This is a genomic window from Geodermatophilus africanus (assembly GCF_900107105.1).
Taxonomy (GTDB): domain Bacteria; phylum Actinomycetota; class Actinomycetes; order Mycobacteriales; family Geodermatophilaceae; genus Geodermatophilus; species Geodermatophilus africanus.
This window is the reverse complement of record NZ_FNOT01000003.1, coordinates 228147-285295: the sequence shown is the minus strand read 5'-3', so window position 1 is coordinate 285295 and position 57149 is coordinate 228147. Positions and strand designations below refer to the sequence as shown.

55 protein-coding genes (2 of these 55 cut by a window edge) are annotated in these 57149 nt (G+C 74.5%); 20 read left to right on the top strand and 35 right to left on the bottom strand.

The window, feature by feature from the left end; genetic code table 11:
- From treS to BLW63_RS06670, 4 genes are all read left to right on the top strand, one after another.
- Positions 1-121, top strand: partial view of a maltose alpha-D-glucosyltransferase gene (treS, locus tag BLW63_RS06685; RefSeq protein ID WP_091152769.1) — the final stretch only. The gene continues 1703 nt to the left of window position 1, outside the view; 121 of the gene's 1824 nt are visible here — the last part of the coding sequence; its start codon lies beyond the left edge, outside the window; its stop codon occupies positions 119-121.
- Positions 118-1491 (top strand): maltokinase N-terminal cap-like domain-containing protein, encoded by a 1374-nt coding sequence (locus BLW63_RS06680; RefSeq protein ID WP_091152767.1) that lies wholly within the window; start codon positions 118-120, stop codon positions 1489-1491. The genes treS and BLW63_RS06680 overlap by 4 nt, the downstream gene beginning before the upstream one ends.
- A 97-nt stretch (positions 1492-1588) precedes the next feature.
- Positions 1589-4420 (top strand): 1,4-alpha-glucan branching protein GlgB, encoded by a 2832-nt coding sequence (gene glgB, locus BLW63_RS06675; RefSeq protein WP_091152765.1) that lies wholly within the window; start codon positions 1589-1591, stop codon positions 4418-4420.
- A 248-nt stretch (positions 4421-4668) separates the two neighbouring features.
- A complete protein-coding gene (locus BLW63_RS06670) occupies positions 4669-6051 on the top strand; it encodes a neutral zinc metallopeptidase (RefSeq protein WP_244522409.1) in 1383 nt (460 codons plus the stop codon).
- A gap of 186 nt (positions 6052-6237) precedes the next feature.
- Here BLW63_RS06670 and BLW63_RS06665 read toward each other — a convergent pair whose 3' ends face one another.
- Positions 6238-7218: a tetratricopeptide repeat protein gene (locus BLW63_RS06665; protein WP_091153186.1), complete on the bottom strand. Its 981-nt coding sequence runs from the start codon at positions 7216-7218 to the stop codon at positions 6238-6240.
- Positions 7219-7273: 55 nt separating this feature from the next.
- Positions 7274-7798, bottom strand: coding sequence for a MarR family winged helix-turn-helix transcriptional regulator (locus BLW63_RS06660; RefSeq protein ID WP_091152763.1), 525 nt, complete (start codon positions 7796-7798; stop codon positions 7274-7276).
- 151 nt (positions 7799-7949) lie between these two features.
- Between BLW63_RS06660 and BLW63_RS06655 the strand changes: the two genes are divergently transcribed.
- A complete protein-coding gene (locus tag BLW63_RS06655; RefSeq protein WP_091153184.1) occupies positions 7950-8840 on the top strand; it encodes a PDDEXK family nuclease in 891 nt (296 codons plus the stop codon).
- Positions 8841-8906: 66 nt separating this feature from the next.
- Here the strand turns inward: BLW63_RS06655 and BLW63_RS06650 are convergent, their stop codons facing one another.
- Genes BLW63_RS06650 through BLW63_RS06640 form a run of 3 tightly spaced genes read right to left on the bottom strand, consistent with a single transcriptional unit; the run spans position 8907 to position 12650 of the window.
- Positions 8907-10376 (bottom strand): phytoene desaturase family protein, encoded by a 1470-nt coding sequence (locus BLW63_RS06650; RefSeq protein WP_091152761.1) that lies wholly within the window; start codon positions 10374-10376, stop codon positions 8907-8909.
- A gap of 40 nt (positions 10377-10416) precedes the next feature.
- Positions 10417-11427: a methylmalonyl Co-A mutase-associated GTPase MeaB gene (gene meaB / locus BLW63_RS06645; protein ID WP_244522408.1), complete on the bottom strand. Its 1011-nt coding sequence runs from the start codon at positions 11425-11427 to the stop codon at positions 10417-10419.
- Positions 11428-11459: 32 nt separating this feature from the next.
- A complete protein-coding gene (locus tag BLW63_RS06640) occupies positions 11460-12650 on the bottom strand; it encodes an acetyl-CoA C-acetyltransferase (RefSeq protein WP_091152759.1) in 1191 nt (396 codons plus the stop codon).
- 199 nt (positions 12651-12849) lie between these two features.
- On the opposite strand from BLW63_RS06640, the gene BLW63_RS06635 reads away from it, so the two are divergent.
- The 7 genes from BLW63_RS06635 to BLW63_RS06605 all read left to right on the top strand — a co-directional run bounded on the left by BLW63_RS06635 (position 12850) and on the right by BLW63_RS06605 (position 19995).
- Positions 12850-13704 (top strand): alpha/beta fold hydrolase, encoded by an 855-nt coding sequence (locus BLW63_RS06635; protein WP_091152757.1) that lies wholly within the window; start codon positions 12850-12852, stop codon positions 13702-13704.
- 251 nt (positions 13705-13955) lie between these two features.
- Positions 13956-14411 (top strand): methylmalonyl-CoA epimerase, encoded by a 456-nt coding sequence (gene mce, locus BLW63_RS06630; protein WP_091152755.1) that lies wholly within the window; start codon positions 13956-13958, stop codon positions 14409-14411.
- 139 nt (positions 14412-14550) lie between these two features.
- Positions 14551-15882: a crotonyl-CoA carboxylase/reductase gene (ccrA, locus tag BLW63_RS06625; protein ID WP_091152752.1), complete on the top strand. Its 1332-nt coding sequence runs from the start codon at positions 14551-14553 to the stop codon at positions 15880-15882.
- A 225-nt stretch (positions 15883-16107) separates the two neighbouring features.
- Positions 16108-17370: a coiled-coil domain-containing protein gene (locus tag BLW63_RS06620; RefSeq protein ID WP_091152750.1), complete on the top strand. Its 1263-nt coding sequence runs from the start codon at positions 16108-16110 to the stop codon at positions 17368-17370.
- 204 nt (positions 17371-17574) lie between these two features.
- Positions 17575-18447 (top strand): hypothetical protein, encoded by an 873-nt coding sequence (locus BLW63_RS06615; protein ID WP_091152748.1) that lies wholly within the window; start codon positions 17575-17577, stop codon positions 18445-18447.
- Positions 18448-18533: 86 nt separating this feature from the next.
- Positions 18534-19373: a DUF4397 domain-containing protein gene (locus BLW63_RS06610; RefSeq protein WP_244522407.1), complete on the top strand. Its 840-nt coding sequence runs from the start codon at positions 18534-18536 to the stop codon at positions 19371-19373.
- A 10-nt stretch (positions 19374-19383) separates the two neighbouring features.
- A complete protein-coding gene (locus BLW63_RS06605) occupies positions 19384-19995 on the top strand; it encodes a class F sortase (RefSeq protein WP_091152744.1) in 612 nt (203 codons plus the stop codon).
- 97 nt (positions 19996-20092) lie between these two features.
- Here BLW63_RS06605 and BLW63_RS06600 read toward each other — a convergent pair whose 3' ends face one another.
- Together BLW63_RS06600 and BLW63_RS06595 are read right to left on the bottom strand one after the other, a co-directional pair.
- The gene (locus BLW63_RS06600; RefSeq protein WP_211517034.1) at positions 20093-20329 is read right to left on the bottom strand and encodes a hypothetical protein; all 237 of its coding nucleotides are present in this window, start codon (positions 20327-20329) and stop codon (positions 20093-20095) included.
- A gap of 74 nt (positions 20330-20403) precedes the next feature.
- Positions 20404-22185, bottom strand: a complete 1782-nt coding sequence (locus BLW63_RS06595) for a 3-hydroxyacyl-CoA dehydrogenase family protein (protein ID WP_091152739.1) — start codon at positions 22183-22185, stop codon at positions 20404-20406.
- A 341-nt stretch (positions 22186-22526) separates the two neighbouring features.
- Here BLW63_RS06595 and BLW63_RS06590 point away from each other — a divergent pair, with 341 nt between their 5' ends.
- The 3 genes from BLW63_RS06590 to BLW63_RS06580 all read left to right on the top strand — a co-directional run bounded on the left by BLW63_RS06590 (position 22527) and on the right by BLW63_RS06580 (position 25293).
- Entirely contained in the window at positions 22527-23660 is a 1134-nt protein-coding gene (locus tag BLW63_RS06590) for a zinc metalloprotease (RefSeq protein WP_211517033.1), read from the top strand.
- A 65-nt stretch (positions 23661-23725) separates the two neighbouring features.
- A complete protein-coding gene (locus BLW63_RS06585) occupies positions 23726-24046 on the top strand; it encodes a hypothetical protein (RefSeq protein WP_091152737.1) in 321 nt (106 codons plus the stop codon).
- Complete coding sequence (locus BLW63_RS06580; RefSeq protein ID WP_091153178.1) at positions 24043-25293, top strand: M28 family metallopeptidase; 1251 nt, start codon at positions 24043-24045, stop codon at positions 25291-25293. Before BLW63_RS06585 ends, BLW63_RS06580 begins: the two co-directional genes overlap by 4 nt.
- Before the next feature lie 3 nt (positions 25294-25296).
- On the opposite strand, the gene nucS is transcribed toward BLW63_RS06580, so the two are convergent.
- Positions 25297-25968 carry an endonuclease NucS gene (gene nucS, locus BLW63_RS06575; protein WP_091152735.1) on the bottom strand — a complete coding sequence of 224 codons (672 nt, stop codon included), beginning with the start codon at positions 25966-25968 and terminating at the stop codon, positions 25297-25299.
- Positions 25969-26046: 78 nt separating this feature from the next.
- On the opposite strand from nucS, the gene BLW63_RS06570 reads away from it, so the two are divergent.
- Positions 26047-26898 carry a hypothetical protein gene (locus tag BLW63_RS06570; RefSeq protein ID WP_091152733.1) on the top strand — a complete coding sequence of 284 codons (852 nt, stop codon included), beginning with the start codon at positions 26047-26049 and terminating at the stop codon, positions 26896-26898.
- Positions 26899-27010: 112 nt separating this feature from the next.
- On the opposite strand, the gene BLW63_RS06565 is transcribed toward BLW63_RS06570, so the two are convergent.
- The gene (locus BLW63_RS06565; protein WP_244522406.1) at positions 27011-28357 is read right to left on the bottom strand and encodes a dicarboxylate/amino acid:cation symporter; all 1347 of its coding nucleotides are present in this window, start codon (positions 28355-28357) and stop codon (positions 27011-27013) included.
- A 313-nt stretch (positions 28358-28670) separates the two neighbouring features.
- Positions 28671-29444 carry an enoyl-CoA hydratase-related protein gene (locus tag BLW63_RS06560; RefSeq protein WP_091152731.1) on the bottom strand — a complete coding sequence of 258 codons (774 nt, stop codon included), beginning with the start codon at positions 29442-29444 and terminating at the stop codon, positions 28671-28673.
- 56 nt (positions 29445-29500) lie between these two features.
- Here BLW63_RS06560 and BLW63_RS06555 point away from each other — a divergent pair, with 56 nt between their 5' ends.
- Positions 29501-30229: a YqjF family protein gene (locus tag BLW63_RS06555; protein WP_091152729.1), complete on the top strand. Its 729-nt coding sequence runs from the start codon at positions 29501-29503 to the stop codon at positions 30227-30229.
- 25 nt (positions 30230-30254) lie between these two features.
- Positions 30255-31280, top strand: a complete 1026-nt coding sequence (locus BLW63_RS06550) for a Gfo/Idh/MocA family protein (protein WP_091152727.1) — start codon at positions 30255-30257, stop codon at positions 31278-31280.
- Between the two features lie 4 nt (positions 31281-31284).
- On the opposite strand, the gene BLW63_RS06545 is transcribed toward BLW63_RS06550, so the two are convergent.
- A complete protein-coding gene (locus BLW63_RS06545; protein WP_091152725.1) occupies positions 31285-33285 on the bottom strand; it encodes a methylmalonyl-CoA mutase family protein in 2001 nt (666 codons plus the stop codon).
- Positions 33286-33379: 94 nt separating this feature from the next.
- Between BLW63_RS06545 and BLW63_RS06540 the strand changes: the two genes are divergently transcribed.
- A complete protein-coding gene (locus tag BLW63_RS06540) occupies positions 33380-33694 on the top strand; it encodes a hypothetical protein (protein WP_091152723.1) in 315 nt (104 codons plus the stop codon).
- Between the two features lie 60 nt (positions 33695-33754).
- Here the strand turns inward: BLW63_RS06540 and BLW63_RS06535 are convergent, their stop codons facing one another.
- Positions 33755-34786, bottom strand: coding sequence for an adenylate/guanylate cyclase domain-containing protein (locus tag BLW63_RS06535; protein WP_170856673.1), 1032 nt, complete (start codon positions 34784-34786; stop codon positions 33755-33757).
- 62 nt (positions 34787-34848) lie between these two features.
- Complete coding sequence (murA, locus tag BLW63_RS06530) at positions 34849-36126, bottom strand: UDP-N-acetylglucosamine 1-carboxyvinyltransferase (protein ID WP_091152719.1); 1278 nt, start codon at positions 36124-36126, stop codon at positions 34849-34851.
- 129 nt (positions 36127-36255) lie between these two features.
- Here murA and BLW63_RS06525 point away from each other — a divergent pair, with 129 nt between their 5' ends.
- On the top strand, positions 36256-36876 hold the full coding sequence (locus BLW63_RS06525) for a cob(I)yrinic acid a,c-diamide adenosyltransferase (RefSeq protein WP_091152717.1): 621 nt from the start codon (positions 36256-36258) through the stop codon (positions 36874-36876).
- 60 nt (positions 36877-36936) lie between these two features.
- Here the strand turns inward: BLW63_RS06525 and BLW63_RS06520 are convergent, their stop codons facing one another.
- The 22 genes from BLW63_RS06520 to lysA all read right to left on the bottom strand — a co-directional run.
- Positions 36937-37341: a DUF2550 domain-containing protein gene (locus BLW63_RS06520; RefSeq protein ID WP_091152715.1), complete on the bottom strand. Its 405-nt coding sequence runs from the start codon at positions 37339-37341 to the stop codon at positions 36937-36939.
- Positions 37342-37380: 39 nt separating this feature from the next.
- Positions 37381-37770, bottom strand: a complete 390-nt coding sequence (locus tag BLW63_RS06515; protein WP_091152713.1) for a F0F1 ATP synthase subunit epsilon — start codon at positions 37768-37770, stop codon at positions 37381-37383.
- Positions 37771-38081: 311 nt separating this feature from the next.
- Positions 38082-38261, bottom strand: a complete 180-nt coding sequence (locus tag BLW63_RS06510; protein WP_091152711.1) for a hypothetical protein — start codon at positions 38259-38261, stop codon at positions 38082-38084.
- Between the two features lie 303 nt (positions 38262-38564).
- Positions 38565-40001: a F0F1 ATP synthase subunit beta gene (atpD, locus tag BLW63_RS06505; RefSeq protein ID WP_091152709.1), complete on the bottom strand. Its 1437-nt coding sequence runs from the start codon at positions 39999-40001 to the stop codon at positions 38565-38567.
- Between the two features lie 78 nt (positions 40002-40079).
- Positions 40080-41054: a F0F1 ATP synthase subunit gamma gene (locus BLW63_RS06500; RefSeq protein ID WP_091152706.1), complete on the bottom strand. Its 975-nt coding sequence runs from the start codon at positions 41052-41054 to the stop codon at positions 40080-40082.
- A 2-nt stretch (positions 41055-41056) separates the two neighbouring features.
- Positions 41057-42694, bottom strand: a complete 1638-nt coding sequence (atpA, locus tag BLW63_RS06495) for a F0F1 ATP synthase subunit alpha (protein WP_091152704.1) — start codon at positions 42692-42694, stop codon at positions 41057-41059.
- 55 nt (positions 42695-42749) lie between these two features.
- Positions 42750-43622 carry a F0F1 ATP synthase subunit delta gene (locus tag BLW63_RS06490; protein ID WP_091152702.1) on the bottom strand — a complete coding sequence of 291 codons (873 nt, stop codon included), beginning with the start codon at positions 43620-43622 and terminating at the stop codon, positions 42750-42752.
- Positions 43622-44209: a F0F1 ATP synthase subunit B gene (locus BLW63_RS06485; protein WP_091152700.1), complete on the bottom strand. Its 588-nt coding sequence runs from the start codon at positions 44207-44209 to the stop codon at positions 43622-43624. The genes BLW63_RS06490 and BLW63_RS06485 overlap by 1 nt, the downstream gene beginning before the upstream one ends.
- 43 nt (positions 44210-44252) lie before the next feature.
- Positions 44253-44489, bottom strand: coding sequence for an ATP synthase F0 subunit C (atpE, locus tag BLW63_RS06480; RefSeq protein ID WP_091152699.1), 237 nt, complete (start codon positions 44487-44489; stop codon positions 44253-44255).
- Between the two features lie 76 nt (positions 44490-44565).
- Positions 44566-45396: a F0F1 ATP synthase subunit A gene (atpB, locus tag BLW63_RS06475; protein WP_091152697.1), complete on the bottom strand. Its 831-nt coding sequence runs from the start codon at positions 45394-45396 to the stop codon at positions 44566-44568.
- Complete coding sequence (locus BLW63_RS06470) at positions 45393-45641, bottom strand: AtpZ/AtpI family protein (protein ID WP_244522405.1); 249 nt, start codon at positions 45639-45641, stop codon at positions 45393-45395. The genes atpB and BLW63_RS06470 overlap by 4 nt, the downstream gene beginning before the upstream one ends.
- Before the next feature lie 95 nt (positions 45642-45736).
- Complete coding sequence (locus BLW63_RS06465) at positions 45737-46237, bottom strand: Cg1360 family ATP-synthase-associated protein (RefSeq protein WP_091152695.1); 501 nt, start codon at positions 46235-46237, stop codon at positions 45737-45739.
- Positions 46234-47490: a glycosyltransferase family 4 protein gene (locus BLW63_RS06460; protein WP_091152693.1), complete on the bottom strand. Its 1257-nt coding sequence runs from the start codon at positions 47488-47490 to the stop codon at positions 46234-46236. Before BLW63_RS06460 ends, BLW63_RS06465 begins: the two co-directional genes overlap by 4 nt.
- A 453-nt stretch (positions 47491-47943) precedes the next feature.
- The gene (locus BLW63_RS06455; protein WP_244522404.1) at positions 47944-48600 is read right to left on the bottom strand and encodes an L-threonylcarbamoyladenylate synthase; all 657 of its coding nucleotides are present in this window, start codon (positions 48598-48600) and stop codon (positions 47944-47946) included.
- A gap of 14 nt (positions 48601-48614) precedes the next feature.
- Complete coding sequence (prmC, locus tag BLW63_RS06450; protein ID WP_244522428.1) at positions 48615-49457, bottom strand: peptide chain release factor N(5)-glutamine methyltransferase; 843 nt, start codon at positions 49455-49457, stop codon at positions 48615-48617.
- Between the two features lie 14 nt (positions 49458-49471).
- The gene (gene prfA / locus BLW63_RS06445; protein ID WP_091152687.1) at positions 49472-50551 is read right to left on the bottom strand and encodes a peptide chain release factor 1; all 1080 of its coding nucleotides are present in this window, start codon (positions 50549-50551) and stop codon (positions 49472-49474) included.
- Between the two features lie 110 nt (positions 50552-50661).
- Positions 50662-50886, bottom strand: a complete 225-nt coding sequence (rpmE, locus tag BLW63_RS06440) for a 50S ribosomal protein L31 (protein WP_012950137.1) — start codon at positions 50884-50886, stop codon at positions 50662-50664.
- A gap of 178 nt (positions 50887-51064) precedes the next feature.
- Entirely contained in the window at positions 51065-53299 is a 2235-nt protein-coding gene (gene rho / locus BLW63_RS06435) for a transcription termination factor Rho (RefSeq protein ID WP_091152685.1), read from the bottom strand.
- 246 nt (positions 53300-53545) lie between these two features.
- Positions 53546-54469 (bottom strand): homoserine kinase, encoded by a 924-nt coding sequence (gene thrB / locus BLW63_RS06430; RefSeq protein WP_244522403.1) that lies wholly within the window; start codon positions 54467-54469, stop codon positions 53546-53548.
- A gap of 95 nt (positions 54470-54564) precedes the next feature.
- Positions 54565-55650, bottom strand: coding sequence for a threonine synthase (gene thrC, locus BLW63_RS06425; protein WP_091152680.1), 1086 nt, complete (start codon positions 55648-55650; stop codon positions 54565-54567).
- The gene (locus BLW63_RS06420; protein ID WP_091152678.1) at positions 55647-56939 is read right to left on the bottom strand and encodes a homoserine dehydrogenase; all 1293 of its coding nucleotides are present in this window, start codon (positions 56937-56939) and stop codon (positions 55647-55649) included. The genes thrC and BLW63_RS06420 overlap by 4 nt, the downstream gene beginning before the upstream one ends.
- Positions 56936-57149, bottom strand: the 3' portion of a protein-coding gene (gene lysA, locus BLW63_RS06415; RefSeq protein WP_091152676.1) for a diaminopimelate decarboxylase. The gene runs 1310 nt beyond the window's last position; only the last 214 of its 1524 coding nucleotides appear in the window; the start codon falls outside the window, past its right edge — the gene reads right to left on this strand; the stop codon is at positions 56936-56938. The genes BLW63_RS06420 and lysA overlap by 4 nt, the downstream gene beginning before the upstream one ends.

Genomic DNA, 57149 nt, shown 5'->3' with positions numbered 1-57149 from the left:
CGAGCCGGTGGAGGAACCGGCCGAGACCGACGACACCTCGGTCGCCGACGCCCTGCTCGCCGCGGGTCTCGTCGGCAGCGGGGACGAACCGCCCACGGCCGGCACGGGAGGTCCCCGGTGAACGCCCTGACCGGACTGCTCCGGGAGTGGATGCCGTCGCAACGCTGGTTCGGCGGCAAGGGACGGGAGTGGGCCGGCGTCGCGGAGGAGAGCTTCTTCCTCGACCGCTCCCACCCCGTGCTGTCGATCCACCGGGTGACGGTGACCTACAGCGACGGCGCCACCGAGACCTACCTGGTGCCGCTGTCGTGGCGGGACCACCCGGCCGAGGAACTGAGCTCGGCGCTCGTCGGCACCGTCCCGTACGAGAACGGCGAGAACTACGCCTACGACGCGATGCGCGACCGCGAGGCGACCGCCACCTGGCTCACCCACCTCGCCGAGGCGGCGTCGATCGGCCCGATGCGGTTCGTGCCGGGCGAGGGCGCCGAGATCCCGGTCGGGCTCCCCGGCGACATCATCTCCACCGAGCAGAGCAACACCTCGCTGGTCTACGGGCAGGAGGCCATCCTCAAGCTGTTCCGCAGGCTCGAGCCCGGCCTCAACCCCGACGTCGAGGTCCACAGCGCCCTGCGCCGGACCGACAACCCGCACATCGCGCCCCTGCTCGGCCACGCCGAGATCGACCACGACCGGGACGCCGACACCCCGCCGGCCACGGTGTTCATGCTGCAGGCGTTCGTGCCCAACGCCAGCGACGGCTGGCGGCTGGCGACGGCGAGCGTCCGCGACCTCTACGCCGAGGGCGACCTGCACGCCGACGAGGTGGGCGGGGACTTCGCCGCCGACAGCGAGCGGCTCGGTGCGGCGACCGCCTCGGTGCACGCCGACATGGCACAGGTGCTGCCGACCGAGGACGCCGACCCGGCCTGGTTCGGCGCGGTCGCCCGGCAGATGAACGAGCGGCTCGACGCCGCCATCGAGGTGGTGCCGCAACTGGCCGAGCACGCCGACGGGCTGCGCGCGGTCTACGCGGCGGTGGCCGACAGCGCCGAGCCCGTCGTCCGCCAGCGGGTCCACGGCGACCTGCACCTGGGCCAGGTGCTGCGCACCGCCACCGGCTGGATCGTGCTCGACTTCGAGGGCGAACCCGCTCGCGCGCTGGCCTCGCGGCGAGAGCTGGACAGCCCCATGCGCGACGTCGCCGGCATGCTGCGCAGCTTCGACTACGCCGCCCGGCACATGCTCGTCGAGCAGCCGGGTGATCAGCAACGCGCGTACCGCGCCCAGGAGTGGGCAGAGCGCAACCGGAGCGCCTTCTGCGCGGGCTACGCGGCCGCGAGCGGGATGGACGCCTGCGGCGACAGCCCGCTGCTGCGGGCACTCGAGGCCGACAAGGCCGTCTACGAGTGCGTCTACGAGGCGCGCAACCGCCCGCACTGGCTGATGATCCCGCTGCAGTCGCTGTCCCGGCTCACCGCCGCGGACTGACGAAGGACCCCTCTGCCCCCCACCGCTCGCAGGCTCGCGGGGGGACCCTGCAGAGGGGCCGGACCACCGACACCAGCACCGAAGAGGACGGCGAGCGATGACATCCCCGGACGAGACCGAGCGCACCACCGACTCACCCCCGACCGGCGGGCGCCCACCCGCGACCCGGGAGGAGCTGCAGGCCGTCGTCGAGGAGCGGACCGCTGCAGCCGAGGCGGCCGAGGAGGGGCCGATCGTCAACGCCGCCCCGGCCCGCAAGCGGGCCGCGGCGAAGAAGGCACCCGCCGCCAAGAAGGCGGCTCCCGCCAAGAAGGCGGCCACCGGCACGGCGGCCAAGCGGACGACGGCCCGGAAGACGACCGCCGACGCTGCGGCGCCGGCGGAGAAGGCGACCAAGCGCGCCCCGCGCAAGAGGGCCGACCAGGGCGACGTCGTCGCCGAGCAGGGCGGCACCGCCGCGCCCGTGGTGGCCCCGGCCCCGATCGCCGAGCCGGGCAGCCCGACCGGCGCCCCGGCCGGGCAGCCCGAGCCGCCGAGCCCCGACCCGGCGGAGCCGAGCACCCCGCAGGCGCCGGACGAGGACCCCGGCACGTCCCCGGCCGAGGCCACGCCCGCGGAGCCGGCGCCCGCCGAGACCGCACCCGCGGAGGACGCCGCGGCCGGTCCCGGCTCGGAGGTCGCGGCGGCTACCGTGCCCGAGGGGCAGGAGCCCGCCGAGGAGGGGCTGGCCCAGCAGGAGGCGCCCGCCGAGATCGGCGAGGAGCAGCTGCGCGCCGTCGTCGACGGGTGGTCCTACGCCCCGCACAGCGTGCTCGGCGCGCACCCCGCCCGCGACGGCTGGGTGGTCCGCACGCTGCGGCCCGACGCGGTCTCGGTGACCGTCGTCGACGAGGACGGCTCCCGCCACGACACCCGTCAGCTGCACCCCGGTGGCGTCTTCGAGGCCCACCTGCCCACGCAGCCCGGGGACTACCGGGTCGAGGTGGCCTACGGGGACGGCGAGGGCGGCACCAACACCTTCGTCGTCGACGACCCCTACCGCTGGCTGCCCACCGTCGGCGAGCTCGACCAGCACCTCATCCGCGAGGGCCGGCACGAGCGGCTGTGGGAGGTGCTCGGCTCGCACGTGCGGCGCTTCGACTCCCCGCGCGGGCAGGTCGAGGGCGTCTCCTTCGCCGTCTGGGCGCCCAACGCCCAGGGCGTGCGGGTGACCGGCGACTTCGACTACTGGGAGGCGCGCGCCTACCCGATGCGGTCGCTGGGCTCCTCCGGCGTCTGGGAGGTCTTCATCCCCGGCGTCCCGGTGGGCTCCCGCTACCGCTACCAGGTGCTCGGCCGCGACGGCGTGTGGCGGCACAAGTCCGACCCGCTGGCCTTCGAGACCGAGGTCCCGCCGCTCAACGCCTCGGTCGTCACCGAGTCCCACCACGAGTGGGCCGACGACGAGTGGCTGGCCGAGCGGGCCCGCGGCGGCTGGCACGAGCGGCCGATGAGCGTCTACGAGGTGCACGCGGGCTCGTGGCGGCAGGGCCTGTCGTACCGGCAGCTGGCCGACGAGCTGGTCGACTACGTCGTCGAGCACGGCTTCACCCACATCGAGTTCATGCCGCTGGCCGAGCACCCGTTCGGCGGCTCGTGGGGCTACCAGGTCACCTCGTACTACGCGCCGACCTCCCGCTTCGGCAGCCCCGACGACCTGCGCTACCTCGTCGACCGGGCCCACCAGGCCGGCATCGGCGTCATCGTCGACTGGGTCCCGGCGCACTTCCCCAAGGACGACTGGGCGCTGGCCCGCTTCGACGGCACCCCGCTGTACGAGCACGGCGACCCGCTCCGGGGCGAGCAGTTGGACTGGGGGACCTACGTCTTCGACTTCGGCCGCTCCGAGGTCCGCAACTTCCTCGTCGCCAACGCGCTCTACTGGTGCAAGGAGTTCCACGTCGACGGCATCCGCGTCGACGCGGTCGCCTCGATGCTCTACCTGGACTACTCGCGCGACGAGTGGGTGCCCAACGTGCACGGCGGGCGGGAGAACCTGGAGGCGATGGCGTTCCTGCAGGAGATGAACGCCACCGTGTACCGGGAGGTCCCCGGCGTGGTCACCATCGCCGAGGAGTCGACGGCCTGGCCCGGCGTCACCCGCCCCACGCACCTCGGCGGCCTGGGCTTCGGCTTCAAGTGGAACATGGGCTGGATGCACGACTCGCTGACGTACATGTCCAAGGAGCCGGTGCACCGCAGCTACCACCACGGCCAGCTGACGTTCTCGATGATCTACGCCTACTCCGAGAACTACGTGCTGCCGATCAGCCACGACGAGGTCGTGTACGGCAAGGGCTCGCTGCTGCGGAAGATGCCCGGCGACCGGTGGCAGCAGCTGGCGAACCTGCGCGCCTACCTGGCGTACATGTGGGCCCACCCCGGCAAGCAGCTGCTGTTCATGGGCTCGGAGTTCGGCCAGGACGCCGAGTGGGCCGAGAGCCGGTCGCTGGACTGGTGGCACCTCGACGACCCCGCGCACCGCGGCGTCCTCCAGCTGGTGACCGACCTCAACGCCCGCTACAAGGAGACCGCCGCGCTGTGGTCCCAGGACGTCGACCCGGCCGGCTTCCAGTGGATCGACGCGAACGACGCCTCGGGCAACGTGTTGTCCTTCCTGCGCTACGGGGCGGGTGCCGGAGGCACGGAGACGCCGGCGCTGGCCTGCGTCGCGAACTTCTCCGGCAGCCCGCACCACGGGTACCGCATCGGCCTGCCGCGGCCGGGCAGGTGGCGCGAGGTGCTCAACACCGACGCCGAGGGCTACGGCGGCTCGGGGGTCGGCAACATGGGCGGCGTCGAGGCCGTCGAGCATCCGTGGCACGGGCAGCCGTACTCCGCGACCCTCGCCGCCCCGCCACTGGGCACCGTCTGGTTCGTGCACGACTGAAAGACCCCCGTCCTCCCGCCGCCCGACGAAGGACCCCGTCCCGCTCACCCCTCGCAGGCTCGGCAGAAGGGCCCTCCTGCCCCCCGCCACTCGCAGGCTCGCGGCGGGACCCTGCAGGAGGGCCGCCGGACGGGGCCTGCGGGCCCCTGGACGTGGGCCGTTTGAGCACGTCACGAGGGCCGCACCGGCGCCCGTCGCTGCAGCTCCAGGGGGCGACGGCGCCGCCGCGATGGGACGATCCGAGGGACATGCCTGCCTCCACCCTGCGACGCGCGGCCGTGGCGCTGCTCACCACGGCCGCGCTGCTGCTGGTGTCCGGCTGTTCGATCTCCGTGGTCGGCCTGCCCAGTCCCGGCCGGGCCCCGGCCTCCGACATCCCCTCCGCCGAGCTGCAGGTCGTCGGCGCCGGCGACGGCCCGATCGACGCCCTCGCGCGCAACGCCCTGGCCGACCTCGAGACCTACTGGGCGCAGCAGTTCCCCGACGCCTTCGGCCAGGACTTCCCGCCGCTCCAGGGCGGGTACTTCAGCGTCGACCCGAACGACGTCGACCCGGGCGCCTACCCCCAGGGCATCGGCTGCGGCTCCGACCCGCGGGACGTCGAGGGCAACGCCTTCTACTGCCAGGCCACCGACGCGCCCAACTCAGACTCGATCAGCTACGACCGCGCCTTCCTGCAGGAGCTCGCCGAGCAGTACGGCCGGTTCATCCCCGCCCTGGTGATGGCGCACGAGTTCGGCCACGCGGTGCAGGGCCGGGTCGGCTACCCGGACTACTCCATCTCGGTGGAGACCCAGGCCGACTGCTTCGCCGGCGCATGGACGGCGTGGGTCGCCGACGGGCAGGCCGAGCACTCGCAGATCCGCGCGCCCGAGCTCGACGAGGTGCTGCGCGGGTACCTGCTGCTGCGCGACCCGGTGGGCATCACCACCGAGGCCGCGCACGGCTCCTACTTCGACCGCATCTCGGCCTTCCAGGAGGGCTTCGACGCCGGCCCCACCGCCTGCCGGGACAACTTCTCCGCCCAGCGGCCCTACACGCAGAGCGCCTTCACGTCGCAGTCCGAAGCCGCCACCGGCGGGAACGCACCGTTCCAGTCGGCCCAGGAGTACGCCGCCGCCGCCCTGCCCGAGTTCTGGGGTCTCGCGTTCGACCGGACCTTCGGGGAGACCTTCACCCCGCCGACCCTGGAGCCGTTCACCGGCACCGCGCCCGACTGCGCGGGCGACGACCTCGAACTGGTCTTCTGCCCGGACGAGGACCTGGTCGGATACGACCAGCGCGACCTCGCCGGCCCGGCCTACGAGATCGGCGACTACGCGGTCATCACCGCCGCCGCCCTGCCCTATGCCCAGTCCGCCCGGGAGCAGCTGGGACTCTCCACCGGCGACGAGGCTGCGGTCCGCTCGTCGATCTGCCTCACCGGCTGGTTCTCCGCGGTCTTCACGGAGACCCCACTCGGCGGTGTGGAGATCTCACCCGGCGACGTGGACGAGAGCGTGCAGTTCCTGCTCGAGTACGGCACCGACCCCGCGGTCGTGCCCGAGGTCGCGCTCACCGGCTTCCAGCTGGTGGACCTGTTCCGCAACGGCTTCTTCCAGGGTCCCGCCGCCTGCGACGTCGGCGTCTGAGGAAGGACCCTCCTGCCCCCGCGGCGGCCCCGTCCCGGGTCCCGAGGCCCCGTCCCGAGGCCCCGTCCGGAGGCCCTCCTGCAGGGTCCCGCCGCGAGCCTGCGAGTGGCGGGGGGGCAGGAGGGTCCTGCTGCCGAGCCTGCGAGGGACGGGGTCCTTCATCGAGGGGTGAGGCGGACGGGGTCCTCAATACAGCGCGAGGGTGAGCTGTCGGCGGGCCGCGGCGACCCGCGGGTCCTGGTCGCCGACCACGCCGAAGAGCTCCACCAGGTGCCGGCGGGCCTGGTCGCGGTCGTCCCCGGCGGTGCGGCGGACGACGTCCAGCAGCCGGTCGAACGCACCCTCCACGTCGCCGGTGCCGAGCAGGAAGTCGGCGGCCCGGGTCTGCGCGGCGACGTCGTCCGGCGCGGCGTCGGCCGCCGCGAGCGCGTCGGGGCCGGCCTCGTCGGCGCGGCGGAACAGCTGCACCTGGCGCAGTGCCAGCCCGGCGACCGGGTGGTCGGGCTCGGCGTCGAGGATCGCCTGGTAGGCCGCCTCGGCCGCGGTCAGGTCACCGCGCTCGAGGGCGGCCTCGGCGACGTCCAGGCGGGGGTCCTCGGCCTCGGCGGCCGCGCCGTCGCCGTCGCCGTCTCCGGAGCCCGGGATCGCATCACCGGTGGTGGCGCGCACCAGCTCGGTGACGAACTGCCGTGCCTGCTCCTCCGGGATGGCACCGGTGAACTCGGCGACCAGCTGGCCCTGCCAGACCGCCTTGACCGCGGGGATGCCCTGGACCCGCAGGCCCTGCGCCAGTGCGGGGTTGGCGTCCACGTCCACCTTGGCCAGCACCCAGGAGCCGCCGCCCTCGGCGGCCAGGCGCTCGAGGACCGGGGAGAGCTGCTTGCACGGCCCGCACCACTCGGCCCACAGGTCGAGCACGACCGGCACCTGGAAGGAGCGGTCGAGCACCTCGGCCTGGAAGGTCTCCTCGGTGACGTCGACGACCGCGGCTCCCGGGGCACCGGCCGGGCCGGCCGCGCTGGAGGGCGGTGCCGCCTGGGCCCGCGCCGCGGCCTCGGAGCGGGCCTTGACGGCGGCGAGGTCGACCGCGCCGGCGAGGGACGCGGCCAGTTGTGCCTGCTGGGCCTGCGCGCGCGGGTCGGGGCGTCCGGGACGGGTGGGCTGCATGACCTCGATCATCCCACCGCCGCCGACGCCGTGTCGGGGGTGCCGGAGCGAGCCCTCAGTCGGCCGGGGTCGCGTCGTCCGCCACGTCGCCAGCGCCTCGCCGCACCCGCTCGAGGATGGCGAACAGCGTGTCCAGCTCGTCGTCGGGGACGTCGCCGAGCCCGAAGTCCAGCGCGGTCAGCGCGGCGGTCGCCTCCTCGACGACGGCGCGGCCGTGGTCGGTGATCGCCGCGAGGACGCCGCGCCCGTCGGCGGGGTTGGGACGCCGGTCGACGTACCCGGCGGCGACCAGCCGGTCGATGGCGTTGGTGACGCTGGTCGGGTGCACCATCAGCCTGCTGCCGATCACCTTCAGCGGCAGCTCGCCGGTGCGGCTGAAGGTGAGCAGCACCAGCACCTCGTAGCGGGCGAAGGTCAGCGCGTGCGGCCGCAGTGCCTCGTCGAAACGGGCCAGCAGGATCTGCTGCACCCGGAAGACCGAGGTGGCGGCCCGCATCGCCGCGGCGGGGCCGAAGCGCTGTTCCCAGGACTCCCCGGCGCGCGCGATGGGATCGAACGGCAACCCCAGCGGACGGACCATGGCCCCAGAGGCTACGGGTGCGCCTCCCCGAGTCGCCGAGATGCGCCCCGCGGCTGTGTCCCGCACCCGGGAGGCCGCGCTCAGCCGCATCTCGGCACCGACCTGTGGACAGCCGACCCGCGACCCCGGGCCGGTGCGGCAGGGTCCCCGGGTGCCCCGCCGCCCCACCTCGCCCGCCCCGCTGCACGGTCGCGTCTTCTGCGGCACCGCCGCCGTCCGTGAGGGGCTGCTCACGCGGGCGCAGCTGAGGAGCTCGGCCTGGCGGCGGCTGTACCCCGACGTCTACGCCTGCCGCGGTCTCGAGGTCACCCACACCGTCCGGGCCCTGGCCGTCACACGTCTGCTGCTGCCCGGCGCGGTGGTCAGCGGACGGAGTGCCGCCGCGGTCTGGGGCGTCGACGCGCGAGCTGCGGAGGACGACGTCGAGGTCACCGTCCCGCCGTCGTGCCGTGGCGGCGCCGTGCCCGGCGTCCGTGTGAGCAGGCGGGCACTGCCGGACGACGACGTGACCCGCACCGTCGGCCTGCCGGTGACCACCCCGCTGCGCACGGCGCTGGACCTGACCCGGACCCTGCCGACCGTGGACGCCGTCGTCCTCCTCGACGCCCTGCTGCGGATCGGCCTGGTTCGCCTCGCCGACGTCCGCAGCGCAGCCGCGGCGGCGACCGGCCGGGGCTGCCGTCGGGCCCGCGAGGCCGCGGCGCGCGCCGACGGTCTCGCTGAGTCACCGCAGGAGACGCGCCTGCGGTTGGTCCTGCTCGCCTCGACCCTCCCCGCGCCGGTCGCCCAGCACACCGTCCGCGACGGCGAGGGCCGCTTCGTCGCGCGGGTCGACTTCGCCTGGCCCGAGCACCGCCTCGCGCTCGAGTACGAGGGCGCCTGGCACGGCGAGCCGCAGAACGTCGTCCGGGACCGGGCCCGGCTCAACCGGCTGACCGCGGCGGGTTGGCGGGTCGTGTTCGTGACCGCGGCGGACCTGCGCCGGCCGGCACGACTGCTGGCCCGCGTCGCTACTGCACTGGCCGCGCCGAGATCCGCCTGAGGGCTGTTCCGACGATCCCGGTGGCAGCCACCGGCCGCATCTCGACGCACTCGACGAGCCGGGCGGCTACCGGGGGGCGGGGCGCAGCGGGGGCAGGTGTCGCACCCCGAACACCTCGCGCAGCGCCACCTGCGCGGCGTTGTCGCCGCAGGCGCCGTGCACGGCCGGTCCGGGCGGGGTCGCCGACGAGGCGAGGTAGACGCCGGGCACCGGGGTCTTGTAGGTGTTCCAGCGCGGCACCGGCCGGGCCAGCATCTGCCACAGCGACGCCTGGCCGTTGGAGATGTCCCCGCCGAGGTAGGTCGGGTTCCACGCCTCCATCTGGACGGCGTTCTTGGTGACCCGCTCCACGATCGTGTCCTTGAAGCCCGGCGCGAACCGCTCGATCTGGTCCTCGATGGCGTCGGTCAGGTCGAGGTCCGACCCGTGCGGGACGTGCACGTAGGCCCAGAACACGTGGCCCCCGGCCGGCGCCCGCGTCGGGTCGGGCACGGTCGGCTGGACGGCGAGCACGTACGGGCGGTCGGTGCGCTCGCCGCGGTTGGGCGCCCGCTCGCCGGCGATGGTCTCCTCGAGGTCGCCGGCGACGTGGATGGTCCCGGCCCGCCGGACGTCGGGGTTGGTCCAGGGCACCGGGTCGGAGAGGATCCAGTCGACCTTGAACACCCCCGCCCCGTGCTTGTAGCGGCGCACCCAGCGGCGGTAGCCCTCGTGCACCCGGGCGCCGGCCATCGCCACGAAGGCGTCGGGCGTGGTGTCGAGCAGCACCGCCGGCACGCCGTCGAACTCGCGCAGGTCGGTGACCAGGTGCCCGGTCTGCACCTCGCCGCCCTGCTGCTCCAGTGCGGTGACCATCGCGTCGGCCAGGTTCTGCGACCCGCCCTCGACCAGCGGCCAGCCGACGTGGTGGCCGAGCATCGTCAGCAGCATCCCGAGCGCCGAGGTCAGCGGCCGGCTCAGGTCCAGCATCCCGTGCGCGGCCGCCCCGCCGAGCAGCGCGCGGGCCTCCTCGGTCTCGAAGTACCGGTGGGCCAGCCAGCGCACGTTGGGCAGCCCGTTGAGCCCGAAGTGCACGATCTGCGGCACGCTGCGGGTGGGCAGCCGCCGCAGCCGGCTGGTGAGGAAGAAGTCGACCACGTCCCGGCCGTGCTCGACCAGCGGCTCGAACAGCCGGCGGTACGCCGGCCCGTCGACGCCGAGCCCGGCCGCGGTCTCCGCCAGCGAGTGGTAGGCGACCGAGGCGCGCCCGCCGTCGAGCGGGTGCGCGTAGTTGACCTCCGGCTGCACCAGGCGGACGCCCCGGCTGGCCAGGTCGAACTCGCGGAAGAACGGCGCCGCGGCGGCCATCGGCTGCACGATCGAGCAGACGTCGTGCCGGTAGCCCGGCCGCATCAGCTCCTCGGTGCGCATGCCGCCGCCCGGACGGTCGGCCGCCTCGACGACCTGGACCCGCAGCCCGGCAGCGGCCAGGCGGAGGGCGGCGGCGAGCCCGTTGGGCCCGCTCCCGACGACGACGGCGTCCGGCTTGCCGTTCACTGCCACAGCCCGTTCACCCCGTCATCGTGCCCTCAGCGGCTCACAACTGCCCGAGCAGCGTGTCGGCGGCGCGGAACGGGTCGCTCTCCCCCGCCACCACCTGCTCGGCGAGGGCGTCCAGCGCCGCCGAGCCGCGCACGTCGCCCATCCGCGCGCGCAGCGCGGCCACCGCGATCGCCTCGATCTCCCGCGCCGCGCGGACCGCCCGGCGGCGGTGCCCCTCCCCCGAGGACGCCAGCCACTCGCGGTGCCCGGCGATCGTGTCGACGAGCGCGTCGATGCCGGTGCCGGTGGCGGCCACGGTGCGGCGGATCGGCGGGCGCCACGCACCGGTGAGGTCGTGCCGGCCGCCGAGGGAGAGCGTGTAGCGCAGGTCGCGCACGGCCTGGTCCGCGCCGTCCCGGTCGGCCTTGTTGACCACCAGGACGTCGGCGACCTCCAGGATCCCCGCCTTGGCGGCCTGGATGCCGTCGCCCATGCCCGGCGCGAGCAGCACCAGCGTGGTGTCGGCGAGCGAGGCGACCTCCAGCTCCGACTGCCCGACGCCGACGGTCTCCACGAGCACGACGTCACACCCGGCGGCGTCGAGGACCCGCAGCGCCTGCGGCGTGGCCCAGGCCAGCCCGCCGAGGTGGCCGCGGGAGGCCATGGACCGGATGTAGACGCCGTCGTCCCCGGCGTGGTCCTGCATGCGCACCCGGTCGCCGAGCAGTGCGCCGCCGGAGAAGGGGGACGACGGGTCGACCGCGAGGACGCCGACCCGCAGGCCGCGCGTGCGGTAGGCGCGCACCAGCGCGGTCGTCGTCGTGGACTTGCCGACGCCGGGCGCGCCGGTCAGGCCGATCACCCTGGCGTGCCCGGTGTGCGGGGCGAGCGCCGCGGCGACCTCGCGCAGCGCTGGGCTGGCGTCCTCGACCAGCGAGATCAGCCGCGCCACCGCGCGGGCCTCGCCGTCCCGGGCGCGGGCGACCAGGTCCGGGACGTCGACCGCGCGACGGCCCCGCCTCCCCTGGGGGGAGACGGGGCCGGGTGCCCGGACCGCAGTGTCCACCGCGTCAGCGGGGATCGCAGGGCCCTCCGGGGTCACGCCTTCGCGGGCACGTGCAGGATCAGCGCGTCGCCCTGCCCGCCGCCGCCGCACAGCGCGGCGGCACCCACCCCGCCGCCGCGGCGGCGCAGCTCCAGCGCCACGTCCAGCACGATGCGGGCGCCGCTCATGCCGATCGGGTGGCCGAGGGCGATCGCGCCGCCGTTGGGGTTGACCTTCTCGGGGTCGATCCCGAGCTCCTTGGTCGAGACGAGGGCGACGGCCGCGAAGGCCTCGTTGAATTCGACGAGGTCGAGGTCCGCCGGGTCGATGCCCTCGCGCTCGCAGGCCCGCTGGACGGCGCGCGACGGCTGGCTCTGCAGTGTCGCGTCCGGGCCGGCGACGACGCCGTGGGCACCGATCTCGGCGATCGGGGTGATGCCCAGCTCGGCGGCCTTCTCCGCGCTCATGACGACGACCGCGCAGGCGCCGTCGGAGATCTGCGACGCGGTGCCGGCGGTGATCGTGCCGTCCTTGGCGAAGGCCGGCTTCAGCCGCGACAGGGTCTCCACCGTGGTGTCGACTCGGACACCCTCGTCGTCGCGGAACTCGATCGGGTCGCCCTTGCGCTGCGGGATGAGCACCGGGGTGATGGCCTCGTCGAAGACGCCGTTCTTGCCGGCGCGGGCGGCCTTCTGGTGGCTCTCGGCGGCGAACGCGTCCTGCTCCTCGCGGGTCAGGTCGTACCGGCTGTTCGCCTGCTCGGTCAGCGCGCCCATGGCGACCTGGTCGAAGGTGTCCGACAGCCCGTCGTGGGCCATCGCGTCGACCAGCGTGGTGTCGCCGTACTTGGTGCCGGTGCGGGAGTTCGGCAGCAGGTGCGGCGCCTGGGTCATCGACTCCTGTCCGCCGGCGACGACGACGTCGAACTCGCCGGCGCGGATGAGCTGGTCGGCCAGCGCGATGGCGCTCAGGCCGGAGAGGCACACCTTGTTCACGGTGATCGCCGGCACCGTCATCGGGATGCCGGCGGCCACGGCCGCGGGACGGGCCGGGTTCTGACCGGCGCCCGCCTGCAGCACCTGACCCATGATCACGTACTCGACCTGGTCGCCGGAGATGCCCGCCCGCTCGAGCGCGGCCTTGATCGCCACGCCACCGAGGTCGGCGCCGGAGAAGTCCTTGAGCGAGCCGAGCAGCCGCCCCATCGGGGTACGGGCGCCGCTGACGATGACCGAACGGGACATGTGCCGCCTCCAGGGCCGGGTCGCCGACGCCGGCGACTCACGTGGTCGTTACCGCCGCGACGGGGACACGGCGTCGATCCCGCCGAGGATAGGCCGCCCCGAGCGACACGGACACGAGCGTGACGCAGTTCTCAACGCGTTCGATCGTGCACGATCGGGTAGGGCCCAGGACCACGTCATCGAGACGGAGGAGGCTCCGATGCCTCGCCTGAACGTCGGCACCGACAACGGCCGGCCGGTCGAGATCCACTACGACGACGCCGGCGCCGGCCGCCCGGTCGTGCTCATCCACGGGTGGCCGCTGTCCAGCCGCTCCTGGGAGGCGCAGGTCGGGCCGTTGGTCGCCGCCGGCCACCGGGTGGTGACCTACGACCGCCGCGGCTTCGGCGACTCCTCGCAGCCCTGGGACGGCTACGACTACGACACCTTCACCGCCGACCTGCACGCTCTGCTCGAGCACCTGGACCTGCGCGACGTCGCGCTCGTCGGGTTCTCCATGGGTGGTGGGGAGGTCGTCCGCTACATCGCCACCCACGGCGTCTCGCGGGTCAGCCGCGCGGTGCTGGCCGCCGCCGTCCCGCCGTATCTCTACAGGTCCGACGACAACCCGGACGGCGGGCTGGACGACGCCACCATCGAGCAGTTCCGGCAGGGCGTGCTCACCGACCGGCCCGCCTTCCTCGACGGCTTCACGGCCCAGTTCTTCAACGCCGGCGGCAAGGGGCTGCTGGGCCGGAAGTCCGGAGAGGTCAGCGAGCAGCAGCGGCAGTACGCGCTGCGCATCGCCGAGTTCGCCTCGCCGAAGGGCACGCTCGACTGCATCACCGCGTTCGGCCGCACCGACTTCCGCGGCGACGTGGCCAAGGTGACCGTGCCGACGCTGGTCGTCCACGGCGACTCCGACGCGATCGTGCCGTTCGAGGTCAGCGGCAAGCGGTCGCACGAGCTGATCCTGGGCAGCGAACTGGTCGTCATCGAGGGCGGCCCGCACGGCGTCAACACCTCACACCCGGAGCAGTTCAACGAGGCGCTGATCTCCTTCCTGGCGCGCTGAAGGAGGACCTGACCGCCCCACCCCTCGCGAGCTCGCGCCAGGCCTCGTCCAGAGGCTCGCCGCGAGCCCGACCGGCCCCGTCCAGAGGCTCGCCGCGAGCCTGCGAGCGGTGAGGAGGACGGGGTCCTCCTGCCTGCGACCAGGCCTGCTGACCGACGCGTGGGCCCGCCGCACCGGTGTGTGCGGCGGACCCACGCGACTGTGTGGCACCCGCACCTGTCGTCTGAGACGTCTTGCGCGAGGATGCCGCCGTGACCACCGACCCACGCACCGGCCTGCCGGCCGAGCTCTTCACCGCCATCGACCACGTGGGCGTCGCCGTCCCGGACCTGGACGAGGCGCTGGCCTTCTACGCCCAGGCCTTCGGCGTGCACTCCGTGCACGAGGAGGTCAACGAGGAGCAGGGCGTCCGCGAGGCGATGCTCGCCGTCGGCGACGGCGACACCCGCATCCAGCTGCTCGCGCCGCTGACCCCCGAGTCGACGATCGCCACGTTCATCGGCCGCTCCGGCCCGGGCCTGCAGCAGCTGGCCTTCCGGGTGGCCGACGTCGAGGCGGTCAGCGCGACGCTGCGCGAGCGCGGGCTGCGACTGCTGTACGACACCCCCCGGCGCGGGACCTCGGACAGCCGCATCAACTTCGTCCACCCGAAGGATGCCGGCGGCGTCCTCGTCGAGCTCGTCGAGCCGGCCTCGACCGCGCACTGAAGAAGGACCCCGCCCCCTCACCCCTCGCGAGCTCGGGGCGAGCCTCCGGGCGGGGCCATGGATCTGCTTTGACTACTCACCAGTAACATATCGCGCCACTGCACCGCCTCACGAGCCCACGAAGACCCGGGAGACTCACGTGTTCGAGATCAGGGACGCCATCCTCGCCGACCAGCTCACTGACATCGCTGGGCTGCCGGTGCCGGAGTCCTACCGCGCCGTGCTGGTCCGCAAGGACGAACAGGACATGTTCGCCGGCCTGAGCGCCAACGAGAAGGACCCGCGCAAGTCGCTGCACGTCGAGGAGGTGGCCACCCCGGAGCTGGGCCCGGGCGAGGCGGTCGTGGCGGTGATGGCCTCGAGCGTCAACTACAACACCGTGTGGACGTCGATCTTCGAGCCGGTGTCGACCTTCGGGTTCCTCGAGCGCTACGGCCGGCTGCACGACCTGGCCCGCCGGCACGACCTGCCCTACCACGTGGTCGGCTCCGACCTCGCCGGGGTCGTGCTGCGGGTGGGCCCGGGCGTGAACCGGTGGAAGCCCGGTGACGAGGTGGTCGCGCACTGCCTGTCGGTGGAGCTGGAGGACCCGGCCGGCCACGACGACACGATGATGGACCCGCAGCAGCGGATCTGGGGGTTCGAGACCAACTTCGGCGGCCTGGCCGAGCTGGCGCTGGTCAAGAGCAACCAACTGCTGCCCAAGCCCGCGCACCTGACCTGGGAGGAGGCCGCCGCTCCCGGGCTGGTCAACTCCACCGCCTACCGGCAACTGGTCAGCCGCAACGGCGCGGGCATGAAGCAGGGCGACGTCGTGCTGATCTGGGGCGCCTCAGGGGGCTTGGGCTCCTACGCCACCCAGATGGCGCTCAACGGCGGCGCCATCCCGGTCTGCGTGGTCTCGAGTCCGGAGAAGGCCGCGATCGTCCGCAGGATGGGCGCCGAGCTGGTCATCGACCGCTCCGCCGAGGGCTACCGGTTCTGGCGCGACGAGGACACCCAGGACCCCCGGGAGTGGCAGCGGTTCGGCAAGCGCATCCGCGAGCTCACCGGCGGCGACGACGTTGACATCGTCTTCGAGCACCCCGGCCGGGAGACCTTCGGCGCGAGCGTCTACGTCGCCAAGAAGGGCGGCACGATCGTCACCTGCGCCTCCACCAGCGGCTTCCTCCACCAGTACGACAACCGCTACCTGTGGATGAACCTCAAGCGGATCGTCGGCTCCCACTTCGCCAACTACAAGGAGGCCTGGGAGGCCAACCGGCTCATCGACCGCGGCCTCGTCCACCCGACGCTGTCGAAGGTCTACCCGATGGACCAGGTCGGGCAGGCCGTCTGCGACGTGAAGAACAACTGCCACCAGGGCAAGGTCGGCGTGCTCACCCTCGCCCCCACCGAGGGCCTCGGCGTCAAGGACGCCGAGAAGCGCGAGAAGCACCTCACCGCGATCAACCGCTTCCGGGGCGTCTGAATAGGGACCACCCTCCTCCCCACGCCTCGTGAGAGGACCCCCTGCTACCCGGCACTCGCAAGCTCGCGGCGGGACCCTGCAGGGAGCCGGCGGGACCCGGAACGGGGCCGTCCCGCTCGGCTCAGGGTGCCGGCACGTGGCGCGGCCGCGTGCGGTGCTGGCACCCTGCAGGGAGGGCCCCGGCGACACGCCAGGCCCGCCCCCCGACTCTGCGAGGATGACCGCATGACCGATCCCCGCCGCGACATGCTGCCGATGCGCGAGGCCCAGCACTCGTTCGACGTGGTGCTCCGGGGCTACGACCGGCACCAGGTGGCCGAGACGATCGAGCGCCTCGAGGCCGACATCCAGGTGGCGATGGCCGACCGCGACGCGGCGATGAGCCGCTCGGCCGACCTGGCCGGTCAGCTCTCGGCGCTGCACGGGGAGATCGACCAGCTGCGGCGCAAGGCCGCGTCCTCCGGACCGGCCACGTTCGAGAACGTCAGCGAGCGCATCCAGCACATGCTGCGGCTGGCCGAGGAGGAGGCCGAGGAGATCCGGCGCTCGGCAGAGCAGGAGGCCCAGTCGCTGCGGGAGCACACCGCCGCCGAGGAACGGGCGATGCACGAGCGGCACGCCGCCGGCCAGGCCGAGGTCGACCGGATGATCGCCGAGGCCCGGCAGAACGCCGAGCAGATCGCCAGCAAGGCGCAGATCCGCGCCGACGAGCTGGTGGCCAAGGCCCAGGAGAAGGTGGCCCGGCTCGACGCCGAGTCGCAAGCCCGGCGGGCCAAGGTCGAGGAGGACTTCGACATCGCCCAGCGGGCGCGTCGCCAGGAGGCCGCGCGGCTGGACGAGGAACGCGACCGCAGCTCCGCCGAGGCCGCCCACCAGCGGGTCGCCGCGGCCGAGGAGCACGCCGCCCGGCTCGTCAGCGAGGCCGACGCCGCCGCGGCCGCGACCCGCGCGGTGCGCGACGAGCTCACCGGCCGGCTGCTCGAGGCCCGCACGCTGCTCGAGCGGCTGCCCGACCTCGGCGACCGGCGCCCCGAGCCGCGGGCCGGCACCCGGCCGCCGGCGCCGCCCCGCCCGCAGCCGACCCCGCGGACGGCGCAGGCCCAGCCCGAGCCGGCCCGCGAGGAGCAGCGGCAGCAGCCGCCGGTCGGGCCGGTCACCGCCCAGCAGCCGGCGGTGCGCCCCACCACCGCGCCCCAGCCGGCGCAGCGGCCGGTCGAGCCGCCGGCGGGCAACGGCGAGGCCGCCGCGGCCCGGCAGCCCACCCGGCCTCCGGCCCCGCCGACACAGCCGGCCGTCACGCCCGCGACCGACGCCTCCGCCCAGCAGGCCCCGCCCGACCCGCAGACGACCCAGCAGCTGCGTCCCGTCCCCACCGGCAGCACGCCCGCCGGGGCACCGCCGCGGGTCGACCCGCCGACCCTGGTGCAGCCGGCCGTCCGGCCCGAGGACGCCGACACCGGCAGCCAGACCGCGGCCGGCCGGCGCTGAGCGGGGCGATCCTCCCCCCACCGCGGAAGGACCCCGTCCTCCTCACCGTGGAAGGACCCCGTCCTCCCCACCCCTCGCGAGCTCGGGGCGGGACCCGGGACGGGGCCGCGGCGAGCCTCTGGACGGGGCCGTGGCGGGACCCTGGAGGATGGCCCCCGGCGTCCCGCGGCTGGCCCCGTCGACGGACGCCGGGGAGGAGGCGCGGTGCCTACCCGCCGTGCCCGGCACCGGGCTCGTCCCGGCGGGCTGCTCGGCGCCCTCCTGCACGGCCGCACCGGTCTGGTGGTGGTCGGGATCGCGCTGCTCGCCGTGCTCGGCGCCGCCGTGGCCGCCCTGGTCCTCGGCGCGGACCGGGCGGACCGGCCGACCGCCGTCCCGACCGCTCCTCCTCCGGGAACGGACTCCTCGCCGTCCGCGGCGCCCTCGGGTCCTGGCGCGGCACTGCTCGACTGGGCCGACCGCGCGCTGCCCGACGGTGCGCGGCTGCGCCTCGAGGACGACGTGCGCGGCGACCTGCTCGCGGCCGGCGCCCCCGACGGGCTGGTGACGACCGAGGAGCCGACCGGTCCCGGCGACGTCGTCCTCACCGTCACCCGGGGCGAGCCGCGACCGGGCAGCCGCGTCGTCGCTCGCTTCGACCACCTCGCCGTCGTCGATCCCGCACCCGGCACGCCGACGCCCGAACAGCTCGACCGGCGGCGGGCGCTGGCCGAGGCGGTGCTGGCCAACCCGACGACGCACGCCTCCGACCCCGCCGCCGCGGTGCTGCGGTCGGCCGATGTCGACGCGCGGCTGCTGTCCCTGGTCGCCGTCCTGACCGCCCGCGAGGGTGTCGACGTGGCCGCCTTCCCGCGGCCCGACGGCACCGACGGCCCGGCCCGCAGCGTGCTGCTCACGGCGGTGGGCGGCGCCCCCGTCGGGACCGGGGAGCCCGCCACGGCGTCCCTGACGACCTGGCTGGCGGCGCAGCGGCCACCCTTCGCGCCCGACCCCGTCGAGGTCACCGGGGACGGCGTCCTGCTGTCCTACCGCTACGCCTCCGACCCCGACGACCTGGTGGCCGAGGTCTCCCCGTGACTCTCGGTTGGACAGGAGTCGCGAAGGGTGCGCGAATGGAGTCGCGGCCGCCGGAACGGTCCGCTCCCGAACCCGCTGGAGGAACCGTGGCCCGCTGGACCCGCGTGCTGGCCGTCACCGCCGTGACCGCCGGGACGGTGCTCGTCGCCCCTCCCGGGGCCGGTGCCGCCGAGAACGGCCTGCTGCGCCTGGCCCACCTCTCCCCCGACACCCCGGCCGTGGACGTCTACGTCGACTCCGTCTCCGACCCCGGCGACGGGACGGCGCTGCTGACCGTGCCCGGCGTCGGCTACGGGACCATCTCGGACTACCAGGACGTGCCCGAGGGCGTCTACACGGTGAGCATGCGGCAGGCCGGCGCCGACCCGGCCACCCCTCCGGTGCTCTCCACCACCGTCCAGGTCGGCGCCGACAGCGCCCGCACCGTCGCCGGCGTGGGCCGCTTCGCCGACCTGGGCCTGGCGGTGATCGAGGACGACCTCACCCGCCCGCCGGCGGGCCAGGCGCGGGTCCGCGTCGTCGCGGCCGCGGCCACCGCGCCGACGTTGGACGCCGCCGCGAGCGGCACCGAGCTGGCCACCGGCCTGGCCTTCGCGGAGGCCGGCGACCACACGACCGTGCCGGCGGGTGCCGGCGGGCTGCGGGTGACGGTGGGCGGCGAGCCGACCGAGCTGCCCCTCGACCTGGCCCCGGGCTCGGTGTACAGCCTGTTCGTGCTGGACCGGCCCGAGGGCGGGCTGACCGTGCGCACCGTCCTGGACGCCGCCGGCTCCGGCGTCGTCCCCACCGGCGGCGTGGAGACCGGCGCGGGGGGCACCGCTCCCGCGGAGCCGGCGCCCGGCGCGATCGGCGGCGCCGTCGGCCTCACCGTCCTGACCGGCCTGCTGCTGGCCCGGCGGTCGCTGCGCGGTCCGGCACGGCGCTGAGGCCGGGCCGGTGAGCCGACACCGCGCGCCACGGCGGCCGGTGCTACCGCTGGTCCAGGGGCTGCTCGCCGGCCTCGCGGTGACCGCCGGCGTGGTTGCGCTGGTCTCCCCAGCTGCGCCGGGGCCGGCCGCCGCGGTCTCCCCCGCTCCCGTCTCCGCCGAGCGGGTCACGGAACGGACGGCGGCGGCGCCGGTGCGCGTGCGGGTGCCGGCCATCGGGGTGGACAGCGAGCTGTTGCGGCTGGGCACCGACCCCGCCGGCGTCCTGGTCCCCCCGGACGACCCCGACCGGGCCGGCTGGTTCCCCGGCGGCGCCGTCCCGGGCGACGTGGGCCCCGCGGTGGTCGCCGGGCACGTCGACTCGGTCGACGGGCCGGCGGTCTTCGCCCGGCTGCGCGAACTGGACCCCGGCGACGAGGTGGTCGTCGACCGGGAGGACGGGACGACGGCGCGCTTCACGGTCACCGGCGTCGGGCGCTACCCGAAGGACGACTTCCCGACCGAGGCGGTCTACGGGCCCACCCCGCGGGCGGAGCTGCGCCTGGTCACCTGCGGCGGCGACTTCGACCGCTCGCGCGGCAGCTACGAGGACAACGTCGTCGTCTTCGCCCGCCTGACCTGATGCCACGGCCCCGTCCCGGGTCCCACCCTGAGCTTGCGAAGGGTGGGGAGGACGGGGTCCTTCTCCTGCGAGTGGTGAGGAGGACGGGTCCTCTTCTTCATCGGCGGTGCACCCGCGCGGACCAGCAGGTGGCGTGCCAGTGGCGACGCCGGTCGGCGGCCGAGTCGGTGTCCCAGGGGTCGAGGTCGGAGTCGCGCGGGTAGGCCGGCCAGGTGACCAGGTGCGGAGTCCCGGGACGGATCTCCTGGTCGCAGCCAGGGCAGCGGTAGGTCTTGCCGCTCGCGGCGCCGGTGACCCGGCGCACCACCCAGTCGCCGTCCGCCGCCTCCTCCACCGTCTCGGGACGGCGGGCGGGGGCGCGGCCCGCAGGCCGCGCCCCCCTCCGACCGCTGCGGCGGGGCACCCGCGTCAGCGGCGCGCGTGGTCCCGGAACCCGCGGCCGGTCTTGCGGCCCAGGTACCCGGCGGTGACCAGGTGCTCGAGCAGCGGGGCGGGTGCGAAGCCGGGCTCCCGGAACTCGGTGTAGAGCTCCCGCTCGATGGCGAGGGAGACGTCGAGGCCGACGACGTCGAGCAGCTCGAAGGGGCCCATCGGGTAGCCGCAGCCGACCTTCATGGCGGCGTCGATGTCGTCGGCGGTCGCGTAGTGCGCCTCGAGCATCTTCACCGCGTCGTTGAGGTACGGGAACAGCAGCGCGTTGACGATGAAGCCGGCCCGGTCGGTGCACGAGACCGCGTGCTTGCCGAGCCGCTGGGACACGGCGTGCGCCGTCGCCGCCACGTCGGGCGCGGTGGAGATGGTCGAGACGACCTCCACCAGCTTCATGACCTGGGCCGGGTTGAAGAAGTGCATGCCGACGACGTCCTCCGGCCGGCCGCTGGCCCGGGCGCACTCGATGACCGGCAGGCTGGAGGTCGTGGTGGCCAGCACCGCGCCGGGCCTGGCGATCTCGCCGAGGTTGGCGAACAACGCCTCCTTGACCGGCAGCGACTCGACGACGGCCTCGATGACCAGGTCCCGGTCGGCGAGCTCGTCGAGGGCCGTCGTCCCGCTGACTCGGGCGAGCGCCCCGTCCCGCGTGGCCTCGTCGAGCCGGCCGCGCTGCACCTGCTTCTCCAGCGATCTTTCCAGCTCGCGGTGCACCGCCTCGACCTTCTCCGGCGAGCGGGCGACGAAGCGGACGTCGTAGCCGCCCCTGGCGACGACCTCGATGATGCCGGTGGCCATCGTCCCGGAGCCGACGACGCCGACCGTGGACACCGCACGGGCGCCCTCGGCGGCCCCGCCCTCGGCCGGGGTGTGCGCGTCGGGCACCACCTCGGCGGAGTCCCGGCCGGCGTAGGAGTAGAAGCCGCGGCCGGACTTCCGGCCCAGCAGGCCCGCGGTCGTCATCTGCTTGATGATCGGGTTGGGCGCGTGCAGCCGGTCGCGGGACTGCCGGTACATCGTCTCGAGGATCTCGTAGGCGGTGTCGATGCCGATGAGGTCCATGAGCGCCAGCGGGCCCATCGGCAGGCCGCAGCCCAGCCGCATGGCCGCGTCGATGTCCTCGCGGCTGGCGTAGCGGTTCTCGTACATGGCGACCGCGTGGTTGAGGTAGCCGAACAGCAGGGCGTTGGCGATGAAGCCGGCCTTGTCGCCGATGGTGACGTCGACCTTGCCGAGTCGCGCGGCCAGCGCCTCGACGTCCTCGACCACCGGCTGTTCGGTCACCACCGTGCGCACGACCTCGACCAGCTTCATGACCGGCGCCGGGTTGAAGAAGTGCATCCCGATGACCTTGCCCGGCCGGCCGGTCGACACCGAGATCTCGGTGACCGACAGACTCGAGGTGTTGGTGGCCAGGATGGTGTCCGGCGGGCAGATCTTGTCCAGCGCGGCGAAGATCTCGCGCTTGAGCTCCAGCCGCTCGGGCACGGCCTCGACGACGAGCTCGGCCTGGGCGAGGTCCTCCAGCGAGGTGCCGAAGCGGATCCGGCCGAGGATCGCGTCGCGCTCGGCGGCGTCGAGCTTGCCGCGGCTCACCGCACGGCCGGTGGACTGCTCCACGTGCCCCCGGCCACGGGCCACGGCCGCCGCGTCGACGTCCACGGCGGCCACCGACAGGCCCGCCCGCGCGAGCACCTCGGCGATGCCGGCACCCATGGTGCCCAGCCCCACCACGCCGACCTCGGTCAGTTCTCTGGCCACGCTGCCATCCCCTCGAGGGTGCCCGGCCCCGCGCCTCGGGACCGGCGTCCGGAATCGCGGGCAGTCTCGCACCCCCTGCCGTCCGGGCGGACGAGGCCCACCCGGTGGTGCCGGCATCGTGGGGGCGCCGCGACCCCGCTCGTGGCGGGCCGCTGCCCGCCACGGCGGGCGCTTCGGGCTCGGCGGTGACGTCGCAGTGACGTGCCGGTGATGGGCTCGGGCGCATCGTCTCCCCCGGATCGACCGGGACCGGCCGGTGGGGTCGGAACCCGTCAGGGACAGAAGGGACGGCGAGGCACGTGACCAGCAGCGGCAACCCGCGCTCCGGGAGGACGGACGGCATGGACGGCGCGACGTCGGGCGCAGGGGCGGTGTCCGGGGGCGGCGCCGGGGCGGCGCCGGGATCCCAGCAGGACACGCGCGACCCCGACGGCCGGACGCCGAGCGGCGCGGGGAACGAGGAGTCCCCTCGCCGGCGCTGTGCCACGATGCCGGTGCACCACCGGTTGATGGCCGAGTCGCTCGAGTACCGGCAGGCGCGGGCCCGGATCGAGAACCTCACCCGGACGTTCCTGGCGCAGGGTGACGCCACGCGCTTCCCCGGGGTGGCCCACATCCCGGTCGTCGTGCACGTCGTCCACAACACCGACGCGCAGGACATCTCCGACGATCAGGTGCTCAGCCAGATCGACGTGCTCAACCGGGACTTCCGGGCGACCAACCCCGACGTCTCGCTCGTGCCGCCGGCGTTCGCCCCGCTGATCGCGGACAGCCGGATCGAGTTCTCCCTGGCCACCACCGACCCGGCGGGCGAGCCGACGACGGGCATCACCCGGACCCGGACGCACAAGACGTCGTTCTCCTTCGACGACGACGTGAAGCGGACCTCGGCCGGCGGGGTCGACCCCTGGCCGACCGACCGCTACCTCAACATGTGGGTGTGCCGGCTCTCCGGCGGCCTACTCGGGTACGCACAGTTCCCCGGGGGCCCGGCGGACACCGACGGGGTCGTGGTCACCCACAGCGCCTTCGGCACCACGGGGACGGCCGCACCCCCGTTCCACCTCGGCCGCACCGCGACCCACGAGGTCGGCCACTACCTCAACCTGTTCCACATCTGGGGCGACGACGACTCCGGCTGCGGCGGCAGCGATGAGGTGGACGACACGCCCAACCAGGGCGGCGAGAACACCGGCGTCCCCGTGTTCCCGCACGTCACCTGCGGGAACGGGCCGAACGGCGACCTCTTCTACGACTACATGGACTACAGCGACGACGAGGTCCTGGTGATGTTCACCCACGGGCAGGCCGCACGGATGGAGGGCTGCCTCGACACCGTCCGTTCCTCGCTGGTCCAGGCCGCCCCGAGCACCCCGCCGGACCCGGCCGTCGCCCATGGGGGAACGGAGCAGCCCGCGGCGGCTGCGGGCGTGCCGTCCCAGCGGGAACAGCGAGCCCCGGCGGCCCGTCGCTGACCCACCCGCCGGCGGGGGCGGCTCCCGGGGCCGCCCCCGCCGGCGCCACACCGAGGAGCAGGCGCATGACGGACCCGACGACCGCCCTCACCGGGCGGTGGCTGCACTCGTTCGAGGAGGACCACGGGGACGTGACCGTCTACCGGCCCCCGGACCACGACTTCCCCCCGGCCCGGGGACGGCGGGGCATCGAGTTCGCGCCCGACGGGTCGTTCACGGAGTGGGCGATCGGCCGCGGCGACGCGCCACAGGCGGTACCCGGTCGGTGGCGGACCGCTGCCGCCGGCCAGTTCGAGGTCACGACGGAACGGACCGGGGACCGGGTGCTCGAGGTCGTCCACCAGGACCCCGAACGGCTCGAGGTGCGATGGAGGACGACGTCATGACCCGTCCGGAGGGCTCGCGGCACTGGGCCCGCCTCGGCGACCAGGTGTACGAGTGGGACGAGTCGGACACCGGGCGCGGGGGCCGGCCGGCGCTGGTGACCCAGGTCGGTCGCTCGTTCCAGGAGCAGCACCCGGACGTGCCGGTCCTGCTCGACCACGGGCGTCACCTGGTCGTGGCCCTGCCGGATCCCGAGCCGGCGCACGTCCGCCCCACCGGGGACGGAGGCACCGGCCCGCAGGTACCGGGCCACCACGACTGGCGGATCGGACCCCTGCCCCGGGACGCCACGATCGTCGCCCGCCCGGAGCCGCTCGCCCGGACGCCGGACCCGGTCACCACCGAGGTCCTCGCCGGGCTGTCGCAGCCGTCGTTCGAGGAGCTGCTCGGCCGGCTGGCGGGACTGTCGACGCGGCACTCGCTCAGCGCCGGCTTCCGGCAGGCGGCCGGCCTCGCCGCCGACCGGCTGACCGACGCCGGCTTCGCGGTGAGCACGCCGTCGATCACGGTGGGGCCGGGCACCAGCGCCAATGTCGTGGGTGAGCTGACCGGGTCGGGGACCGGGAGCCGCGGTGTGGTGGTCGTGACGGCGCACCTGGACTCGGTCAACCTCGCGGGCGGCCCGTCCGCGCCGGCGCCGGGGGCGGACGACAACGCCAGCGGGAGCGCCGGCGTGCTGGAGATGGCCCGCGTGCTGGCCGGTCGGGGCTGGCGGCACGACCTCCGGGTCATCCTGTTCGGCGGCGAGGAGCAGGGACTGCACGGAAGCCGTCAGTACGTCGCTGGCCTCCCGCCGGCCGAGCGGTTCCGGATCCGCGCCGTGCTCAACCTCGACATGATCGGCTCGCTGAACACGACCGCGCCCACCGTGCTGCTGGAGGGCGCGCCGCGGTCGGCGGTGCTCGTCAACGACCTGGCACGCGCGGCGGCGACCGTGACCGGCCTGACGGTCGAGACCTCGCTCGACCCGTTCGCCAGCGACCACGTGCCCTTCCTGGACGCCGGCATCCCCGCCGTGCTGACGATCGAGGGGGCCGACAGCGCCAACACCGCGATCCACAGCGAACGCGACGTGCTCGCCACGGTCACGCCGGCGCTGGCCCTGGAGATCCTGCGCATGGACCTCGCGGCGCTGGTCGGCTGGCTGGAGCCGTCGGGCCCGGTGCCCCACCCGGCCGGCCCGGTGGGAAGCCGGGCACCCGGCCGGCCGGACGTCTCCGTGGTCGGCGGGGCACGCCCCTACCCGTGACGGTCAGAACAGCCGCTGCGAGGGGTCGTCGGTGCCCTTGAGGACGGCGTAGTCGACGGTCAGGCACTCGATGCCGCGGTCACCCGCCAGCACCCGCGCCTGCGGCTTGATCTCCTGGGCGGCGAAGACCCCGCGCACGGGCGCCAGCAACGGATCGCGGTTGAGCAGCTCGAGGTAGCGGGTCAGCTGCTCCACTCCGTCGATCTCGCCGCGGCGCTTGACCTCGACGGCCACCGTGGCGCCCTCGGCGTCGCGGCACAACAGGTCCACCGGGCCGATGGCGGTCGGGTACTCGCGGCGGACCAGTGACCACCCCTGCCCGAAGGTCTCCACGTGCAGCGCGAGCAGCCGCTGCAGCTCGGCCTCGACGCCGTCCTTCTGCAGGCCTGGGTCGACGCCGAGCTCGTGCGAGCTGTCGTGCTCGACCGACTCGATGGTGATGATCAGCTGCTCGCCGGCCTTGTTCGTGACCGTCCAGGTGCCGGCACCGTCGACGAGCTCGTCCCGGAACGAGCACGGCGGGGTCATCCAGTTCAGCGGCTTGTAGGCGCGGTCGTCGGCGTGCACCGACACCGACCCGTCGGCCTTGACCAGCAGCAGCCGCGGCGCCATGGGCAGGTGGGCGGTCAGCCGCCCCACGTAGTCGACCGAGCAGCGGGCGATGACCAGGCGCACGGGATCCGACGGTACCGAACCGGCAACGACCGGCCCGAGAGGTCCGGGCTCCTGGCCGCGGCACGGCATCCTGACCGGGTGAGACGTGTCCCGCTGGGCCCCGCCCTGGCCCTGCTCGTGCTGGTCGCCGGCTGCGCGGGCGGCGGCGACTCCGCGGCCCCCCGGCCGGCACCGGTCTCCGACGGGCCGGGCCGGCTGGTTCTGGAGGTGGCGCACGTCGGCGGGTTCACCACACCGGAGGCGCTGGCCGCCCGGGTGCCGCTGGTCGCCGTGTACGGCGACGGCCGGGTCGTCACCCCGGGCGCGCAGATCGAGATCTACCCGCCCCCGGCGCTGCCGCCCCTGCAGGTGTGGCGGCTCGACGCCGAGGGCGTGCAGACCGTCGTCGACCGCGCCGTCACGGCGGGCGTGACCGGCACCGCCGACCTGGGCACGCCTCCGGTCGCCGACGTCCCGGCGACCCGCTTCACCCTCGTCACCGACCAGGGGACGTCGGTCCGCGAGGTCGAGGCGCTGGTCGAGCTGCCCGGGGACAGCGGGCTCACCCCGGAGCAGCAGGCGGCGCGTGACGAGCTGCGCGGCCTGCTCGAGGTGCTCACCTATCCGGAGCCGCTGGGCGCCACCGGCCCGGAGCCCTTCGAGCCCACGGCGGTGGCCGCCGTCGTCGCGCCGTGGACGCCGCCTCCCGACCCCGGGCTGGTGCAGGCGGAGGCTCCCTGGCCCGGTCCGGCGCTGCCCGGCGAGCCGCTGCGCGGCGGCCTGGGCCTGTCCTGCGTGGTCGCCCGCGGCGAGGAGTCCGGCGCGGTGCTCGCCGCGGCGGCGTCCGCGACCACACTGACGCCGTGGGTCGCCGGCGACGGCAGCCGCTGGCTGCTCATGCTGCGCCCGCTGCTGCCGCACGAGACCGGCTGTGCCGACCTCGGGGACTGACAGCGGTTCCCAGCTGGTCGGTGGGTGGGGCGATCAGCGGGTGAGATCGGCGCCGCGGCGGCCCGGCCGCCACGGAGCGGGCCGGGCCGTCGCGGGCGGCGCGGGTGCGCGGCTACACGCGGGCGACCGGACGCAGGTCGACGTCCACGCCACCGGTCTGCGGGACCGCGGCGAGCGGTTCGGCCGGGCGGCCCGACCGGAAGCGCTCCAGGTCGAGGATGCCCTCGCGCTTGGCGACGATGGTCGGCACCAGCGCCTGGCCGGCGACGTTCACCGCGGTGCGGCCCATGTCCAGGATCGGGTCGATCGCCAGGAGCAGGCCGACGCCGGCCAGCGGCAGGCCCAGCGTGGAGAGGGTCAGGGTCAGCATGACCACCGCCCCGGTGACGCCGGCGGTCGCGGCCGAGCCGACGACGGAGACCAGCGCGATGAGCAGGTAGTCGGTGACCGAGAGGTCCACGCCGAAGAACTGCGCCACGAAGATGGCGGCCAGCGCCGGGTAGACGGCCGCGCAGCCGTCCATCTTGGTCGTCGCGCCCAGCGGGACGGCGAAGGACGCGTAGGACCGCGGCACCCCGAGGTCCTGCTCGGTCACCCGCTCGGTCACCGGCAGGGTGCCGATCGAGGACCGGGACACGAAGGCCAGCTGGATGGCCGGCCAGGCGCCGGCGAACCACCGCAGCGGCGAGAGGCCGTGCAGGCGGAGCAGCACCGGGTAGACGACGAAGAGCACGAGCGCGAGGCCGGCGTAGACGGAGCCGGCGAAGACGCCGAGCGAGCCGAGGGACTCCCAGCCGTAGCTGGCCACGGCGTTGCCGATCAGGCCGACGGTGCCGATCGGGGCCAGCAGGATGACCCACCACAGCAGCTTCTGCACGACCGCCAGGGCCGAGCGGGTCAGCGCCAGGAACGGCTCGGCCGGCTCGCCGACCTTGAGCGCGGCGACGCCGACCGCCGCGGCGAGCACGATCAGCTGGAGCACGTTGAACGACAGGCCGCCCTCGGCGGAGGACTCCAGGCCGAGGACGTTGGCGGGCACCAGCCCGGTGAGGAAGTCCCACCAGGAGCCGGTGGTCTCGGGCGCGGCCTGGGCGGCGGCGTCGGCCGAGCTGTTGCGGCCGGGCTGGGTGAGCAGGCCCAGGCCGATGCCGATCGAGACGGCGATCAGCGCGGTGATCGCGAACCACAGCAGCGTCTGCCCGGCCAGCCGGGCGGCGTTGGAGACCTGCTTGAGGTTGGCGATGCTGACGATCACGGCGGTGACGATCAGCGGCGGGACGAGGACTTTCAGCAGCGTGACGAAGGTGCTTCCGACGGTCTGGAGGGTGCTGGTCAGCCAGTTGGGGGTGCCGTCGGCGACGGGACCCATGTCGCGGGCGACGAGCCCGAGGGCGACGCCCAGCACGAGGGCGAGGAGGACCTGTGCCGCGAAGGGGACGCGGCGGAGACGAGCGAGCACGGGAGTGCCTTCCGGGGACGGTGCGGGAGGGGACGACGCGGCGCGCGGGCGCTCAGGAGTCGGCCGTCATCCGTCCGAAGTCGAGCGCACGCCGCCGGGTGAGGTCCCACCTGTCGCGCACGTCAGGGCACAAGGCGCCCTCGGCGCCGTCACATCCCCCGTGTGCCCACTCTCACGTCGGCGAGGCCCCAGGCCCTCCCTGAGCCCGCGGCAACCCTCCAAGGGCCCGCGCCGAGCCTGGTGACGTCCTGGAACGGCCCCCTGCAGGGTCCCGCCGCGAGCTTGCGAGTGGCGGGGGGCAGGGGGTCCTCTTTCAGTCGGACCAGGCCGGGCGCCGCTTCTCCAGGAACGCCGACATGCCCTCGACCGCCCCGGGCAGCTGGCTGGCCGCGGCCATCACCTCGACCGCGGTCGTGTAGGCGTCCCGCTCGGGCCGGCCCAGCTGGGCGTGCATCGTCTGCTTGCCCCAGGCCTTGCTCGCCCGCGAGCCCCGGGTGGCCCGGGCCATGAGGTCGGCGACCGCCGCGTCGAGCGCGGCGTCGGGCACCACCCGGTTGACCAGCCCCCAGTCCAGCGCGGTGGCCGCGTCGACGACGTCGCCGGTGAGCGCCAGCTCCATGGCGCGCTTGCGGCCGATGTCCCGCGCGATGGCCACCATCGGCGTGTGGCAGAACCAGCCGCCCTTGCCGCCCGGCGCGGCGAACCCGGCCGACTCGGCGGCCACGGCCAGGTCGCACGAGGCCACCAGCTGGCAGCCGGCCGCGGTGGCCAGGGCGTGCACGCGGGCGAGCACCACCTGCGGGACGTCGTGCAGCATCTGCATGAGCTCGGTGCACAGCTGCAGCAGGCTGCGCACCTCGGGGACCGGCCGGCCGGCGACGTCGGCGAAGTCGTGCCCGGCGCTGAACACCGGCCCCTCCGCGGCGATGACGAGCCCGGCGGCGTCGCTCTCCCCCACCTCCCCGACCGCGGCCAGCAGCTGGGTCAGGTGGTCGCGGGACAGTGCGTTGCGCTTGGCCGGCCGGCACATCGTGAGGGTGACGACGTCGCCGTCCCGCTCGACCCGGGGTGCGCCCTCTGCAGTCATGGGCCGACCACACCACGCACAGCCGCGGGTGGCAACGGGCTGGCAGGCTCGGCGGTGTGGAACCCGAGCAGGTCACCGACACCGCACCTCGGCCGGCCGGGCGCACGGTCTTCACGCAGGGCTGGCGCGACGTCACCTTCCTGCACTGGGCGGTGGACCCCGCGCTGGTCGCCCCGCTGCTGCCCGCGGGCACCCGGCCCGACGTCCTGGACGGCGCCACCTACGTCGGGCTGATCCCGTTCCGGATGCGCCGCATCGGCGTGCTCGGCGCGCCGGGCCTGCCGTGGGCCGGCTCCTTCGCCGAGACCAACGTCCGGCTGTACTCGACCGACGACGCGGGACGGCGCGGGGTGGTGTTCCGGTCGCTGGACGCCGACCGGCTGCTGCCCGTGCTCGCCGCCCGCTGGGTGGCCGGCCTGCCCTACTGCTGGGCGCGGATGCGGGTGCGCCGCGACGGCGACCTGGTCACCTACACCTCCCGCCGGCGCTGGCCCGGCCCGCGCGGGGCCGGCGGGCGGGTCGTCGTCCGGGTGGGGAACCGGCTGGCCGACCCCGGCTCCCTGGCCGGTTTCCTGACCGGCCGGTGGGGACTGCATCAGACGGCGGCCGGCCGCCTGGCGTACTGGCCCAACGAGCACCCGGCCTGGCCGCTGCACGCCGCCGAGCTGGTCGCGTGCGAGCAGGACCTGGTGCCCGCGGCCGGGCTGCCGCGGGTCGACGGCGCCCCCGACAGCGTGCTGTTCTCCCCGGGCGTCGACGTCCGCTTCGGCCCGCGCCTGCGCTGAACGCCGCGGAGGGCATGATCGCGGCATGGACCTCGTGCGCTTCGGACTGGTGGGCTACGGCTTCGGCGGCCGGTACTTCCACGCTCCCCTGCTGGCGGCCGCCGAGGAGGTCGACCTCTTCGGCGTGGTGACGACGTCGGCGGAGCGGCGCGCGCAGGTCGCCGCCGAGCACCCCGGCCTGCGCACCTTCGGCTCGCTCGAGGAGCTGGCCGAGGCCGGTGCCGAGGCGGTGGCGATCTCCACGCCGGCCGACACGCACACCCCGCTCAGCGAGCAGGCCCTCGGCCTGGACCTCGCCGTGGTGTGCGACAAGCCCTTCGCCCTGGACGCCCCGGCCGCGTCCGGGACGGTGCGGCTGGCCGCGGCCCGCCGGCTGCCGCTGGCGCCGTACCAGAACCGCCGCTGGGACTCCGACTTCCGCACCGTCCGGGCGCTGGTGGACGCCGGGCGGCTCGGCACGGTGACCCGCTTCGAGTCGCGCTTCGAGCGCTTCGAGCCCGAGCCGGGCCCGCCGGCCGCGGGCGGCGGCACGCTGCTGGACTTCGGCAGCCACCTCGTCGACCAGGCGCTGGTGCTGCTCGGCCCGGCGACGAGCGTGTACGCCGAGTGGCGGCTGCGGGAGTCGGGCCTGGACGACGACGTCTTCGTCGCGCTCACCCACGCCCACGGCGCCCGTTCGCACCTGTGGGGCAGCTGGAGCCAGGGGGCGCCCGGCGACCGTTTCCGGGTCAGCGGCACCGAGGGCGGCTACGTCGTCGGCGGGCCGATGGACGGGCAGGAGGCCGCGCTGCTGGCCGGGCAGACGCCGGCGACGCTGGGCGAGGGGTGGGGCGGGGAGCCGCAGGGGCGCTGGGGCCGGCTGCGGCGCGGGGACGAGGGCGTCGTGGTCCCGACCGAGCGGGGCCGCTGGGACACCTTCTACCCGGCGTTCGCCGCCGCCGTCCGCGGGCAGGGACCGGTGCCGGTGGACCCGCGGGAGGCCGTCGCGACCGCCACGGTGCTCGACGCCGCGCGCCGCAGCGCCACCGAAGGCGTCGTCGTCGACCTCTGAGCGGCTACCCGTCGAGGCCGTTGGCCTCGCGGACCACGTCGACGAGCTGGCGCATGATGTCGGTCAGCCCGAAGTCCTTCGGCGTGAAGACCCGGGCCACGCCCTGCTCGCGCAGCCGGCGGGCGTCGCTGTCGGGCACGATGCCGCCGACGACCACGGGGACGTCCTCGAGACCGGCGTCCCGCAGCCCCCGCAGCACCGCCGGCACCACCTGCAGGTGCGAGCCGGAGAGCACCGACAGCCCGACCACGTGCACGTCCTCCTCGACCGCGGCGCTGACGATCTGCGCCGGCGTGAGCCGGATGCCCTGGTAGACGACCTCGAAGCCGGCGTCGCGCGCGCGGACGGCGATCTGCTCGGCGCCGTTGCTGTGCCCGTCGAGGCCGGGCTTGCCGACCAGGAACCGCAGCCGCCCGCCCAGCTCCTCCCCCGTGGTGCGCACCCGCTCCCGGACGTCGGCCAGCGTCGCGTCGGCCTCGCCGCCCCCCGCGGCCGCGGCGACGCCGGTGGGTGCCCGGTACTCGCCGAAGACCTCGCGCAGCACGCCGGCCCACTCGCCCGTCGTGACGCCGGCGCGGGCGCACTCCAGGGTGGCGGCCATGAGGTTCCCGTCGGTCCCGGCGACCGCGCGCAGCCGCGCGAGCGCCCGCTCCACCGGCGCCGGGTCGCGCTGGGCCCGCCACTTCTGGACCGACTCGCAGGCGGCGGTCTCCACAGCGGGGTCGACCACCTGGATGGCGGCGTCGAGGTCGGCCAGCAGCGGGTTGGGCTCGGTGACCTCGAACCGGTTCACCCCGACGACGACGTCGTCCCCGTTCTCCAGCCGGCGGCGCCGCTCGGCCAGCGAGGCGACCAGCCGGCCCTTCATGTAGCCGGACTCCACGGCGGCCACCGCGCCGCCCATCTCCTGCACCCGGGCGATCTCCGCCCGGGCGCCCTCGACCAGCTCGGCGACCTTCCGCTCCACCACCACCGAGCCGGTGAACAGGTCCTCGTACTCGAGCAGGTCGGTCTCGTAGGCCAGCACCTGCTGCAGCCGCAGCGACCACTGCTGGTCCCACGGCCGGGGCAGCCCCAGCGCCTCGTTCCAGGCGGGCAGCTGCACGGCGCGGGCGCGGGCGTCCCTGGACAACGTGACCGCGAGCATCTCCAGCACGATCCGCTGCACGTTGTTCTCCGGCTGGGCCTCGGTCAGGCCCAGCGAGTTGACCTGCACGCCGTAGCGGAAGCGGCGGTGCTCCGCGGCCTCGACGCCGTACCGCTCGCGGGTCAGCTCGTCCCACAGCTGCGTGAAGGCCCGCATCTTGCACATCTCCTCGACGAAGCGGACGCCCGCGTTGACGAAGAAGGAGATGCGCGCGACCACCTCGCCGAAGCGCTCCCGCGGCACCTGCCCGGAGTCGCGCACCGAGTCCAGGACGGCGATCGCAGTGCTCATCGCGTAGGCGATCTCCTGCACCGGGGTCGCCCCGGCCTCCTGCAGGTGGTAGCTGCAGATGTTGATCGGGTTCCACCTCGGCATCGCCGACACCGTGTAGGCGACCATGTCGGTGATCAGCCGCATGGAGGGCTCGGGCGGGAAGACGTACGTCCCGCGCGACAGGTACTCCTTGATGATGTCGTTCTGCGTCGTCCCGGCCAGCTCCGCGACGTCGTGCCCCTGCTCCTCGGCCACCGCCTGGTAGAGCGCCAGCAGCCACATCGCCGTCGCGTTGATCGTCATCGACGTGTTCATCCCGTCGAGCGGGATGCCGTCGAAGAGCGCGCGCATGTCGCCGAGGTGCGTGATCGGCACGCCGACCTTGCCGACCTCCCCAACGGAGAGCTCGTCGTCGGGGTCGTAGCCGGTCTGCGTCGGCAGGTCGAACGCGACCGACAGCCCGGTCTGCCCCTTGGCCAGGTTGCGCCGGTACAGCGCGTTGGACTCGGCCGGCGACGAGTGGCCCGCGTAGGTGCGCATGACCCACGGGCGGTCGCGCTCCTCCGGCGATGCAGGGAACGGCATGGACGGGGAGTCTATGGGTGTTACCGGTCAGTAGCGAGGCCTCCTCCGGGTGTCCCCCGGTGGCACACTCGCAGGCGCGGAGAGGAGGTTCGCGATGGCGCCGGTGGCCGGCACGCACTACCTGGCGGGACCGGTGATCGCGTTCGCCGTCCTCGCCCTGCTGGCCCTCTTCCTGCGGTGGGCCTTCCGGGGCGAACCGCGCCGTCGCCCGCCGGCGGACGACGGCCTGCTCACCCGCGTCGCCACGATGTCCCGGCGGGAGTCGGCGCTGGCACTGCGGGCGGTGCTCTCCGACGCGGGCATCCGCTCCACCGTGCGCTTCCCCGGCCCGCACCGGGCCGAGGTGCTCGTGTTCCCCGAGGACGCCGACCGCGCCCGCGCGCTGGCCTCGTCGTTCCCCGCCGGCTGAGCGCGGCCGCCGTGCCCCCGGACCTCGCTCCGCTCTGCCCGGGCCCCTGCACGAGGGCCGTCAGCTCGACCGCTCGGCGGGGTCCGGTGGTCCCTCGGTCGCACTGCAGCGGCTGACCAGCCACGGCTGCAGGTCGTCGAAGCCGCGGACCGAGCGGCGCTGCAGCGGTTCGATCCGGTAGTCGGGGTGCTGCCGCAGCCGGGCGGCCAGCTCGCGGTCGACGAGCACGCTCCCGGCGCGGGCCACCGTGGTCAGCCGGCTGGCAAGGTTCACCACCGACGAGTAGACGTCGCCGAGCCGGGTGAGCACCCGTCCGTGCGCGAGGCCGACCCGCAGCGGCGGCCGGTCCACGGCCCCCCACCGCTCGGGCAGCGAGAGCCCGATCTCCGCCGCGGCCGCCGGGTCCGCGGCGGTGAAGAGCACCCCGTCGCCGACGGTCTTGACCACCCGCCCGCCGCCGCGGGCCACCACCTCGGCGGCCGTCGCCTCGAAGTCCTCCACCATGACGGCCAGCTCGGCACCGCTCATGCCGCGCGTGCGGGTGGTGTAGCCGACCAGGTCGGCGAAGCCGACCGCCAGTTCGCGCTCCTCGCCGCCGGCCGGTGCGGCGGGCGCCCGCTCGACCGCTGCCGCCAGGTGCCGGCGCCACACCTGGTCCTGCACCACGCGCAGCAGCGACAGCAGCGCGTCGGCCGCCGGCGGCAGGTCCCCGGGGCTGCCCGCCCGGTCGGGCTCCCCGTCGCGGTCGCGGGCGAGGGCACTGGTGAGCAGGGTGGTCTGCCAGTCGGCCAGCCGCGCCAGCGGCTGCGCCAGCGCCCGGGCGAACGACGCCTCGGTGCCCGGGGCGACGAACCCGGCGTGGACGAGGTCGGCCAGGGCGTGCAGCGCGGCGACGTCGCCGTCGGTGAACACCGCGTCGTCCTCGGCGGCCTCGCTGAAGCCCAGGGCGTGCCACAGCCGGCGGAAGGCGTCCGGCGGCATGCCGGACAACTCGGTCACCTGTGTCCGGGTGTACCGCCGCGGACCACCGAGCAGCAGTCGGCCGAGCTCGGCGTCGGTCGGGGTGGGACGGGTCCTGCCCTCGTCGTGCACCCTCCCGAGTGTGGGGCACGGCGGAGTCCCGCTCCGCGTCCGGGTCGACCCGGCCGGGAGGGTCAGCCGGGTCGCTCGACCCGCTCGATCCGCGCCCCCAGGCCGCGCAGCTGCTCGACGAAGTCGGGGTAGCCGCGGTCGACGTGGTGCACGTCCTGCACCTCGGTCACGCCGTCGGACACCAGCCCGGCCAGCACGAGCCCGGCGCCGGCGCGGATGTCGGTGGCCAGCACCGGCGCGCTCGAGAGCCGCTCCCGGCCCCGGACGACGGCGTGGTGGCCGTCGGTGCGCACCGAGGCGCCCAGCCGGACCAGCTCGTTGACGAACATGAACCGGCCCTCGAAGACGTTCTCGGTGATCAGCGCGGTGCCCGTGGAGACGGCGGCCAGCGCCACCGCCATCGGCTGGAGGTCGGTCGGGAACCCCGGGTAGGGCAGCGTGACGACGTCCACGCAGCGCGGGCGGCCGTCCATCGCCACCCGCAGCCCGCCGTCCACCGGTTCGACGTGCGCACCGGCGTCAGCCAGCTTGGCGAGGGCCACCGTGAGGTGGTCGGGGACGGCCCGCTCGATGACGACGTCGCCGCGGGTCATCACCGCGCCGATCGCCCAGGTGCCGGCGACGATCCGGTCGGGCACGGTCGTGTAGGTGACCGGCCGCAGCGCCGGGACGCCCTCGACGGTGATCGTCGAGGTGCCCGCCCCGTCGATCTGCGCGCCCATCCCGGCGAGCATCGCGCAGAGGTCGACGATCTCCGGCTCGCGGGCGGCGTTGTCGACGACCGTCGTCCCCTGCGCGAGCACCGCGGCCATCACCAGGTTCTCCGTGGCCCCGACCGACGGGAAGTCCAGCCAGATGCTGGTGCCCACCAGCCGCGGCGCGGTGGCCACCAGGAAGCCGTGCTCGCTCTCGATGGTGGCGCCGAGCCGCTCGAGGCCGGAGATGTGCATGTCCAGTCCGCGCGAGCCGATCGCGTCCCCGCCGGGCAGGGCCACCCTGGCCGACCCGCACCGGGCGACGAGCGGGCCGAGGACGCTGATCGACGCCCGCATCCGGCGCACCAGGTCGTAGTCGGTCTCCGTGTCCGGCTTGTCCGGGACGTCGACCACCACCCGGCCGCCGCCGCCCTGCGCGTGCCGCTCGTAGGTGACCTCGCACCCCAGCCGGCGCAGCACCTCGCTCATGATGGCCACGTCGAGGATGTCGGGGACCTCGTCGATGGTGGTGCGCCCGGCGGCCAGCAGCGCGGCGGCCATGAGCTTGAGGGCGCTGTTCTTGGCGCCGGTGACCCGGACCCGCCCGGTGAGGGCCGTGCCGCCGGTGACCTCGAAGCACTCCACCCGATCACCCTACGGTGGCCCCGCTGCAGCGCCCCACTGCGAGGTGGAGGACCCCGTCCCCATCCCTCGCACGCTCGGGACGAGCCTCGGGACGGGGCCGGGGGCAGCGGGACCTTCTAGGCTCCGGGCATGACCGTCCGGCTGACCCGCATCTACACGAAGACCGGCGACGCCGGCCAGACGCACCTCGGGGACATGAGCCGAGTGGCCAAGACCGACCCGCGCCTGGTGGCCTACGCCGACGTCGACGAGGCCAACAGCGTGCTCGGCGTCGCGCTGGCCCTGGGGTCGCCGTCCCCGGAGCTGACCGAGCTGCTGCGCAGCGTGCAGAACGACCTGTTCGACGTCGGCGCCGACCTGTCCACGCCAGTCGTGCCGGACCCCCCGTACCCGCCGCTGCGGGTGACCGCCGCGTACACCGAGCGGCTGGAGGCGGCCTGCGACGCGTACAACGAGCAGCTGCCGACGCTGGCCAGCTTCATCCTGCCCGGCGGCACGCCGCTGGCCGCGCTGCTGCACCAGGCGCGGACCGTGACCCGCCGGGCCGAGCGCAGCGTCTGGGCGCTGCTGGAAGCCGACGGCGAGCGCGCCAACGCCGAGACCGCGCGCTACCTGAACCGGCTCTCGGACCTGCTGTTCATCCTCGCCCGGGTGGCCAACCCCGGGGGCGACGTGCTGTGGGAGCCCGGCGCGCACAGCGGCGCGCACGCCCAGCGGGCCGCGCGGTCGGATTCCGCTCCGGAGACCTGATCCGGCCCCCTTGCAGAGTCCCGCCCCGAGCCCGCGAGGGGTGGGGGCCAAGGGAGCCCTTCAACGCACCGGCGGTGCGGACTCGACCCAGGACAGGAAGCCCGTCACCGTCGAGGAGTCCATGGCCAGTTCCCGGGGGCCGGCCGCGGTGGCGCAGGAGAGGACGACGACGTCCTCAGGCAGGGATACGTCCTCGGCGCCCGCGCGACGCCGTCCCTGCACCCGGAACTCCGCGCGGCACAGCCGTTGCTGCGGGCGTACCGAGAGCGACAGCGCGCGGTACCAGAGCAGCGAGTCGCCGCCGTACCAGGCCACCCCCACCGACCAGCGCGGCGAGCCCGTCGGGCGCAGCCACATGGTGACCGCGCCGAGCCCGGTGAGCAGGAAACGGCGGCGCAGCAGGAACGCGACGACCAGCCCGACGACGACCACCGCGACGACCAGGAGGAGCAGTTCGGTCGTCATCCGGGGCGCCGGTCGGTCAGGCGGGACGTCGGCGGCGGCTCAGACGTCCTGACCGGCGGCGCGCAGTCGCGACTGGGCGCGCTTGGCGGCGGCGAGGGCGTCGGGGTCGTCACCGGCCTGCTCCGCGCGGCGCAACGCCTCGCGTGCCCGCTCGACGTCGATCTCGGAGGAGATCTCCGCGGTCTCGGCCAGGATGGAGACCCCGCGGTCGGTCACCGACAGGAAGCCGCCGTGGGCGGCGACCACCATGTCCTCGCCCTCGACGGTGCGCACGGTGACGACGCCGCCGTCGGCGAGCTGGCCGAGCAGCGGCGCGTGCCCGGGCAGGACGCCCAGCTCACCCTCGGTCGTGCGGGCCACGACCATGCTGGCCTCGCCGGACCAGATCATCCGCTCGACGGCCACCAACTCGACATGCAGGGTCGCCACGACACTCCTCGGGTCCACCGAACGGCGGTACGGGTCACCACGTCCGGGGCGGACACGGCGACGGGTCGCTTCCACTCTAGTGGCGCACCCGTCCGGTCCCGGTCGAGACCCCCTCCCGGGGACCTCCCGCCGAGTCCGCGCGGCTTGGGGAGGACGGTGGCCTCCCCGCAGGGTCCCGCCGCGAGCCTGGTGACGCGCTGGAACGGCCCCGCGTCAGGGCCCCGTCCCGAGCCTGCGAGGGGCGGGGGCAGGGCGGCCCGTCCAGGGCACCGCCCCGACCTCGCGAAGGGTGGGTGGGACGGGGTCCTTGTTCAGGCGCAGCGGCGGTACAGCAGGGTCCAGCGCCCCACGCGCACCCAGGGACGGCGCACGGTCGAGGCCGGCGCCCACTCGTCGGTGTGGAACTGCCGGCCGCCGACGTAGGGGACGGCGGCCGACGGCGGCCAGCTCCAGTCGGCGCCGTCCACCTGCGTCCCGGTGATGCCGTCCACGTCGTCTCTCCCGCTCGTCGCCCAGCTGCTCCGGGCGTCCTCGCACGAGATCGGCACGGAGCGGGATCCCCTTGAGGGGACCCGCAGCACACCCACCCGTCCGGGGACCGCCGCGCGGGGGCTACCCGCACTCCCGCCCGGGAACACGGAACGGCCGGGTCCCGTCGGGACCCGGCCGCCTCGGTGCTGGAACGGCCCCGCTGCTGGGCCCTCGCTGAGCCTGCGAAGCGAGGGGGCAGCGGGCGGCCCCCCTGCAGGGCCCCGCCGCGCGCGTGCGAGTGGCGGGGGGCAGGGGGGTCCTTTTCAGCCGCGCTTCAGCTTGTCGGCGTTGCGCTCGAGGTCCTCGAGGCCACCGCACATGAAGAACGCCTGCTCCGGCACGTTGTCGTACTCGCCGTCGGTGATCGCCTTGAACGCCTGGAGCGTCTCCGACACCGGCACGAAGGAGCCCGGCTGCCCGGTGAAGGCCTCGGCCACGAACATGTTCTGCGAGAGGAAGCGCTCGACGCGCCGGGCCCGGTTGACCGTGACCTTGTCCTCCTCGGAGAGCTCGTCGATGCCGAGGATGGCGATGATGTCCTGCAGCTCCTGGTAGCGCTGCAGCACCTGCTTCACCGTCTGGGCGATGGCGTAGTGCTCCTGCCCGACGTACTGCGGGTCCAGGATCCGGCTGGTGGAGTCCAGCGGGTCCACGGCCGGGTAGATGCCCTTCTCCGAGATCGGCCGGCTGAGCACGGTCGTCGCGTCGAGGTGGGCGAAGGTGGTGTGCGGCGCCGGGTCGGTGATGTCGTCGGCGGGCACGTAGATCGCCTGCAGCGAGGTGATCGAGTGACCCCGCGTCGAGGTGATCCGCTCCTGCAGCTCGCCCATCTCGTCGGCGAGGGTCGGCTGGTAACCCACGGCGGAGGGCATGCGGCCCAGCAGCGTGGACACCTCGGACCCGGCCTGGGTGAACCGGAAGATGTTGTCGATGAAGAGCAGCACGTCCTGGTTCTGCTCGTCGCGGAAGTACTCCGCCATCGTCAGCGCCGACAGCGCGACCCGCAGCCGGGTGCCCGGCGGCTCGTCCATCTGGCCGAAGACCAGCGCGGTGGACTCGATGACGCCGGACTCGGTCATCTCGGTGATCAGGTCGTTGCCCTCACGGGTGCGCTCACCGACGCCGGCGAACACCGAGACACCGCCGAACTCCTGGGCGACGCGGCGGATCATCTCCTGGATGAGCACCGTCTTGCCCACGCCGGCACCACCGAACAGGCCGATCTTCCCGCCGGCCACGTAGGGGGTCAGCAGGTCGATGACCTTGATGCCGGTCTCCAGCATCTCGGTGCGGCCCTCGAGCTGGTCGAACCGCGGCGCGTGCCGGTGGATCCCCCAGCGCAGCGCGTCGGCGCCGTGGCCGGGGGCGTCCAGGCACTGGCCGAGGGCGTTCCAGACGTGACCCTTGGTGACGTCGCCGACAGGTACGGAGATCGCAGAGCCGGTGTCCCGGACCTCGGCGCCCCGGACCAGACCGTCGGTGGGCTGCATGGAGATGGTGCGGACCACGTTGTCGCCCAGGTGCTGGGCGACCTCGAGGGTCAGCGTCTTGCCCAGGTCGGCGAGGGTCACCTCGACCTGCAGGGCGTTGAACAGGTCGGGCATCGCGTCGCGCGGGAACTCGACGTCGACGACCGGCCCGGTGACCCGGACGACGCGGCCGGTCGTCTGGGTGGTCGGACGGTCCTCGGTGACGGTCATCTGTACTGCTCTCCTGCCCTCGGCCTTGCGTTGGTCCGCGTCTTCGGGATCCCTGCCGCGGGAGCGGCCGGGGTGGGGTCAGTCGTCGGCGCCGGCGGACACCAGCGCGTCCGCACCGCCGACGATCTCACTGATCTCCTGGGTGATCTCGGCCTGGCGGGCCTGGTTGGCCTGCCGGGAGAGGTTCTTCGCCAGTTCCTCGGCGTTGTCCGAGGCCGACTTCATGGCCCGCCGCCGGGACGCCGACTCAGATGCCGCCGACTCCAGCATCGCCGCGAAGATCCGCGTCGTGACGTACTTCGGCAGCAGGGCGTCGAGGAGGGCGTCGGGCGAGGGCTCGAACTCGTAGGACGTCGGGACGCCGGAGTCGCCGGTGGTGACGCCGCTCTCCCGGTCCTCCCGCTCGTAGTCGAACTCCTCGACCTCCTCGACCTCCAGCGGGGCCATCCGCTTGGCGACCGGGACCTGCGCGAGCAGCGACCGGAACTCGGTGTAGACGATGTGCAGCTCGTCCACACCGAGGACGCCGTCGGCTCCGGCACCGGTCTCGTCGTCGTCCATGCCGGCGGTGAAGGTCGCGATGAGCGCCTCACCGACGCGCTGGGCGTCGGCGTAGCCCGGCTGCTCGGAGAAGCCCGTGAAGGTCTCGGCCATCTCCCGGTCGCGGAAGGAGTAGTAGGTCTCCCCCTTGCGGCCCACCACGTACAGGACCGGCTCCTTGCCCTCCTGGCGCAGCAGCGAGAGCAGCTCCTCGGTGCGGCGCAGCACGTTGACGTTGTACGAGCCGGCGAAGCCGCGGTCGGAGGTGATGACGAGCACCGCCGCCCGGCGCGCATCCTGCCGCTCCGTCAGCAGCGGGTGGTCCAGCGACGCCGACGACGCCAGGGCCGACAGCACCCGGGTGATCTCCCGGGCGTAGGGCTTGGAGGCCTCCACCCGGGCCTGGGCGCGCACGATGCGGGCGCCGGCGATCAGCTCCTGCGCCGAGAAGATCTTCTTCGTCGACTTCGTGGAGCGGATGCGGCGCCGCAGCGCGCGGAGGTTGCTGGCCACGGTCAGGCGCTCCGCTTGACCTGGACGCGCTCCTGGCCGCGCTCGGACGCATCCATCGCCTCGGCCTCGTCCTCGTTGACCCGCAGTGTGCCGCCCTCGGCGGTCTGGAACTGGCCGTAGAAGTCCTCGACCGCCCGCTCCAGGCCGGAGACGGCGTCGTCGCCGAGCGCGCGGCTCTGCCGGATCCCGTCGAAGACGCCGCCGTGGTTGCGGGCGACGTAGTCGAGGAACTCGCGCTCGAAGCGGCGGACCTCGGGCACCGGGACCTTGTCGAGCTTGCCGGTGGTGCCCAGCCAGATGGAGACGACCTCGCGCTCCACCGGGTAGGGCTGGTACTGGCCCTGCTTGAGCAGCTCCACCAGCCGCTGGCCGCGCTCGAGCGTCGCGCGGCTGGAGGCGTCGAGGTCGGAGGAGAACGAGGCGAAGGCCTCCAGCTCGCGGTACTGCGCGAGGTCCAGCCGCAGCCGGCCGGCGACGGACTTCATCGCCTTGATCTGGGCCGAGCCGCCGACGCGGGACACCGAGATGCCGACGTTGATGGCCGGGCGGACCCCGGAGTTGAACAGACCCGTCTCGAGGAAGATCTGCCCGTCGGTGATCGAGATGACGTTGGTCGGGATGTAGGCCGACACGTCGTTGCCCTTGGTCTCGACCAGCGGCAGGCCGGTCATCGAGCCGGCGCCCAGCTCGTCGGAGAGCTTGGCGCAGCGCTCCAGCAGGCGGGAGTGGAGGTAGAAGACATCGCCGGGGTAGGCCTCGCGGCCCGGCGGCCGGCGCAGCAGCAGGGAGACCGCACGGTAGGCCTCGGCCTGCTTGGACAGGTCGTCGAAGACGATCAGGACGTGCTTGCCCTCGTACATCCAGTGCTGGCCGATGGCCGAGCCGGTGTAGGGGGCGATGTACTTGAAGCCCGCGGCCTCCGACGCCGGGGCGGCGACGATCGTCGTGTACTCCATCGCGCCGGCCTCCTCGAGGGAGGCGCGGATCGCGGCGATCGTCGAGCCCTTCTGGCCGACGGCGACGTAGATGCAGCGGACCTGCTGGGCGGGGTCGCCCGTGGCCCAGGCCTGCTTCTGGTTGATGATCGTGTCGGTGACGATCGCGGTCTTGCCGGTCTGGCGGTCACCGATGACCAGCTGGCGCTGGCCGCGGCCGATCGGCGTCATGGCGTCGATGGCCTTGATGCCGGTCTGCATCGGCTCGTGCACCGACTGCCGCTGGACGACGGTCGGGGCCTGCAGCTCCAGCGCCCGGCGGCCGGTGGTGGTGATCGGGCCGGCGCCGTCGATCGGGTTGCCCAGCGGGTCGACCACGCGGCCGAGGTAGCCGTCGCCGACCGGGACGGAGAGGACCTCGCCGGTCCGGCGGACCTGCTGGCCCTCCTCGATGCCGGCGTAGTCGCCGAGGATGACCACGCCGACCTCACGGACGTCGAGGTTCAGCGCCAGGCCGCGGACGCCGCTCTCGAACTCGAGCAGCTCGTTGGTCATGACCGAGGGCAGGCCCTCGACCCGGGCGATGCCGTCGCCGGCCTCGGTGACGATCCCGACCTCTTCCCGCGACACGTCGGGCGAGTACTCGGTGACGTAGTTCTGGATGGCACTGCGGATCTCGTCAGCGGAGATCGTCAGCTCGGCCATGGCGTGGTGTCCTCTTCCCTGCTGGGTGGTGTCTGGGTGGGGGCCGGGTGTCCGGTCAGCCGACGAGCCGCCGGCCGGCGGCCTCGAGGCGGTGCGCGACGCTGCCGTCGATGACCTCGTCACCGACGCGGATGACCAGGCCACCGAGCACGCTCGGGTCGACGGTCACCTGCAGCCCGACCGGCCGGCGGTAGAGGCGCCCGAGCAGCTCGGTGAGCCGGCGCTCCTGCGCGTCGGTCAGCGGGACGGCGGTGGTCACGCGGGCCACCGACTGGCCGCGGCGGGTGGAGGCCGCCTCGGAGAGCCGTTCGACGACGTTCTCGGCGTTGCCGACGGCCCGCCCGGTGAGGTGGTTGCGGAGCAACAGCGCGCTGATCGGGCTGACCCGGCCGGTGAGCAGCCGGTCCAGCAGCGCGGCCTTGCCCGCGGCCGGCGCGGTGCGGTCGCTGAGGATCCGGGACAGTTCCGCATCTCCTGCGACGATACGTCCGAACCGGAAGAGCTCGTCCTCGACGCCGTCGAGCTCACCGCGGGCGTCCGCGGCGTCCAGGGCGGCGTCCGTGGCCAGGGCCTCGGTCGCCTCCACCAGGTCCAGCGGCCGTGACCAGCGCTGCCGGGCTGCGGTCTCGACCAGGTCGAGCGTGGCCTCGGAGACCCGTCCGGCGAGCAGGCGCCGCGCGACGCCGGCCCGGTCCGCCGGGCTGCCCGACGGGTCCGACAGCGCCCGGCGCAGCGAGACCTGCCCGTCGAGCAGGCGCGCGACGGCGAACAGCTCGTCGGCCAGGGCCGCGAGCTCCTCGGGGCTCGCGGCCCGCTCCAGGCCGGTCAGCCGGTCGCGCGCCCGTTCCAGCAGGCCGGAGGCCGGCCGGGTGATCTCGGACAGCCGGTCCCGGACGACGGCGAGCGCCGCGCGGCTGGAGGCATCCATCAGCGGTCGCCCTGCGGCGCGTACACCGAGCTGCCCGTGGCCCCGCCGCGGCCGTCGGCGGACGTGCCGGCCATGCCGTCGAGCTGGTCGAGGAACCGGTCGACCGTGCCGCTGCGCCGAGCCTGGTCCTCGAGGGACTCGCCGACCACGCGGCCGGCCAGGTCGACGGCGAGCCGGCCGATCTGGCCGCGCAGCTCGTTGACGACCTGCTGGCGCGAGGTGGCCAGCTGCTCCTCGCCGCGCGCCACGATCCGCGCGGACTCCTCCTGGGCCTGTGCCCGGAGCTCCTCGAGGATCTGCTGGCCCTCGGCACGGGCCTGGTCGCGGATCTGTGCGGCCTCGGTGCGCGCCTCGGCCAGCTGGGCGCGGTACTGCTCCAGCGCCGCCTGGGCCTCGGCCTGCATCGCCTCGGCCCGCTCGATGCCGCCCTCGATCGCCTCGCGGCGGGCCCGGAAGACCTGCTCGAACCGCGGCCAGACGAACTTGGCCAGCACGAAGAACGCGATCGCGAACGTGATCGTCCCGATGACGATCTCCCCCACCGGGGGGAGCAGCGGGTTGGCGGATTCCGCAGCTCGGATGTTCATGCTCTGCCCGTCCCTAGCTCAGGGTGTCCTACCGGTGGCTCGGTCAGCCTGCGTTGCCCGGCCCGAAGATGAAGGGGACGACCAGGCCGATGAGCGCGAGGGCCTCGGAGAGTGCGGCGCCGAGGAACGCGTAGGTCCGGGTCAGGCCGGCCGACTCGGGCTGGCGGGCGGTCGCCTGGATGTAGGCGGCCCAGACGATGCCGACGCCGATGCCCGGGCCGATGGCGGCGAGGCCGTAGCCGACCGAGCCGATGCTGCCGACGAGCTCTGCAAGGACCATGCGGGGTGATTCCTCCTGTGTCGGTCGCCCGGGCAGGCCCCGGGCGGCTGGCTGGGGGTGGTACGTGGTGGTGCGGTCAGTGAGCCGGCTCGACGGCGCCGTTCAGGTAGGTCGCCGTCAGCACGGTGAAGACGTAGGCCTGGAGGACGATGACCAGCAGCTCGAAGAAGGTCATGACCAGCGCCATCAGGAACGAGGCCGCGCCGAACAGGGGGAAGATGCCGCCGGCGGTCAGCAGGTAGACCCCGCCGAGGGAGAAGACCACGAGCAGCATGTGGCCGGCGAACATGTTGGCGAAGAGCCGGACGGCGAGCGTGAACGGCCGGATCACGAAGACCTGCAGCAGCTCGATCGGCGTCACCAGGATGAGCGCGCCGATCGGCACGCCTGGCGGGATGGCGGCGTCCTTGAAGTAGCGCGCGGCGCCCTGCTCGCGGATCCCGATGTAGTTGTAGAGCACCCAGACGATCACCGCGAGCACCAGCGGGATCGCGAACTTCGAGTTCGGTGAGATTTGCGCGAACGGGAAGATGCTCATGAAGTTGTTGAACAGGATGAAGAAGAACAGCGAGGCGAGGAACGGCGCGAACGGCAGCCCCTTCGGGCCGATGACGTCGCGGGCCATGCCGTCGCGGACGAGCGAGTAGCCGCTCTCCCCGATGTACTGCAGCTTGCCGGGGACGACCGAGGCGTTGCGCGCTGCGAGCACGAGGAACACGAGCATCGCCGCGGTGGCGAGCCAGAAGATCAGGATGATCCGGGTGATCTCGAAGTCGATGCCCAGGACCGAGAACTCGAAGATCGCCGGCGGGTAGAACTCCGCGATGCTGGGGGCCTGGAAGCCGCCTTCCTCACCGCCACCCTCGGCGGCGAGCACGTCGGCGAGCGCGTGGGCGCTGGAGGTCACCGTTGTCCCTTCTGCGTCCTGGTCGGGCTGCGGCGCCCGCCCCGGGTGGAGCCGGTGCGCCCCGTCCCCTCGGCCGGGGGCGGGGCGCCGTACTTGACGACCACCAGGTAGATGGCCACCGTCAGACCGAGGAGCACGCCGATGAGCGCGACGAAGCGCGTCCCCCACCAGCGGTCGAGCAGCAGTCCGACCCCGCCCCACACGACGATCCCCGAGAGCATCGTCCCGGTGATGCCCCACCCCATGTCGGCCCCACTGGGCTGACGCTGGGCAGGCGTTGCAGGTCGAGGTCGAGAACCCCCGCTGGAGGAGCTGTCCTCGGCCATCGGCCGGGACACTATCAGCCGCGTGTCGCGGCGCTCCCCGGCGGCGGTGGGCTCCCCCCGGTCGTGGGCGGGGTGGGCGGCTGCGGACGGGGCGGGGCGGGCGGCTGGACGTAGTAGAGCCGGCGGGTCCAGACCCAGCGCTGCTGGACGACGCTCCACACCAGCGCGCCCGCGACGACCGTCCACGCCAGCGTGCGCCGGTGCACCCAGCCGTCGGCCGGCAGCGACTGCAGCACCGCGGCCAGGACCAGGATCTTCACGAAGAACGAGCCGAGCGCGGCGGGCAGCGTGAAGGCGTCACCGTGCCGCCCGGCCCAGGCGATGACCAGGCCCGACAGCGCGAAGAAGAACGTGACGACGGCCGCGCCGAGCAGCACCGCCACCGCGGCGTCCCACCCGGCGAGCAGGCCGGCCACCGGTGCGGCGAGGGCGGTGAGCCCCGCGGTCACCGCCGTCCCCACGCGGAGGAAGGAGAGGTCCCACGGGACCTGCTGTTCGGTCCCGGTGACGGTCATCGGACTCCCTGGGGTGATGGTGACGGCGTACCGGCCGGGTCGGCCGGCCGGCCCGAGGCGGCGGGGGCGGTGGCGCGCAGCGCCCGCGCCGTGGGGTGGTCGGCCCGGCTGCGCCGGCGCTGCGCCTCGAGCTCGGCGGCGCGCGCCTCGCGGGCCGCCCGGCGGGCCCGGGGGCTGAGGACGACGACGACGCCGAGGACGAGCAGCACCGCGATGCCGACGAGCAGCTCCACCCGGCCGTTGGTGATCGACAGGCCGACCGCGCCGAAGGAGAGCAGCGCCGCCCAGAAGTACATGACCAGCACCGCGCGCCGGTGCGAGTGGCCGATCGCCAGCAGCCGGTGGTGCAGGTGCATCTTGTCCGGCGAGAACGGTGAGCGGCCGCGCAGGCTGCGGCGGACGACGGCCATCACCAGGTCGATGAAGGGGATGGAGAGCACCGCGATCGGCACCAGCAGCGGCAGGGCCAGGGGCAGCAGGGACGCCGCGGAGTCGAACGTCTGCGGATCGGCCTGGCCCGTGGCCGAGACGGCAGCCGCCGAGAGCATGAGGCCGACGAGCATCGAGCCGGAGTCGCCCATGAAGATGCGGGCCGGGCTAAAGTTGTGCGGCAGGAAGCCCAGGCAGGCGCCGGCCAGCACTGCGGTGATCAGCGTGGGGGCGCTGGCGATGTCGTCGTAGCCCTCGACGCCCAGGTTGTAGCTGTAGGCGAAGAAGGCCAGCGCGGCGATCGCCGAGACGCCCGCGGCCAGCCCGTCGAGGCCGTCGATGAAGTTGAGCGCGTTGACGGTGAGGACCGTCAGCAGCAGGGTCAGCGGGACGCCGATGTCGGGGCCGAGGGACAGCGTCCCGATGTCGGCGACCGGGAGGAAGACGTACAGCAGCTGGACGCCGAGCAGCACCATCACGCCGGCGGCGGCGATCTGGCCGGTGAGCTTGGTCAGGGCGTCCAGGCCGAACTTGTCGTCGAGCACGCCGAGCGCGCAGATGAGCCCGCCGGCCACGAGGACCGCGGCCGTCTGCGAGTCGTCGAAGGTGCGCTGCAGGGCCGGCAGCCGGGTCGCCACCAGGATCGCCGCGGCGACCCCCAGGTACATCGCCACACCGCCGCCGCGCGGGGTGGGGATGACGTGCACGTCGCGTTCGCGCGGCGCGGCCATCATGCGCAGCCGGACGGCCGCGAGCCGCACCACCGGGGTGGCCAGGTAGGTGACCAGCCCGGCGGTCAGCAGGACGACGACGTACTCGCGCATCGGTCAGGCGGGGCCGGACGAGGTCGCGCGCAGGTGCCTCCTGCCGGAGACGGTGCCCCAGGAGGGGGTGCTCATCGCGGCGGGTCTCCCGGGGCTTCGGCGACGGAGTGTCGTCCCACGGTATCGCTCCGGCCCCCGCCCCACCGGGAGCCGCGGAGCGCTCGGACTCCTCGCCGGCGTCGCCGAGCCGGCGAGAGGCCCCGCGAGGCGGCGTTCCGCAGGGTCCCGCCGCGAGCCCGGTGACGTGCTGCATCGGCCCTCTTGCCGGGTCCCGCCGCGAGCCCGGTGACGTGCTGCATCGGCCCTCTTGCCGGGCCCCGCCGCGAGCCCGGTGACGTACTGGAACGGCCCTCCTGCCGGGCCCCGCCGCGAGCCCGGTGACGTGCTGGAACGGCCCTCCTGCAGGGCCCCGCCGCGAGCCTGCGAGTGGTGGGGAGCAGGAGGGTCCTTCGATCAGTCGACGATCTCGGGGACGACCTCGCGCAACCGGTCGACGGGGATCGCGCCCACCCGGAGCACCCGCGGGGCGGGGACGGTGCAGTCGACGATCGTGCTCGCCGCGCTCCCGGCGCGCGGCCCGCCGTCCAGCACGACGGCCGCGTGGGTGCCGAGCTGGGCGACCGCCTCGTCGGCGGTGGTCGCGGCCGGCCGGCCGGAGCGGTTGGCGCTGGACACGGCCAGCGGGCCGGTGCGCCGCAGCAGGTCCCGGGCGATGTCGTCGTCGGGCAGCCGGACGGCGACGGTGCCCTCGGCGTCCCCCAGGTCCCAGGCCAGGGACGACGAGTGTTCGAGCACGAGCGTCAGCCCGCCGGGCCAGAACGCCTCGGCCAGCGCCGTCGCCGGCGGCGGGACGATGGTGACCAGCCCGACGAGCGTGGAGGCCTCGCCGATGAGCACCGGCACCGGCATGGTCCGGCCGCGGTTCTTCGCCGCCAGGAGCGCGGCGACCGCCGGCGGGGTGAAGGCGTCGGCGGCGACGCCGTACACGGTGTCGGTGGGCAGCAGCACCAGCTCGCCCCGGCCGATCGCCGCCGCCGCGGCATCCAGCCCGGCGGCGCGGGCGTCGGGGTCGGAGCAGTCGTAGGTCGCTGGGGCGGGAGACGAGGCCACGAGCGGCGAGTCTGTCATCCCCGGTCGCGGTGCGCGGTCGTGTACCGCGGACGGCCGGCCAGGTCGGGGTGGTCGGCGACGTCGGTCCAGCCCCCGGAGGCGCGCACCAGCGCGGGCAGTGCACCCCCCTGCTGGTCGGCGTGCTCGATGCCCAGCCCGCCACCGGGCCGCAGCAGCCGGGCGGCGGTGCGCAGCAGCCCGCGGACGACGTCGAGCCCGTCGGGACCGCCCCACAGCGCCAGCGGCGGGTCGTGGTCGGCCACCTCGCGCGGCACGGTCGCACCGTCGGGCACGTACGGCGGGTTGGAGACGACGAGGTCGACCGTCCCGTCGAGCTCGGCGAGCAGGCCCGGGTCGGTCATGTCGCCGGACAGCACCTCGACCGGGCGGTCCCCCGCGGCGGCGCGGGCGGCCGCGTTGTGCCGCGTCCACTCGATCGCACCCGGGTCGCGCTCGACGGCGGTGACCCGCGCCCCGGGGTGCTCGTGCGCGATCGACAGTGCGATGGCGCCCGAGCCGCTGCCGAGGTCGACCACGACCGGCTCGGCAACACCGGCCAGCCGCGCCAGCGCCCACTCGACCAGCTGCTCGGTTTCCGGCCGCGGCACGAAGACACCCGGGCCGACGGCGAGCTCGAGGTGGCGGAACGGCGCGCGGCCGGTGAGGTGCTGCAACGGCACCCGGTCGGCGCGCTGCCCGGCGAGGGCCTCGAAGCGGGCGGCCGCGTCGTCGGGCACCTCGCCGAGGGTCAGCAGGCCGGTGCGGGTCACGCCGAGGACGTGGGCGAGCAGCAGCTCGGCGTCGACCCGTGGCGACGCGACCCCGGCGGCGGCGAGCCGCTGCGCGGCGTCCGTCAGCAGGGCGCGGGTGTTCAGGAGCCGCCCGCCAGCAGCTCGGCGGTGTGCGCGCGGGTGAGCGCGTCGATGACCGGGTCCAGCTCGCCGTCGAGCACCTGGTCGAGGTTGTGCGCCTTGAAGCCGACCCGGTGGTCGGAGATCCGGCTCTCCGGGAAGTTGTAGGTGCGCACCCGCTCGCTGCGGTCGACGGTGCGCACCTGGCTGCGGCGCTGGTCGCTCGCCGCCGCGGCGGCCTCCTCGCGGGCGGCGGCCAGCAGCCGGGAGCGGAGCACCCGCAGCGCCGACTCGCGGTTCTGCAGCTGGCTCTTCTCGTTCTGCGAGCTGACGACGATGCCGGTCGGCACGTGGGTGATCCGGACGGCGGAGTCGGTGGTGTTCACGCTCTGCCCGCCGGGGCCCGACGAGCGGAAGACGTCGATCCGCAGGTCGTTGGGGTCGACGGTGACGTCGACCTCCTCGGCCTCGGGCAGCACGAGGACGCCGACGGCGGAGGTGTGGATGCGGCCCTGCGACTCGGTGACCGGCACCCGCTGCACCCGGTGCACGCCGCCCTCGAACTTCAGCCGGGACCAGATGCCCTCGTCGCCGCGGGACTTCACCGCGATCGAGACGTCCTTGTAGCCGCCGAGGTCGGCCGGGACGGCGTCGAGCACCTCGGTCGCCCAGCCGCGGCGCTCGGCGTAGCGCAGGTACATGCGCAGCAGGTCGCCGGCGAACAGCGCCGACTCCGCGCCGCCCTCCCCCGCCTTGATCTCGAGGATGACGTCCTTGTCGTCGTCGGGGTCCTCGGGCAGCAGGAGGGAGTGCAGCCGGTCCTCGAGCTCGGGCACCCGCTGCTCGAGCGCCGCGGCCTCGGCGGCGAAGGAGGCGTCCTCGTCGGCGAGCTCGCGCGCGGCGGCCAGGTCGTCGCGGACGGCGTCCAGCGCGCGCTTGGTCTCCACCAGCGGGGCGAGCTGCGCGTAGCGGCGGCCCAGTCGCCGGGCGCGGGACGCATCGGCGTGGACGGCGGGGTCGGCCAGCTCGGTCTCCAGCGCGGCGTGCTCGGCGAGCAGCCCGCTGAGCCGGTCAGGCGCGGCGTCGGTGCTGCTGCTCATGCGGGGGCCTCTCGGACAGCGGCGGTCTCGCGGGGACCGCCAGGGGGACGGAGCTGGACACGACGACGGCGCCCGCCCCACACGAGGTGGGACGGGCGCCGTCGGGGGGACTACTGGCCGGCGTTGGCGTTGCGCTTGCCGAACCGCTTCTCGAAGCGGGCCACGCGCCCGCCGGTGTCCAGGATCCGCTGCTTGCCCGTGTAGAAGGGGTGGCAGGCGGAGCAGGTCTCGACGGTCAGCGTGCCGCCGGGCGCCGTGCTGCGGGTGGTGAAGGTGTTCCCGCAACCACAGGTCACCGTGGTGGTGTGGTACTCGGGGTGGATGCCGGGCTTCATGTCGCCTCTTCCGGTGGTCTGTGCCGTTCAGGTGGTCGAACGCCGGCGGCCGGCCGGTCATTCCGGCCGCGCGGCGGGGCTCGGCCGACCAGTATCCCTGATCGGCCGGGCGCCGCTCACGGTTGGCCCCGCTGCAGGGCCCCGCCACGAGCGTGCGAGTGGTGGGGGCAGCGGGTCCTTAATCGCGCTCCGGGCCGAGCGTCGTCTTCTGGATCTGCATGAGGAACTCGATGTTGTTGCGCGTCTTGCGCAGCTTGTCGAGCAGCAGCTCCAGCGCCTGCTGCGGTTCGAGCGCGGCGAGCACCCGGCGCAGCTTGATGACGATGGCCAGCTCGTCGGGCGACATGAGGATCTCCTCCTTGCGCGTGCCCGACGCGTTGACGTCGACGGCCGGGAAGACCCGCTTGTCCGCCAGCCGGCGGTCGAGCTTGATCTCCGCGTTACCGGTGCCCTTGAACTCCTCGAAGATGACCGTGTCCATCGTCGAGCCGGTCTCGACCAGCGCCGAGGCGATGATGGTCAGCGAGCCGCCGTTCTCGATGTTGCGGGCGGCGCCGAGGAAGCGCTTGGGCGGGTAGAGCGCCGTGGAGTCGACACCGCCGGAGAGGATGCGCCCGCTGGCCGGGGCCGCCAGGTTGTAGGCGCGGCCCAGGCGGGTGATCGAGTCCAGCAGCACGACGACGTCGTGGCCCATCTCGACCAGGCGCTTGGCCCGCTCGATGGACAGCTCCGCGACCGTGGTGTGGTCCGACGGCGGCCGGTCGAAGGTCGAGGCGATGACCTCGCCCTTCACCGAGCGCTGCATGTCGGTGACCTCCTCGGGCCGCTCGTCGACGAGGACGACCATGAGGTGGCACTCGGGGTTGTTCGTCGTGATCGCGTTGGCGATCGACTGCAGCACCATCGTCTTGCCGGCCTTGGGCGGCGACACGATGAGCGCGCGCTGGCCCTTGCCGATCGGCATGACCAGGTCGATGACCCGGGTGGTCAACTGGTGCGGCTCGGTCTCCAGCCGCAGCCGCTCCTGCGGGTAGAGCGGGGTCAGCTTGGTGAACTCCGGGCGCTGCCGGGCCTGCTCGGGATCCAGGCCGTTGACGGTGTCCAGCCGGACCAGCGCGTTGTACTTGTCCTTGCGCTCGCCCTCCCGGGGCTGGCGGACGGCGCCGGTGATGGCGTCACCGCGGCGCAGGCCGTAGCGGCGCACCTGCGACAGCGAGACGTAGACGTCGTTCGGGCCGGTCAGGTAGCCGGAGGTGCGGACGAACGCGTAGTTGTCCAGCACGTCGAGGATGCCGGCGACGGGCAGCAGGACGTCGTCCTCGCTGATGGTCGGCTCGTTCTGGTCGAAGCGCTCGCGGGTGTTGCCGCCGCGGCGGTTGCGGTCCCGGTAACGGCGGCCCCGGCGGCCGCGGCCGCCCTCGAAGTCGTCGTCGTCCTCGTCGTTGCGGCCGTCGTTTCGGTTGTCGTTGCGGTTGTCGTTGCCGCGGTCGTTGCGACTGTCGGCGCGGTTGTCCGGCCGGCCGCCGCGATCGCCGCGGTCGGGGCCGCGGTTGCCGTCGCGCTCGGTGCGGTTGCCCTCGCGCTCGGTGCGGCCACGCTCGGCCCGCTCGCCGCCGTCGCGGTCGGTGCGGCCACGCTCGGCCCGCTCACCGCCGTCACGGTCGGTGCGGCCACGCTCGGCGCGCTCTCCGCCGTCACGGTCGGTGCGGCCACGCTCGGCGCGGTCGCCGCCGTCGCGGTCGGTGCGGCCACGCTCGGCGCGGTCGCCGCCGCTGTCCCGGCTGCCGCGCTCGGCGCCGTCCCGTTCGCCGCGGTTGCGGTTGCGGCTGCGCTGCGGACGGTCGTCGTCGGCGCGCTCACCGTCGGTGCCGCCCTCGGTCCGCTCGCGGTCCGGGGCGGGAGTGTCGGCGGCCGGGGCCTCGGCGCGGGGCTCGGGGGTCGCGGCGGGGGCGTCGGCGGCGGGGGTGCTGTCCTCGGCGGACGGCGAGCCGGCGGGGCGGCTGGCCCCGCGGCGGCGACGGGGTGCCGCCGCGCTGCCGGCCTGGGCCGGCGCGCTCACGGGCCCGCCGTTCGCGCCACCGCTCACCGGGGCCTCGACCGGCTGCGCCGTGGCGGCGGCCGGGCGCGGCCCCTCGGCCTCGCGAGCCGCCGGGATGGCGGAGGTGCCATCGGCGGGCGGGGTCGAGCCCTCGCCCACCTGACGGGCGGAGATGGCGGCGACCAGGTCGCTCTTGCGCATGCGGCCGGTGCCGGAGATGCCGAGCTCGGCGGCCAGCCGCTGCAACTCGGGCAGCAGCATGCCGGAGAGCCCGCTGCCGCGGCGACGGGTGCGGCCCGTCGTCCCAGAAGCGGCAGGTGCCTCGTCGGTGCCGGCGCCCTGCGGCGCGGTGACGAGGTCGGTGGTCTCGCTCACGTACAGGTCCTTCCCTGCGGAGACCTGCGCCTACCAGCGCAGGGGGTGGTCCGGCCTCCTCCGCCCGATCTTTTGAGCGGACAGCGAGAGATGCGGGATCCAGTGGGTGCGGAGCGGTTCTGCGGCGACGGACATCGAATCGTCTGCAACGCCCCGCGCGAGGCTCGCCCGACTGGGCGGCTACGCCGTGAGCCTAGTTCCGGCTCACGGACTCGACAACACCGAGCGGTACCGGTGTGTTCCTCGTTATCGAGACGATACCTGCTGCGCAGCGCGCTCCACACGCGCACCGTGGAGATCCACACTCAGGGGTAGCACCGACCACCCCTCCGGAGTGAGATCGGCCACGTCGCGCAGCCCGACGGCGGCGGCCGGGTCGTCGGCGGGGTCGTCGGGGTGCCGGCGGGTGAGCACGAGCAGGCTCGGGCCGGCGCCGGAGACGACCGCGGCGTGCCCGGCAGCGCGCAGCCGGTCGAGCAGTTGCGCGGAGGCGGGCATGGCCGCCGCGCGCTGCCGCTGGTGCAGCCGGTCCTCGGTCGCCTCGAACAGCAGCGCCGGCGCGCGGACCAGCGCGTGCGTCAACAGCGCCGCCCGCCCGGCGTTGAAGGCGGCGTCGGCGTGCGGGACGGCGTCGGGCAGCAGGCCGCGGGCGACGTGCGTGGACAGCGTCGCGTCGGGGACGAGCACCACCGGTCGCACGTCGTCGTGCACGGGGAGGGTGTCGGCGCGGGCGACGCCGTCGGTCACCCAGGACAGCGTCGCGCCGCCGAGCAGGCAGGGGGCGACGTTGTCCGGGTGGCCCTCCAGGTCGGAGGTGAGCCGGAGCACCGCGTCGAGGTCGACGCCGTCGACCTCGGGGCACAGCGCCCAGGCGCCGAGGACGCCGGCGACCACGGCCGCCGCCGACGAGCCCATCCCCCGCCCCTGCGGGATGCCGTTCCCGGCGACGACGCGCAGGCCGGACGGCGTCCAGGCCAGCTCGTCGCACGCGGCCCGGAAGGCGCGCACCACCAGGTGCGACCCGTCGGTGGGCAGCTCACCCGCGCCCGCGCCGGAGACCTCGACCTCCAGGCCGGAGGCGAGGACGTCGAAGGCGACGACGTCGTGGCAGCTCAGCGCGATGCCGGCGCTGTCGAACGCCGGCCCCAGGTTGGCGCTGGTGGCGGGCACCCGGATCCGTGCTGCGGCCGCGTCCGGGGCCGGCCCCATGCACGCGGGGGGCAGGGGGTCCTCCTCCGAGCGGAGGGCGGGACGTGGCCCTCCCACTAGAGCCCCAGCTGGGCGGCGGCGGCCTCGGCGTCGACCGGCACGGTCACCGGGGCCGGCGCGCCGGAGATGGCCCACTCCGGGTCCTTGAGGCCGTTGCCGGTCACCGTGCAGACGACCCGCTGACCCGGCTCGAGCTCGCCCGCCTCCGCCACCTGCAGCAGCCCTGCGACCGAGGCGGCCGACGCCGGCTCGACGAAGACGGCCTCGGTGCGGGCGAGCAGCCGGTAGGCGGCGAGGATGGCGCGGTCGGTGACGGCGTCGATGCGCCCGCCGGACTCGTCGCGGGCGGCGAGCGCCTTGGTCCAGGACGCCGGGTTGCCGATGCGGATGGCCGTGGCGATGGTCTGCGGCTGCTCGACGACGTGCCCGGTCACGATCGGGGCGGCACCGGCGGCCTGGAAACCCCACATCCGCGGCGTCCGGCCGGCCGTGCCGTCGGCGGCGTACTCGCGGTAGCCCTGCCAGTACGCGGTGATGTTGCCGGCGTTCCCGACCGGCAGGCAGTGGACGTCCGGGGCGTCGCCGAGGACGTCGACGATCTCGAACGAGGCGGTCTTCTGCCCCTCGATGCGGTACTGGTTGACGCTGTTGACCAGGCTGACCGGGTAGTCGATCGACAGCTTGCTGGCCAGGGCGAGGCAGTCGTCGAAGTTGCCGTCGACCTGCAGCAGCTTGGCCCCGTGGACCAGCGCCTGGGCCAGCTTGCCCAGGGCGATCTTCCCCTGCGGGACCAGGACGGCGCAGACCAGCCCGGCGCGGGCGGCGTAGGCGGCGGCGCTGGCGCTGGTGTTGCCGGTGGAGGCGCAGATGACCGCCTGGGCGCCCTCTTCCTTGGCCTTGGTGATGGCCATGGTCATCCCGCGGTCCTTGAACGAGCCGGTCGGGTTGGCGCCCTCGACCTTGAGGTAGACCTCGCAGCCGGTGCGGCGGGAGAGCTCGACCGCCGGCACCAGCGGGGTCGCCCCCTCCTGCAGGGTCACCACGGGGGTGCTGTCGCTGACCGGCAGCCGCGACCGGTAGGCCTCGATAAGCCCCGGCCAGAGCGGTGAGACGGTGCCCCGCACGGGCAGCTGCGTCGTCATGACAGTCCCTCCACGCGCAGGATGCTGGTCACGGCCCGCACGGCGGGCATCTCGCGCAGCGCGGTGACCGTCGCCGAGAGCGCGGCGTCGGGGGCGCTGTGGGTGACGATGACCAGCGTCGCGGCGTCCCCGTGCCCGTCCTGGCGCACGGTGGCGATGCTGACCCCGTGCCGGGCGAACTCCTGCGCGACCGTCGCGAGCACGCCGGGCTTGTCGGCGACGTCCAGGCTGACGTGGTAGCGGGTGGGGGTCTCGGCGATGGGCCGGGCCGGCAGGCCCGCGTAGGTGGTGACGCCCGGGCCGGCCACGCCGGCGACCCGGTTGCGCGCCACGGCGACCAGGTCACCGAGGACGGCGCTGGCGGTCGCGTCGCCGCCGGCGCCCTGGCCGTAGAACATCAACTGCCCGGCGGCCTCGGCCTCGACGAAGACCGCGTTGAACGCCCCGCCGACCGAGGCCAGCGGGTGCGTCGTCGGGATCATCGCCGGGTGCACGCGGACGGCGACGGAGTCCCCGCCGTCTCCTGCGACCCGCTCGCAGATGGCCAGCAGCTTGACCGTGCAGCCGATCTCGGCGGCGCGGGCCACGTCGATCGAGGTGACCGCGGAGATGCCCTCGCGGTACACGTCGGCGGCTGAGACCGAGGTGTGGAAGGCCAGCGAGGCCAGGATAGCGGCCTTGGCGGCGGCGTCGAACCCGTCGACGTCGGCGGTCGGGTCGGCCTCGGCGTAGCCCAGCTCGGTCGCCTCGGCGAGGGCCTCGGTGAAGCCGTGCCCGGTCTCGGCCATCCGGGACAGGATGTAGTTCGTCGTGCCGTTGACGATGCCGACGACCCGCCGCAGCTGGTCACCGGCGAGCGACTCGCGCAGCGGGCGCAGCAGCGGGATCGCCCCGGCGACGGCCGCCTCGTAGTAGAGGTCGACGCCGGCCTTGGCCGCGGCTGCGTGCAGCTCTCCGCCGTCGTCGGCCAGCAGCGCCTTGTTGGCGCTGACCACCGACCTCCCGGCCTCGAAGGCGGCCAGCAGCAGCGAGCGCACCGGCTCGATGCCGCCGATCACCTCGACGACGAGGTCGACGTCGGGCCGGGTCACCAGTCCGTGCGCGTCGGTGGTGAGCAGGTGCGCGGGGACGTCGGGGTGCCGGTCGGGACGGCGGACCGCGACGCCGGCGACCTCGACCGGGCGGCCGATGCGCGCGGCGAGGTCGTCCGCCTGCTCGTCGAGCAGCCGCAGCACCGCGCTCCCGACGGTGCCGCAGCCCAGCAGCGCGACCCGCAGCGGCGCGCTCACGACTGTGCCTCCGCGCCGACTCGCGAGCTCGTCGACCGGACCCCGGCCGGGTGCTCGGGCGCGGGCTGGGACGGCGCGGTCGCGGGCGGGGGGACGTCGGCGAGGACGGCGTCAAGGGCGAACACGTCCGACAGTGTCTGACGCCGGACCACCTCGGTGGCGACGCCGTCCCGCACGGCCACCACCGGCGGCTTGAGCAGGTAGTTGTAG

Coding starts and splice junctions, on each gene's coding strand:
- glgB (WP_091152765.1), top strand. CDS start 1,589: ATGACATCCCCGGACGAGACCGAGCGCACCACCGACTCACCCCCGACC.
- BLW63_RS06670 (WP_244522409.1), top strand. CDS start 4,669: ATGCCTGCCTCCACCCTGCGACGCGCGGCCGTGGCGCTGCTCACCACG.
- BLW63_RS06665 (WP_091153186.1), bottom strand. CDS start 7,218: ATGCAGCCCACCCGTCCCGGACGCCCCGACCCGCGCGCGCAGGCCCAG.
- BLW63_RS06660 (WP_091152763.1), bottom strand. CDS start 7,798: ATGGTCCGTCCGCTGGGGTTGCCGTTCGATCCCATCGCGCGCGCCGGG.
- BLW63_RS06640 (WP_091152759.1), bottom strand. CDS start 12,650: ATGTCCCGTTCGGTCATCGTCAGCGGCGCCCGTACCCCGATGGGGCGG.
- BLW63_RS06635 (WP_091152757.1), top strand. CDS start 12,850: ATGCCTCGCCTGAACGTCGGCACCGACAACGGCCGGCCGGTCGAGATC.
- BLW63_RS06620 (WP_091152750.1), top strand. CDS start 16,108: ATGACCGATCCCCGCCGCGACATGCTGCCGATGCGCGAGGCCCAGCAC.
- BLW63_RS06590 (WP_211517033.1), top strand. CDS start 22,527: ATGGACGGCGCGACGTCGGGCGCAGGGGCGGTGTCCGGGGGCGGCGCC.
- BLW63_RS06585 (WP_091152737.1), top strand. CDS start 23,726: ATGACGGACCCGACGACCGCCCTCACCGGGCGGTGGCTGCACTCGTTC.
- BLW63_RS06580 (WP_091153178.1), top strand. CDS start 24,043: ATGACCCGTCCGGAGGGCTCGCGGCACTGGGCCCGCCTCGGCGACCAG.
- BLW63_RS06560 (WP_091152731.1), bottom strand. CDS start 29,444: ATGACTGCAGAGGGCGCACCCCGGGTCGAGCGGGACGGCGACGTCGTC.
- BLW63_RS06550 (WP_091152727.1), top strand. CDS start 30,255: ATGGACCTCGTGCGCTTCGGACTGGTGGGCTACGGCTTCGGCGGCCGG.
- BLW63_RS06545 (WP_091152725.1), bottom strand. CDS start 33,285: ATGCCGTTCCCTGCATCGCCGGAGGAGCGCGACCGCCCGTGGGTCATG.
- BLW63_RS06540 (WP_091152723.1), top strand. CDS start 33,380: ATGGCGCCGGTGGCCGGCACGCACTACCTGGCGGGACCGGTGATCGCG.
- BLW63_RS06525 (WP_091152717.1), top strand. CDS start 36,256: ATGACCGTCCGGCTGACCCGCATCTACACGAAGACCGGCGACGCCGGC.
- BLW63_RS06520 (WP_091152715.1), bottom strand. CDS start 37,341: ATGACGACCGAACTGCTCCTCCTGGTCGTCGCGGTGGTCGTCGTCGGG.
- atpD (WP_091152709.1), bottom strand. CDS start 40,001: ATGACCGTCACCGAGGACCGTCCGACCACCCAGACGACCGGCCGCGTC.
- atpA (WP_091152704.1), bottom strand. CDS start 42,694: ATGGCCGAGCTGACGATCTCCGCTGACGAGATCCGCAGTGCCATCCAG.
- BLW63_RS06490 (WP_091152702.1), bottom strand. CDS start 43,622: ATGGATGCCTCCAGCCGCGCGGCGCTCGCCGTCGTCCGGGACCGGCTG.
- BLW63_RS06485 (WP_091152700.1), bottom strand. CDS start 44,209: ATGAACATCCGAGCTGCGGAATCCGCCAACCCGCTGCTCCCCCCGGTG.
- atpE (WP_091152699.1), bottom strand. CDS start 44,489: ATGGTCCTTGCAGAGCTCGTCGGCAGCATCGGCTCGGTCGGCTACGGC.
- BLW63_RS06470 (WP_244522405.1), bottom strand. CDS start 45,641: ATGGGGTGGGGCATCACCGGGACGATGCTCTCGGGGATCGTCGTGTGG.
- BLW63_RS06465 (WP_091152695.1), bottom strand. CDS start 46,237: ATGACCGTCACCGGGACCGAACAGCAGGTCCCGTGGGACCTCTCCTTC.
- BLW63_RS06460 (WP_091152693.1), bottom strand. CDS start 47,490: ATGCGCGAGTACGTCGTCGTCCTGCTGACCGCCGGGCTGGTCACCTAC.
- prfA (WP_091152687.1), bottom strand. CDS start 50,551: ATGAGCAGCAGCACCGACGCCGCGCCTGACCGGCTCAGCGGGCTGCTC.
- rpmE (WP_012950137.1), bottom strand. CDS start 50,886: ATGAAGCCCGGCATCCACCCCGAGTACCACACCACCACGGTGACCTGT.
- thrC (WP_091152680.1), bottom strand. CDS start 55,650: ATGACGACGCAGCTGCCCGTGCGGGGCACCGTCTCACCGCTCTGGCCG.